Here is a 57,671-nt window from a genome sequence, read left to right as displayed (position 1 = left end):
CGCCGTTCGCGAGGCCGAGCCGGTACCGGCCCGGGGTCGCTTTCTCGTCCGCGTGACTGAAGTCGCTGGCATACATCGCGTCTTTGGTGTCCGCGGTCGGCGATGACGTGACGTTCCCGGTGAACGGCATGATTGGCACGTCACCCGCCGCGCCTGGATTGCAGCCCGCGCCGTTGACGTGCGTGAGACTGAACCCGCGCAGCCGTGTGGTGTCGTACTGGTAGCCGTTGGCCGCGCCGGTGCTGGTCTGGTCGCCGCGGGTGCTCGTCGGACTCCAGGCCAGCATGCCGAACGGGGCCGTCGCGCCCGGATAGGTGTTGCCGTCGCCCTTGGAGCCGATCAACGGGTCGACGGAGGCGGCGGGATCGAGCGGACTGGCCGATGACAACGTTGTCGGCACCAAGGCGGAGGTCAGCAGAACGGTGGCGAGAACCACCGTGGCACTACGGCGCATGACGCGACTTTAACCGCGATCGGTGACTTCCGGGAGAATTCGGGCCGAACGCCCGCCCTGACTGCGCCATCCGCCGGATCACGGCGCGCGACGGCACGGATTCAGCCGTTCGCGAGTCTCGCGATCGTCCCCAGCAGCCTCCGCATTCCGAAGACGTGGCCCCCGCTCCCGACGACGAGCAAGCGGTAGCCCGCCCCAGCCACGCCGGGAAACCGGGCCCGGCTCTCGGCGCGGACCACGGTCTGTTCTTCGGAAACGGATTCGAGCCGGAACGTGAGGCGGTATTCGGAGAACAGATGCCGCCCGGCGAGCACGAGCCGGTGCGGCCGTTCGGCGACCGCGACCCGGAAGCCGGGGACGGTGGAGCCCTCCGCGAGGGGGCGGGGGCCGGTTGCTTTCCAGTCAGCGCAGCGGACCGCCCAGGCGTAGGCGGTGGCGAGCCGGCCGGAGAAATGTTCGGCGACCTGGTTGACCGCACGCCAGGTTGTCTCGGCGTCCGCGTGCACGACGATCCGATGTTCGTCCAAGACCGGCAGCTGCTGTTCCGTCATCGTCACCTCCGCGAAACGGGGCCGCCCCGGGGGAATCCCCCGAAGCGGCCCCGTCACCGCAAGACCGAGCTCTACTCGTAGATCTCGCCCTTGGCGGCCTTCTCCACCAGCGACTGCGGCGGCTCGAAGTGGCTGCCGTACCGCGCCGCCAGCTCGCGGGACCGGTCCACGAAGCCCTGCAGGCCGCCCTCGTACTGGTTGATGTACTGGATCACGCCACCGGTCCAGGGCGGGAAGCCGATGCCGAAGATGGACCCGATGTTGGCGTCCGCGATCGAGGTCAGGACGCCCTCGTCGAAGCACTTCACCGTTTCCAGCGCCTCGGCGAAGAGCATGCGCTCCTTGAGGTCCTCGAACGGCACGTCCGCCGAACCCGAGTTGAACGCCTCGCGCAGGCCCGGCCACAGACCGGTGCGCTTGCCGTTCTCGTCGTACTCGTAGAAGCCAGCCCCGCTGCTGCGGCCCTTGCGGTCGTACTTGTCGAGCATCGTGTCGATGACGGCCTCGGACGCGTGCGCGTTCCAGGTGCCGCCCGCGGCCTCGATCGCGGCGCGGGTTTCCGCGCGGATCTTGCGCGGCAGCGTCAGGGTCAGCTCGTCCATCAGCTGCAGCGGCGGCGCCGGGTAACCGGCCTGCGAACCCGCCTGCTCGATCGACGCCGGTTCGACGCCCTCGCCCAGCGCGGCCACGGCCTCGTTGATGAAGGTGCCGATGACCCGCGAGGTGAAGAAGCCGCGGCTGTCGTTGACGACGATCGGAGTCTTGCGGATCTGCAACGTGTAGTCGAAGACCTTCGCCAGCGTGGCGGGCGACGTCTTCTCGCCGCAGATGATCTCGACCAGCGGCATCTTGTCCACCGGCGAGAAGAAGTGGATCCCGATGAAGTCCTCGGTGCGCTGCACGCCCTCGGCAAGGGTGGTGATCGGCAGCGTCGAGGTGTTGGAACCCAGCACCGCGTCCGCGTTGACGATGCTCTCGATCTCGCCGAACACCTTGTGCTTCAGCTCGACGCTCTCGAACACGGCCTCGATGACGAAGTCGACGCCCGCGAAGTCGGCCGGGTCGGCGGTGGGCTTGATCCGCGCCAGCAGCGCGTCCGACTTCTCCTGCGTGGTCTTGCCGCGCGAGAGCGCCTTCTCCTCAAGCTTGACCGCGTAGCCCTTGCCCTTGTCAGCTGCCTCCTGCGAGACGTCCTTGAGGACCACGTCGATGCCCGCCTTCGCCGAGACGTAGGCGATCGCGGCGCCCATCATCCCGGCGCCGAGCACGCCGACCTTCTTGGCGGTGAACTTCTCGAACCCGTCCGGCCGCGAACCGCCGGAGTTGATCGTCTGCAGGTCGAAGAAGAACGCCTTGGTCATGTTCTTCGAGACCTGCCCGGTGGCCAGGCTCACGAAGTAGCGCGTCTCGACGGTGATCGCGGTGTCGAAGTCGACCTGCGAACCCTCGATCGCGGCGGCGAGGATCGCGCGCGGCGCGGGCATCGGCGCGCCCTTGAGCTGCTTGCGCAGGTTCGCCGGGAACGCGGGCAGGTTCGCCGCGAAACTCGGGTTCGACGGGGTGCCGCCCGGGATCTTGTAGCCCTTGACGTCCCACGGCTGCACGCCGCCCTCGGGGTTGGCCTTGATCCACGCCTTCGCGGCGGGCACCAGCTCGTCGACGGTGTCCACGACCTCGTGCACCAGGCCCAGCTCCAGCGCCTTGCGCGGCTTGAGCCGCTGGCCCTGCAGCAGGACGTTCAGCAGCGCGCTCTGGATGCCGAGCAGCCGCACGGTGCGGACCACGCCGCCACCGCCGGGCAGCAGGCCCAGGGTGACCTCGGGCAGGCCGATCTGGCTGCCCTTGACGTCGGCCGCGATGCGGTGGTGCGTCGCCAGCGCGATTTCGAGGCCGCCGCCGAGCGCCGCGCCGTTGATGGCCGCGACGACCGGCTTGCCGAGTTGTTCGAGCCGGCGCATCTGGCCTTTCATCGCGGTGCTGGACGCGGTGATCTCGGCCGCGTGCTCCGGCTGCGCCTGGATCAGGTCGCGCAGGTCGCCGCCGGCGAAGAAGGTCTTCTTCGCCGAGGTGAGCACGACACCGGCGATGTCGTCCTTCTCCGCTTCGAGCCGGTCCACGGTCGCGGCGAGCGACTCGCGGAAGGCCTGGTTCATCGTGTTGGCCGACTGGTCCGGGTCGTCCAGCGTCAGCGTGACGATGCCGTCGGAATCCTTGTCCCAGCGGATGGTCTTGCTCTCGGTCATGTCGGTCCTCACACCCGCTCGATGATGGTCGCGACGCCCATGCCGCCGCCGATGCACAGGGTCACCAGGGCCCGGCGCGCCTCGCGGCGTTCCAGCTCGTCGACCACGGTGCCGACCAGCATCGCGCCGGTCGCGCCGAGCGGGTGGCCCATGGCGATGGCGCCGCCGTTGACGTTGATCTTCTCGTCCGGCAGGTCGAAGTCCTTCTGCCACTTGAGCACGACGGACGCGAACGCCTCGTTGAGCTCCCACAGGTCGATGTCGTCCGGGGTCAGGCCCGCGGTCTTCAGCACCTTTTCGGTGGCGGGCGTCGGACCGGTCAGCATGATCGTCGGCTCGGAGCCGATCGAGGCGGTGGCGACGATGCGCGCCCGCGGCGTGAGACCGGCCCGCTTGCCCGCTTCCTCGCTGCCGACCAGGACGATGGCCGAGCCGTCGACGATGCCGGAGGAGTTGCCGCCGGTGTGCACGTGGTCGATCTTCTCGACCTGGTGGTACTTCTGGAGCGCGACGGCGTCGAAGCCGCCCATCTCGCCGATCGTGGTGAAGGCGGGCTTGAGCTTCGCCAGACCCTCCACAGTGGACCCCGGACGGCGGTGTTCGTCGTGGTCGAGGATCGTGACGCCGTTCATGTCCTTCACCGGCACCACGGACTTGGCGAAGTAGCCGCCGGACCAGGCCGCCTCGGCCTTCTCCTGTGAACGGACCGCGAAGGCGTCAACGTCCTCGCGGGAGAAGCCCTCCATCGTCGCGATCAGATCCGCGCCGATGCCCTGCGGGGCGATGTAGTGGTCGTAGGCCGTGGCCGGGTCCATGAACAGCGCGCCGCCGTCGGAACCCATCGGCACGCGCGACATCGACTCCACGCCGCCCGCGATGACCAGCTGGTCCCAGCCGGAGCGGACCTTCTGCGCCGCGACGTTCGTGGCTTCGAGCCCGGACGCGCAGAACCGGTTGAGCTGCACGCCCGCGACCGTCTGCGGCAGGCCCGCGACGAGCGCGGCGGTGCGCGCGATGTCCGCGCCCTGCTCGCCCACCGGGGACACGACGCCGAGCACGATGTCGTCGATCGCCTGCGGATCGAGGTTCGGGTGGCGGACCTTCAGCTCCTGAATGAGGCCGACCACCAAGTCGACCGGCTTGGTGCCGTGCAGGGCACCGCCCTTGTTCTTGCCCCGGGGCGTGCGCAACGCCTCGTAGATGTAGGCCTCGCTACTCACTGAACACTCCTCCGCGAAGCGGCATGGTTGGACACTGCGGTGTATCTCGCCGCCGACTATACCGGCCAGTAGGTGCTAATCGCCATTAACATAAGCCCGATGAACCCCATGGTGTCAATGGGTTGCCGTAGTTTCGATAGGCGCTATGGTCAGTTCACCATGAGTACGTCTCCCGCTCGCGGCACGCGGCCTCGCGACCGCAAGGCCCAGCTCGCCGCCGTCGCGGCCGAGCTGTTTCGCGCGCGGGGGTTCCACGGCGTCGCGGTCATCGACATCGCCGCCGCGGCGGGCGTGACCGGACCCGCGCTGTACCGGCATTTCGCCGACAAGCAGGCGATCCTCGCCTACGTCGTGCTCGCCGGGATCGACGACATGGAGTCGGCCACCGCGGCCGCGCTCGCCGATTCCGCGCCGCCGCTTTCCCAGCTGGACGCCCTGCTCACCGGCCTCGCGACGCAGGCGGTCGAACGCCGGGAGATCGCCGCGCTGTGGCGCTGGGAAGGTCCGCATCTGCCGCGCGAGCAGCGCCGGGAGATCCGCCGCCGGTCCGGCGCGGTGCTCGGCGCGTGGACGAAAGCTCTGCTCACGCTGCGTCCGGAACTGTCCGCGGACGAGGCCGAGCTGCTGTGTTGGGCCGCGCTGTCGGTGTTCGGGAGCGTCGCGGTGCACCACACGTCGGTGGCGCGCAAACGCTTCGTGCCGCTGCTGGCCGAACTGGCTCAGACTGTGCTCGACGTCTCACTGCCGGCCCCGGACGAGCCCGCGCCGCCGGTCGCGAGCAGCCTCGGCACGCCGTCCCGGCGCGAGCAGGTGCTGACCGCCGCGACCGGGCTCTTCGCCGAACGCGGCTTCCACACGGTGAGCATGGAAGACATCGGCGCGGCGGCGGGCATCGCCGGGCCCAGCGTGTACCGGCACTTCCCCAGCAAGGCCGCGCTGATGGTCGCGATCGGACACCGCGCCGCCGATCGGCTCGCGCTGGCGGCCGAACAGGCGCTGCAAGCCCCGGACGAACGGTCCGCACTGGGCAGGCTCGCCGCGTCGTACGTGCATATTCTGCTGCGCACGCCGGAATTGCTGGTGTCCTTCACCGCGGACCGCGCGACCATGCCGCAGCGGGACAAAGCCGATCTGCGCCGGGTTCAGCGCGACTACGTCGATCAGTGGGTTTCCTTGCTGTGCACGGTGTTTCCGGAGCTTCCGGCACGCGAGGCGAAGATCCGGGTGCACGCCGCGCTGACCATCGCGAACGATCTCAGCCGGACTGGGCGGATCAAGAGCAGGCCGCATCTGCAGACGGAGCTGACGACGGTGCTGCACGCGGTTCTCGGGCTCGGCTGAGGTTTGGGAATATCCAGCTTCGTCGGGTCACGCGGGCATGTGGCGTCGGCGAGGGACTGCTGGTGCCGCGGTGGTGCTGGTGCAGCTACGTGCCCGCGGCCTCGCCGCTGGTCGTCACGGCCTCGGTCCCGCTGCTCATCGCGTTCGAACGCACGTCGCTCACCCGGCCGGCCGGTCGCCGGGTGAGCCGGGCCGCACTGGCGGATTCCGGATCGCCACGCTAACCTACTCGTGAGTAGGTAACGCGAGGGAGATGCTGCATGGCTGCGCCAAGGAAACGAGACGCGATGGGCCTCGGCCTGGCCGCGCTCACCCGGTTGGCCGGGAGCAAGGCGATCGACCGGGTCGGGCTGCGCGGGCCGGTGCAGAACCTGGTCAAGACAGGAACCCGCGGCGGCTTCCGCGCGGCGGGGGCGGCGACCAGGTCGTTCACCTCGGTCCAGCGGCTGGGCAAACCGGCGCGGCTGGCGAAGCCGGACGACCGCGGGCTGTTCGACCTGACGCCGGACGAGGACCAGAAGCTCATCGTCGAGACGGTCAGCGAGTTCGCCGCCGAACAGCTGCGTCCGGCGGCCGCGGACGCCGACGAGAAGCTCGCCGCGCCGGAGGGCCTGCTCAGCCGCGCGGCCGAACTGGGCGTCAGCCTCATCGGTATTCCAGAAGAGCTGGGCGGCGCGGGAACTGAGCGTTCGGTCGTGACGAACGCGCTGGTCGCGGAGGCGCTCGCGCACGGCGACCTCGGACTGGCGGTGGCCGTGCTGGCCCCGTCCGCGGTGAGCACCGCACTGGTCGCGTGGGGCGACGAGCAGCAGCAAGCCGACTACGTGCCCGCGTTCACCGGCGAGCAGGTGCCCGCCGCGGCGCTCGCGCTGCTGGAGCGGACGCCGTTGTTCGACCCGTTCAAGCCCGCCACCAAGGCGAAGCGCACCCCGAAGGGCTATCAGCTCGACGGCGTGAAGTCGCTCGTCCCGCGTGCGGCGGAGGCCGAGCTGTTCATTGTCTCGGCCGATCTGGAAGGCCGCGGACCGGCGCTGTTCCTGGTCGAATCGTCCAGCGCGGGCGTGACGATCGAGTCCGAGCCCGCGATGGGGCTGCGCGGCGCGGCCACCGGGAAACTGCACCTGGAGAAGGTTTCGCTGCCCGCGGGCGCGCTGCTCGGCGGCGGCAAGGCGGACGTGTTCACCGAGGTGGTCCGGCTTTCCCGGCTCGGCTGGGCGGCGCTCGCCGCCGGTGTCGGCAAGGCCGTGCTGGACTACGTGGTGCCTTACGTGAACGAGCGCACCGCGTTCGGCGAACCGATCAGCCACCGGCAGGCGGTCGCGTTCTCGGTGGCGGACATCGCGATCGAGCTGGAGGGCCTGCGCCTGGTCACGCTGCGCGCGGCCGCCCGGGCCGAACAGGGCAAGGAATACGCGCGGGAAGCGGCGCTCGCCCGCAAGCTCGCGACGGACAAGGGCATGCAGATCGGCAACGCCGGCGTGCAACTGCTGGGCGGGCACGGGTTCGTGAAGGAGCACCCGGTGGAGCGCTGGTACCGCGACCTGCGGGCGATCGGCGTGCTGGAAGGCGCCGTCCTCCTCTGACTCGTGAGTGTTCATCCCGGTTCTCACCGGCATCGCCACTCACGACCCCCTCCGAAAGGCACCCCCCTCATGATCAACCTGGAAACCCCGAAGAAAGCCGGCGCCCTGATCAACCAGGCGTACCAGGCCGCGGCCGAGGTGTTCCGGCCGATCTCGCGCAAGTACGACCGCGCCGAGCACACCTATCCGTCCGAATTGGACATGTTCGCCGCGCTGCTGGACGGCCTGAACTCCTCCGGCGAAGGCGGCGCGGGCGCGGCCGGGGTGCGCCGGTCCGGAAAGGACGACGGCCCCAAGGGAAACCGCAACGGCGCCAACCTGAACGTGGTGCTCGGCACGATCGAAATGTGCTGGGGCGACGTCGGCCTGCTGCTGTCCATGCCGCGCCAGGGCCTCGGCAACGCCGCGATCGGCTCCGTGGCGACCGACGAGCAGCTTGAGCGCTTCAAGGGCCTGTGGGCCGCGATGGCGATCACCGAACCCGGCTGCGGTTCGGACTCGGCCGCCATCACCACCACGGCCACCCAGGACGGCGACGACTACATCCTGAACGGCGAAAAGATCTTCGTGACCTCCGGCCAGCGCGCCGACGCCGTCGTGGTCTGGGCGACGCTGGACCGCACGAAGGGCCGCGCCGCGATCAAGTCGTTCGTGGTGGAGAAGGGCACGCCCGGTTTCGAGGTCGTGCGCGTGGAACACAAACTGGGCATCCGCGCGTCCGACACCGCCGTGCTGCGCTTCGAGAACTGCCGCGTTCCGCGCGAAAACCTCCTGGGCACGCCGGAAATCGACACGGCCAAGGGGTTCGCCGGGGTCATGCAGACCTTCGACAACACCCGCCCGCTGGTAGCCGCGATGGCGATCGGCGTCGCCCGCGCGGCACTGGACGAAACCCGCCGCATCCTGACCGAAGCCGGCGTCGGCATCGACTACGACCGTCCGGCGTTGACCCAGCACGCCGCGGCGGCGACGTTCCTGCAGTTGGAGGCGGATTACGAGGCCGCGTATCTGCTGACGCTGGAGTCGGCTTGGATGGCGGACAACCGTCAGCCGAACTCGCTGCAGGCTTCGATGGCCAAGGCCAAGGCGGGGCGGACGGTGGTCGAGGTGACGCTGAAGTGTGTTGAACTCGCCGGGTCGTACGGGTACACGGAGGAATCGCTGCTGGAGAAGTGGTCCCGGGATGCCAAGATCCTGGACATCTTCGAGGGTACGCAGCAGATTCAGCAGTTGATCGTGGCTCGGCGGGTGCTGGGGAAGACTTCGGCGCAGTTGAAGTAGTTATGCGGCAAGGGGAAGCCGCTCGGGCGTTTCGACCGGGCGGCTTTCTCGTGTCCAGACACTCAGCGCTCAGCCGTGCGCAGCGTCCAGCGCATCCAGAACCGCGTCCCCATTCGCCCGGGCCCACTCCGTCAGGGTATGGATCGGCTCGATCAGCGTCGCTCCCAGCGGCGTCAGTTCGTACTCGACCCGCGGCGGTGCCTCCGCATACGCCTGGCGGCGAACGAGCCCGTGCGCTTCGAGCCGGCGCAGGGTCTGGGTGAGCATCTTTCGGGAGATGCCGCCGATCAGCTCGACCAGGTCGCCGTGGCGGACCGGGCCCTCGCTGAGGCCCGCGAGCACGACCACGGTCCACTTGTCGGCGATCAGCTCTACTGCCAGCCGCGCCGGGCAGTCGGCGAGGAAGATGCCGCGGGAACCGCTCATGGCGGCCAAGGTACCCGCAGGTACCTATCGCAATCCTAGCCTGGTTCTCGTATCCCTCCAGAAACCAGGAGAGTCATGCGAGTCATCACCCAGCAGAAGCTCGGCGGCCCCGAAGTGCTCACGGTCGCGGACGCGCCCGAACCCCGGGCCTTGCCGACCGAAGTCCTCGTGCGCGTCAAGGCGATCGGGCTCAATCCGTTGGAGGCGCGGCTGCGCGACGGCGAGTTCCCGTTGCTCGGCCAGCCGCCGTTCGTCCTCGGCTGGGACCTCAGCGGCGTGGTCGAAGAGGCGTTGACCTGGCGGTTCCGGCCTGGTGACGAAGTGTTCGGGATGCCGTTGTTTCCCCGTGCGGCCAACGCGTACGCCGAGGCGGTGGCTGCTCCGGCCTTGCATCTCGTCGGCAAGCCGAAGGAGCTTTCGCACGTCGAGGCCGCGGCGTTGCCGGTCGTCGGGCTGACGGCGTGGCAGGGCCTGGTCGACCTCGGCGGCGTGGCGGCGGGCGATCGCGTTCTGGTCCACGGCGGTGGCGGCGGGGTCGGGCACGTCGCGATCCAGATCGCGAAAGCCCTTGGCGCGCAGGTGCTTACGACGGCCAGCGAGAGCAAGCGCGAGTTCGTCGAGGGGCTCGGTGCCGATGAAGTCATCGACTACACGAAGGTCGACTTCGCCGAGGTGGTCCGCGACATCGACGTTGTACTCGACACCCTCGGCGGCGACACCGTCGAGCGGTCGCTCGGAGTGCTCCGCCCAGGAGGGCATCTGGTGACGGCGGTCGCCGAGGAGGACACAGAGCTGATCGGGAGGTTCGAGGCGGCGGGCATGCGCTTCAGCGGCATCGCGGTCGACCCGGATCCGGTCGGTCTGCGCAACCTCGTCGCACTCGTGGACCAGGGCAAGCTCCGCGTCCACGTGCAGGAGACGTTCCCGTTCGAGCGCGTCGCCGACGCGCATCGCCTGCTCGACGGCGGTCACCTGCAGGGCAAAGTGGTTCTCACGCTGAACTCGTAGATCTCTCCCAGCCCGCCGCACTTCGGGCAGATCTTCCGGTCTCGGTCCATGCCGGAGCCCAGGCATTCCGGGCAGGTCTTCGGTCGCATCTCGCACCTCGCGCATCGCGGCGATTGGTTTGTCACGGGCGCTTGTACCTGTTGGCAATTGCTTACGCCAGTGACACCGCGTCATTGCCTTCCGGCCGGAATGTCACGGCGGAGCGATGACGCGGCGGCACTGGCCGCTGGCCCCGGATTCCGATGAAATCGGGAGGAGGAAAGGGGATCCAATGCGGAAAGTCCTGTTGCTCGCCACCGTCGCCGCGATCGCGGCGACTACGGCACCGGCGGCGTCAGCATCCACAGCGATCGAGTGGGGAGCGTGCCCGGCCGACGCGCATCCAGCTCCGGGGCTGCAATGCACGACACTCAAGGTGCCAGTGAACTACCAGGATCCGGACGGGCGCAAGATCGATCTCGCGATCTCCCGCCTGCCCAGCAAGAATCCGGCGAAGAAGCGCGGGGTGCTGTTGCTCAACCCAGGCGGTCCGGGCGGCGAAGGGCTGAGCTATCCCGGCGTCCTGTCGCTTCAGGTGCCGGGGATTCCGTCGCCGATGCCGAAGGACGTGCTCGACAGCTACGACCTCATCGGCTTCGATCCGCGCGGGGTCGGGCACAGTGCGCCGGTTACCTGCGATCTCACGCCGGAACAGATGGCGATCGGGAACTTGCCGTACGCCAACGGACCGCAAGACGTCGTGAAGCAGGCAGCCGTGGCGAAGGCGGAGGCCAAACAGTGCGCTGACGCCAAAACCGGCTGGATGCTGCCCTACACCACCACGGCGAACACCGCGCGCGACATGGACCGGATCCGCGAGGCGTTGGGCGAGCAGAAGATCTCCTACCTGGGCGCGTCGTACGGGACCTACCTCGGCGCGGTGTACACCACGATGTACCCGCGGCGCAGCGACCGGATCGTGCTCGACAGCAACCTCGGACCGGGCGGTTACGACATCGACGCGATGCACGGCTTCGGCCGGGGAATCGAGGATCGCTTCCCCGATTTCGCGAAGTACGCCGCGGCGAATCCGCAGTACGGTCTCGGCAGCACGCCAGCGCAGGCGACGGCGAAGTTCTACGACCTGGTCGCGCGGCTGGACCGGCATCCGGTCGCCGGGATCACCGGCGGGATCCTGCGCGGGGCGGCGTTTTCGTTGACCTACAGCGACTCTCAGTTCACGACGCTGGCCGCGATGATGCACGACCTTGACCAGGGCAAGGAACCGGCCCAAGAAGGACCGGCGGCGAGCGAGAACATGTTCGCCTCCCGGTTCGCGGTGATCTGCGGCGATTCGAACTGGCCGAAATCGATCGGAGCCTACCAGGTGAACGTGGCGCTCGACCGCGTCCGGTATCCGCTGATCGGGGCGGGCGAGGCGAACATCGCGGCGTGTGCGTACTGGGCCGCGCCGGTCGAGCAGAAGGTGCGGATCAGCGACCGCGGGCCGTCGAATGTGCTGATGGTGCAGAACACGCGCGACCCGGGCACGCCGCTGGTCAACGCACGCAAGCTGCGCGCGGCGTTCGGTGACCGGGCGCGGATGGTGACCGTCGACCAAGGCGGACACGGGGCTTACGTATTCGCGGCCAACAAGTGCGGGAACAACGCGGTGAACGAGTTCCTCACCACCGGAAAGCGGCCCGCGGCGGACGTTTTCTGCGCGGCTTAAACCTCCAGCACGATCCGGCCGCGCGCCTCGCCTGACTCCAGCAATCGGTGCGCTTCGGCGGCCGACGACAGAGTCAGGCGGGTACCGATCCGGGGACGCAGGATGCCGGTGGACAGGCCCTGGTTGATGACGCGAGCCGCGGAACCCAGCGCGGTGACACCGGCGTTGCTGAGGGCGAAACCGCGGATGCTGGCATCCCGGGTGTACAACTCGCCGATCGGCAGCGTCGGCGTCTCCCGCAGTCCGGCCATCGCCACGATGCGTCCGCCTCGGGACAACAGCGGCACTGCCGAGATCAGGTCGTGGCGGCCCGCGTTGTCCCACAACAGATCCACTGCGGGGAGTTTGTCGTAGAGGTCGGGATCGGTGTAGTCGAAAACCTCTTCGGCACCGCATTCCCAGCACCACTCCGCGTCGTCGGCGCGGGCGGTGGCGATGACGCGCAGGCCGGCGGTCGAAGCAAGTTGGACGACCGCGCTGCCGACGCCGCCGCCCGCGCCGAGCACCGCGATCGTCTCGCCGTAGCCGGCGTCGGCGTGCTCGAAGAGACCGAGATACGCCGTGGCGGCGGAGTGCAGGACGGCGACCGCGTCGTCAGAAACCCCGTCCGGCAACGCATACAGCCGGTCCTCGGGGACCGCGCAGTACTCGGCGAAGGAACCCTGCCGTCCGTCGTAGCCGAGGCTGTTGCACCACACTCGGTCGCCGGGGGCGAAGCGGTTGACCGGCGAGGAGACGACGGTGCCCACCAGATCCCGGCCGATGACGAACGGAAACGAAACGTCGGTGGCGTACGCGCCGGAACGGACGAAGGTGTCGACGTGGTTCACCGCCACCGCGGAGACTTTCACCAGCACCTCGCGCGGGCCGGGCACCGGGTCCGGGAGCGGGCCGATCTTGATCTCGGAACTGCTGCCGAGGGAGGTCACATATGCACCGATCACCGGCACACGGTACCGCCGGTTTTTCCCGGCTTCGCGCGGACATCGGATTGCTCTCCGCCGCGCGGAAATCCGCGGAACCGGCCTGAGCCGCTCGACCTGACCGCTCCGGTGGCACCGGCCGACCTCGAACAGGCCCGCATCTTCAGGTGGATCCAGGTCGCGCTGAGCGCGATCGGGCCGCTGCTGCCGCTGATTTTCGCCGGGCTCGCGGTGCGCACCCGCGACGTGCGGACCTGGTTCTTCCCGCCGCAGCCGTCGGTCAGCTGATCCGTTCGTCCAGGAACTCGTCCAGGTACCGCCAGGTCGTGCCCCGGGCCCGGCGTCCGGTGAGCACGCCGAGGTGCCCGCCGGGCGCGGTGCGGAACCGGACCTCCGGCGCGTTCTCCAGCAGCGCGACCACACGTTCCACCGACGCCCGCGGCGCGATGGTGTCGTTTTCGCCCGCCACCACGAGCATCGGCGTCTTCACGTCGGACAGGCTGATCTTGCGCCCGTTCAGGTCGACAGTGCCCTCGGCTAGGTCGTTGGTGCGGAACAGACGGTGGTACAGCTGGCCGAAGGTCCGCCCGGGGTAGGCGTACATGTTGCCCATGAAGTGGTCCACGGCCTCGATCTGCGCGAGGTAGTCGCGGTCGTCGAGGTTTTTCAGGATCGCCAGCGGTTTCGTGATCTCCTTGGAGATCCCGGTGGCGCGGAACACCCGGGTGACCACATAGGACGGTGCGCCGCCGAACACCCGGTACACCGGCGTGAGCAGATGCCCGCCGGTCAGGTCCACGAGCGGACGGAACGGCGCGACGATCGGGATCGCGGTGAAATCGACCGGCGAGCCGACCGCGGTGATCGATTCGATCGGCAGGTCCGGCTGGTCCGCGCTGACCAGCATGGAGAAGATCCCGCCGAGCGACCACGACACCAGGTGCACGCCCTGTCCGCCGGCGTCCTCGCTGACCTTCCGGATCGCCCTCGGCAGCACCTCGTCGATCCAGTGCTCGATGCCGAGGCGGCGGTCGGAGAAGGCGACCATGCCGTAATCCACCAGGTAGGTCGGGCGTCCGCGCTCGACCAGGTGCTCGATGAGGCTGCAGCCGCGGCGCAGGTCGAAGCACAGCGCGGGCGCGGCCAGCGGCGGCACCAGCAGCACCGGCGGGCCCGAGGTCTCGGCCGCGCCGTGCGTCATCCGGTACACCGACCGGTTCGGCCCCTGGTCGATCAGCACCCTCGGCATCGGCCGCAGATCGGCGACCCCACCCTGAAAAACCTTGCCCACGACATTGGCCGCCGCGGCAGCCAACCGGGCCGGTGGGGAAACCATTCAGCGCCTCCTGGAACTCGTCGTCTGCCGGGCATCTTGCCGTGCGCGCGGGCGCGGCATCAACACGCCACTCCCGCAAGCACCCGGCAAGCGCACGTGCGCCTCAGCCGCTCCCACCAGGCGGGACGGCCGACGGCGCGCTCCGGGCGGCCCGGCCCTCGTATTCGGCGCGCTCGGGCGAATGCGCGGCCGACGCGAGCAGCTGGTCGCCCCCGAGAGCGCGCATCAGCCATTCCCCGAACGCGCGCGGGAACAGCCGCGTGATCCGGCCGGTCAGATCGAGCGATTTCGGGACGAAGACGTCGAACTTCGGCCGCTCCAGCGCGTCGACGATCGCCGCCGCGACGTCGTCGGGCCCCACCGACTTGATGAACCGCGCCTCGCCCAGCCCCGACGCGAGTTCCGTGCGCACCACCGCGGGCATCACGCAGGACACCTCGACACCGGTGCCGCGCAGCTCCAGCCGCACCGCCTCGGACAGCCCGACCACTGCGTGTTTCGTAGCGCAGTACGTGGCCGCTCCGGAGAATCCGGACTTTCCAGCCATCGACGCCACGTTCACGATGTGTCCACGGCCGCGCGGCTTCATCCGCTTGACGGCCTCGCGCGTGCCGTGCACGACCGCGTGCACATTGATCTCCAGCAGCCGCCGCGTGGCCGCGTCGTCCTCCTCGTCCAGCGGCGAAAGCGGCATGATCCCGGCGTTGTTGATCAGCACGTCGATCGGCCCGACGGTGCGTTCGACGTCGTCCAGGAACGCGGTGAAGGCGGCCGGGTCGGTGACGTCCAGCGGCGACGCGACCACCTCCGGGACCAGCTCACCAGCGGTTTTCCCGGCGCGGACCCGGTCGAGGTCACCCAGCACCAGCCGGGAGCCGCGCCGGTGCAGCGCGGCGGCGGTGGCCGCCCCGATGCCCTGCGCGCCGCCCGTGACGACAACGACCTTTCCGGAGAGCGACTGCCTCGCCATGGCGGACTCCTCGGTCTATTGACACTTGGCCAATATCGTCCTCCGGACCAGTCCGGGCCGCTATCCCCCAACCCGTTGCTCAAGGACCTGCCCGAGCCAGCCGTCGACGGTGAACTGCTCGGCCGGCGTGAAGCCCTGGCTCTGGTAGTAGCGCGGCAGATCGCCATCGCCGCCCGCCCAGCAGTCGACGCGCACCAGGTCGATCCCGCGGCGTTTCGCCTCGTCCATCGAATGCCGCAGCAGCCGCGAGCCGACCCGTTGCCCGGTGAACTGGCGCGAGGTGATCAACAGCCGCACGTACAACTCGGGCTCGTCGACCGGCGGGACGTAGGGCATGGCTTGGCCGAGGATCAACGCGCCCGCGGGCTTTCCGTCGATCTCCGCCATCCGGAACTCGGGGTCCGCCGCGTACTCGCGCACTCGCTCGGCCCGCGTCGGGATCTTGCTCCACGGTTCGGTGCCCCATTGACCCGCGCTGCCGCGAGCGACCAGCCAGGCGACGGCGTCGTCGAAAAACCCCAGTACAACGTCTGCGTCTCCGGCGACCCCAGGCCGGATAGTGAACTCCATATGCCCACAATAGGGATTTCTCCGCAGCAGACACCGCGACAACCGTGCACGCAGTCCTCCGGTGCGGCCAGTGTGCACGTACGCGACTCGGCCCGGACGCCCTGGCGGTGCCTGGGTCTCAGGCGCCGACCCCGAGGTGGCGCGCGATCAGCATCTTCTGGACCTCGCTGGTTCCCTCGCCGATTTCCAGGATCTTCGCGTCGCGGTAGAAACGGCTGACCGGGAATTCGTTCATGAAGCCGTATCCGCCGTAGATCTGCGTCGCGTCGCGGGCGTTGTCCATCGCTGCGTCCGACGCCACCAGTTTCGCGATCGACGCTTCCTTCTTGAACGGTTCGCCGCGCAGCATTTTCGACGCCGCCTGGTAGTACGCCAGCCGGGCGGTGTGCGCGCGGACCTCCATCTCCGCGATCTTGAACTGGATCGCCTGGTACTCGCCGATCCGGTGGCCGAACGCGACGCGGTCCTTCGCGTACTTCAGGCATTCGTCCACGCAGCCCTGCGCGAGACCGACGCTCAGCGCGGCGATCGCCACCCGTCCCTCGTCCAAAATGGACAGGAACTGCGCGTAGCCGCGGCCCCGCTTGCCGACCAGGTTCTCGGCGGGCACCCGGACGTCGGAAAAGGACAGTTCGTGGGTGTCCGAGCAGTTCCAGCCGACCTTCGAGTACTTCGGGGCCACCGCGAAGCCCGGCGTGCCGGACGGGACGATGATCGCCGAGATCTCCTTGCGGCCGTTCTCCATCACGTCGGTGACCGCGGTGACGGTGACCAGTTTCGTGATGTCGGTGCCGGAGTTGGTGATGAACGCCTTGCTGCCGTTGATGACCCACTCGTCGCCGTCGAGCCGGGCGCGCGTGCGGGTGGCCCCGGCGTCGGAGCCGCCGCCGGGTTCGGTGAGGCCGAATCCGCCGAGCGCCTCGGCCGTGGTCAGCATCGGCAGCCAGGTTTCCTTCTGCTCCTGGGTGCCGAAGCGGTAAATGGGCATCGCGCCGAGCGAAACCCCCGCCTCCAGCGTGATCGCGACCGAGGAATCGACCCGCGCCAGCTCCTCCAGCGCGAGGCACAGCGCGAAGTAATCCCCGCCCATGCCGCCGAATTCCTCCGGGAACGGCAGGCCGAACAGGCCCATCTCGCCCATTTTCGCGACCAGCTCGTACGGGAATTCTTCCTTCTCGTACAGCGGGCCGATCACCGGCGCGACCTCCGCCTGAGCGAAGTCCTCGACCGTCTTGCGAAGCGCTTCGTACTCGTCGTCCAGCCGGAAGTCGATCACTGCTTCTCCTCCGCCGCGCTCACCACGGCCAGCGTCTCGTCGAGCGCGACCTGCTGGCCGACCCGCACCGAAAGCTCAGTCACCACGCCGTCGATCGGCGCGGTCACGGTGTGCTCCATCTTCATCGCCTCGACGACCAGCAGCGGCGTCCCCGCGCTCACCACGTCGCCTTCGGCGCCCTTCACCACCAGCACCGTTCCCGGCATCGGGCTCTTCACCGGGCCGGCGCCCGCCGCCTCGCCGCGCGAGGACAACGTGAATTCCTGGTCGGCGAACGCGAACGACCGGCCTTCGCGGGCCAGCCACACCGTCCGTTGTGGACCGTCCGCGCAGCGGTACCGCTCCATGCCATTCGCCCGGCGCACTTCAAGCAGATCGCCTTCGCGGCGAGCCGAAACGCGCACTGGCTCGGCGTCGTCCACCCGCACCGAAGCGTCCGACGGAGTGCCCTCGACCCGCACCACGGCCTGGCTTTCCCCAGTCCGCAAGCGGAAAGTGATCCCGCCGGGGCCGCTGAGCCGCCATCCGCTCGGGATGTCCCACGGGTCCACGACCGCGCCGGTCGGCTGCAGCGAGAGCAGCCGGTCCATGGCCGCGGCGACGAAAAACCCAGCCGGGACTTCCGAAGAGATCAGTTCGGACAGTCGCCGGTCCACCAGTTCGGTGTCCAGCCGTCCGGCGCGAACGTCCTCGTCAGCCAGCAACCCGCGCAGGAACGCGATGTTCGTGCCGAGGCCGAGCAACGCGGTGTCGGCCAGCGCGCGGTCCAGTTTCTGCAGCGCCGAGGCGCGGTCCGGGCCGTGCGCGATGATCTTCGCCAGCATCGGGTCGTAGTTCGACCCGACCACCGCACCGGCCGACATCCACGAGTCCACCCGCACGCCGTCGCCGGACGGTTCGTGCACGGCCAGCACCGTGCCGCCGGTCGGGATGAATCCGCGTGCCGGGTCCTCGGCGTAGACGCGGGCTTCGACCGCGTGCCCGTCGAGGCGCACGTCGTCCTGCGTCAAGCCGAGTGGCTCCCCGGCCGCCACCCGAACCTGCCAGGACACCAGGTCGAGGCCGGTCACCATTTCCGTGACCGGGTGCTCGACCTGCAGCCGGGTGTTCATCTCCATGAAGAAGAACTCGTCCGGATTGTGCGCGGACATGATGAACTCGACCGTGCCCGCGCCGACGTAGCCGACCGACCGCGCGGCTTCCGCGGCCGCCGCGCCCATCTTCGCCCGGGTGGCCTCGTCCAGCAGCACCGACGGCGCTTCCTCGATGATCTTCTGGTGCCGCCGCTGCAGGCTGCACTCGCGTTCGCCGAGGTGCAGCACGGTGCTGTGGGTGTCGGCCAGCACCTGGATCTCGATGTGCCGCGGCGTGGTGACGAACCGCTCCATCAACAGTGTGTCGTCCCCGAACGAACTCTTCGCTTCCCGGCGCGCGGACTCGATCGCAGCGTCCAGTTCGGACTCTTCGTGCACCAGGCGCATTCCCTTGCCGCCACCGCCCGCGGACGGCTTCAGCAGCAGCGGATAGCCGACTTTCGCCGCGGCTTCGGCGAACCCGCCCTCCGGGATGTCCACATCGGACGCACCGGGCACCACCGGGACCCCGGCCGCGGACACCGTGGCCTTCGCCCGGATCTTGTCGCCCATCTTGTCGATCGCTTCCGGCGGCGGACCGATGAACACCAGTCCGGCCTCCGCGCAAGCCCGCGCGAACGCGGTGTTCTCGGCGAGGAAGCCATAACCCGGGTGCACCGCTTGCGCACCGGTTTCCGTTGCCGCGGCGACGATCGCCGGGATCGACAGGTAGCTCTTCGCCGCTTCGGCCGGGCCGAGGCGCACCGCGGTGTCAGCCTCGCGGACATGCCGGGCGTCGGCGTCCGCGTCGCTGTACACCGCCACCGAACGGATCCCGAGCGCACGCAGCGACCGGATTACGCGAACCGCGATCTCCCCGCGGTTGGCGACCAGAACAGTGTTGAACAGAGAACCCTCGAACACGCTCATCACATCCGGAAGACGCCGTAGTTGACCTCGGGCAAGGGAGCGTTAGCCGCGGCCGAAAGCGCGAGCCCGAGCACCGTGCGGGTGTCCGCCGGGTCGATCACGCCGTCGTCCCACAGCCGCGCCGTGGAGTAGTACGGGCTGCCCTGTTCCTCGTACTGCTCGCGGATCGGGTCCTTGAAGGTTTCTTCGTCCTCAGTGGACCATTCGCCGCCGCGGCCCTCGATCGCGTCGCGGCGCACCGTCGACAGCACCGAGGCCGCCTGCTCGCCGCCCATCACGGAAATCCGCGCGTTCGGCCACATCCACAGGAACCGCGGCGAATACGCCCGGCCGCACATGGAGTAGTTGCCCGCGCCGAAGGAGCCGCCGATGATCACGGTGAACTTCGGCACCCGCGCGCAGGCCACCGCGGTGACCATTTTCGCGCCGTGCTTGGCGATGCCGCCCGCCTCGTACGCGCGGCCGACCATGAAGCCGGTGATGTTCTGCAGGAACACCAACGGGATCGAGCGCCGGTCGCACAGTTCGATGAAGTGCGCGCCCTTCATCGCGGACTCGGCGAACAGCACGCCATTGTTCGCGATGATGCCGACCGGGTGGCCGTGGATGTGCGCGAAGCCGGTGACGAGCGTCGAGCCGTATTCCTTCTTGAACTCCGCGAACCGGCTGCCGTCGACGACGCGGGCGATGACCTCGCGCACGTCGTACGGGGTCCGCGAATCCGTCGGCACCACGCCGTACAGCTCGCGTTCGTCCGCCGCGGGCGGCTCGATCGCCTTGACGTCCCACGGCCGCGGCGTGCGCGGGCCGAGCGTGGAAACGATGTCGCGGACGATGCGCAGCGCGTGCGCGTCGTCGTCGGCGAGGTGGTCGGTGACACCGGACTGCCGCGAGTGCACGTCGCCGCCGCCCAGTTCCTCGGCCGTGACGACCTCGCCGGTCGCGGCCTTCACCAGCGGCGGGCCGCCGAGGAAAATGGTGCCCTGATTGCGCACGATGACCGCTTCGTCGCTCATCGCCGGGACGTACGCGCCGCCTGCGGTGCACGAGCCGAGCACGGCGGCGATCTGCGGGATCCCGCGCGCGGACATGGTGGCCTGGTTGTAGAAGATCCGGCCGAAGTGTTCGCGGTCCGGGAAGACCTCGTCCTGGCGCGGGAGGAACGCGCCGCCCGAGTCGACCAGGTAAATGCACGGCAGGTTGTTGTGCAGTGCGACTTCCTGCGCCCGCAGGTGCTTCTTCACCGTCATCGGGTAGTACGTGCCGCCCTTGACCGTGGCGTCGTTGGCCACGATCACGCATTCGCGGCCGGCCACCCGCCCGATCCCGGTGATGATGCCCGCCGACGGTGCCTCGTCGTCGTACAGCCCGGTGGCCGCGAGCGGGGAAAGCTCGAGGAACGGGGATCCCGGGTCCAGCAGCGCGTCCACCCGGTCGCGGGGCAGCAGCTTGCCGCGTTCCACATGGCGGGCACGCGACTTCTCCGGCCCGCCGAGACGGGCGGCGGCGAGCCGCTTGTGCAGATCCTCGACCAATTCTCCGTGCGAAGTGACGCTGCGGGTGAAGGTGTCGCTGTTCGGATCCGCGGAACTGCGCAGTACCGGCGTGTCCATGGCTCTCCGTCGAGACGTTAGCGGTCGTTAACTCCGCCGGAGATGTTAGTGCTCGTTAACCGCCCTGTCCAGTCCAGCCCGAAGCGCCCGCCCCCGCGAGGCGGGTGAAAGAGGAAACACTCAGCCCGCGACGGCGTCGGAGATCCAGCCGGCCACCGGCAGGTCCCGTTCGAGGCATTCGACCGACAGCCGGATCGTCCAGCGCAGCGCCTGCAGCAAGAGGCTGTCCACCTCGTTCGGCGCGGCGCTCGCCAACGCGATCTCGACCTGTTCGCGCGCGGCCGCGGTATTGCCGTGCACCTCGGCGAGCAGCGTGCGGACGGCGGTGCGGACCGGCGGGTCGGCCTGGTCGATCGAAACCTCTTCGCCGGCCTCGTCGAAAACCTGCACCTTGACCGGCGCGGTGCCGCCGTCACCGAGGGTGGACACCATGGCGCTGCACTCGCCGAAGAGCAGCAGCATCAGCTCTTTGGTTTCCTCGTCGCGTTCGCCCGGCTCCTGCGACGAGGGCGTGACCTCTTCCAGCGCCTCCGTGTCCTCGCCAAGGCTGATGGCGACGAGCGCGCGCTGTGCCTTCTCGACGAGTCGCTGCTCGCCCTCGCTCCGGTCCGCGGTCACGTGCCTATCAAACACCAGACCGGCGGTCGGCGGGATACCCCGGATCGCGGGCTCAGCCCGCCGCGGAAAGCGCACCCAGCGCGAGCCGGCACAGCAGATCGGCGAGCGGGCCGTCACCGAGATGGCGGTTGTAGGGCGTCGAGTTGATCAAGCCGAACACGGCGTGTGCCGCCGAGCGCGCCTGGCGTTCGCCGAGGCCGGGCACAGCTTCGCGAATCGCCCGCACCCACACCTCGACATACTGCCGCTGGAGCGCGCGCACCTGTTTCCGGTCACCGTCGGTGAGGTTCGCGAGATTGCGCTCCTGCACGGTGATGAGCGCCGGATGATCGAGCGCGAAGTCGACGTGGAACCGCACGAGCGCGGCCAGCAGCTCGTCCGGCGTGCCGCCCGCCGCGGCGCGCGCGGTGCCGCCTTCGAGCAGGAAGTGGCTGATCGAGTTCAGCATTTCCCCGAGAATCGCGTCCTTGCTGCGGAAATGCCGGTACAGCGCGGGACCGGAGATGCCGACGGCCGCGCCGATGTCGTCGATGCCGACGCCGTGGAAACCGTGGTGGGCGAACAGCTCGGCGGCGGCGGAGAGGATCTGTTCCCGCCTGTTCGGCTTCGCGCCGTTCACCAGTGGGAGGGAATTCGCCGGCATCGGCACATAGTAGGTCCCGTGGTTAGCGAGCGCTAACTTCCGGTCCTACTTCCTGCTTGAGCCAAGTGGCGGCACCCGGATTTGAGGGGTGTCACGTGGGGATTGCACCTGGTAAAGCTTTACCGCGTCAAGCTGTCACGACAGGAGTGACCCATGGCTGCAAACACCCGTCAACCATCACGACGCATCCTTCGGATGTGCGCGGCCCTGGGGGTCGCTCTCGCTGCCTCGCTCGGCTTCGCCAACACCGCGAGCGCCGCGTCGCAAAACTATGTCGCACTCGGCGACTCCTACTCCGCCGGAGTGGGCGCCGGGAGCTACGGAGATTCCGGCAGCTGCAAACGCAGTGCCAACGCGTACAGCCAACTGTGGGCCAACGCCCACTCCGGCACCAATTTCACCTTCCTCGCCTGCTCGGGCGCGAAGACCAGCGACGTGCTGAGCCAGATCAGCTCGATGCCCTCCAACGCCACCTTGATCACGCTCACCGTGGGCGGCAACGACGCCGGGTTCACCGACGTGATCAAGACGTGCACGCTGGGCAGCGACCAGACCTGCACGGACCGGGTCAACACCGCCAAGACCTACGTCCAGAACACCCTGCCCGGACTGCTGGACAAGGTGTACTCGGCGGCCAAGAGCAAGGCCCCCGGGGCGCAACTGGTCGTGCTCTCGTACCCGCGCTTCTACACCGTGCCGGGCTCGTGCAACGTCGGGCTGAGCGACACGAAGCGGTCGGCGATCAACTCCGGGGCGGACACGCTGGCCTCGGTGCTGTCGTCGCGGGTTTCCGCGGCGGGCGGGAAGTTCGTGGACGTCCGGTCGGCGTTCGTCGGGCACAACATCTGCTCGTCGGCGAGCGACTACCTGCACAGCTTGACGTGGCCGGTGGACGAGTCGTACCACCCGACTGCCGCTGGGCAGCGGGGCGGGTACTACGCGCCGCTGACCTCGGCGATCGGCTGAGGCCCGGTCCGGGAAGGGCTCCTTGCGGGAATCCAAGTCCCGCAAGGAGCCCTTCCCGGACCGCCCAGCGGGCGAGGTCAGCCCAGCAGAGTCTTGACCAGCGCGGCGATCTGCTCGGTCTCGATCAGGAACGAGTCATGGCCGTACGGCGAAGTCAGCACCGTGACCTCGCCGCCGACCCCCGCCGCGATCTCGTGCGACTGGTACGGCGGGTAAAGCCGGTCGCTGTCCACTGCCGCGACCACGGTGCGCGCGGTGACCCGGCCCAGGGCAGCAGCTACCCCGCCGCGGTCCCGGCCGACGTCGTGGGTGTTCATCGATTCGGTGAGCACCACGTAGGAACCCGCGTCGAACCGGTGGGCGAGCTTGGCCGCGTGATGGTCCAGATAGGACTCGACCGCGAACCGGCCGCCGGCCAGCGGATCCTCGTCCCGCTGCGGACGGTTCCCGAAACGCGTCTCCAATTCGGGTTCGCAGCGGTAGGTGACGTGCGCGATCCGCCGGGCCACGCCCAGTCCGCGGTGCGGGCCTTCGGCCGCGGTGTAGTAGTCGCCGCCGTGCCAGGCCCGGTCGCCGCGGATCGCGTGCAGCTGCGGGGCGGCCCAGGCGATTTGCTCGGCGGACGCGCGAGCGGTCGAAGCGAGAACGAGCGCCGAGGCGACCCGATCGGGTTGACTTACGGCCCATTCGAGAGCCCGCATCCCGCCCATCGAACCGCCCGCGACGGCGGCCCAGCGTTCGATGCCGAGTGCGTCCGAGAGCTCCGCTTCGGCATTGACCTGGTCCCGGACGGTCAAAGCCGGGAATCGGCTGCCCCACGCCGCACCGTCCGGAGCGGGCGAGGCCGGGCCGGTCGACCCCTGACAGCCGCCGAGCACGTTAGGCGCGACGACGAACAGCTCGTCGGTGTCGAAAGCCTTGCCGGGGCCGATCAGTCCCTCCCACCATCCGGGACTCGGATGCCCGGGTTCAGCGGGGCCTGCGACATGGCTGTCGCCGGTGAGAGCGTGCTCGACGAGGACCGCGTTGGACCCGTCGGAGTTGAGCGTTCCCCACGTTTCGTACGCGAGGGTGTAGCCGGGCAGGGTCGCACCGGCCTCCAGCGCGAGCGCGCCGGGGCCGGTGAACCACTGCCGCCTGCCGGGTGGGTCGCCCGCCCGCCACGCACCGGTGACGGGCGGAAGACTCGCGCCGGGATCCGTCACAGCGCCGCCTTGGCGGCTCGGAAGCCCGCCTCGAGGTCGGCCTTCAGGTCCTCGATTCCTTCCAGTCCGACAGCGAGCCGCACGAGACCCGGCGTGACGCCCGCGGCGACCTGCTCCTCCGGGCCGAGCTGGCTGTGCGTGGTCGAAGCCGGGTGCACGATCAGGCTGCGCACGTCGCCGAGGTTCACCAGCTGACTGTGCAGCTCGGTGCCGTCGACGAACTTCCGGCCCGCTTCGACCCCGCCGCGCAGCTCGAACGACAGCACCGCGCCGACGCCGCGCGGCAGGTACTTCTGCGCCGCCGCGTGGTACGGGCTCGACGGCAGCCCGGCGTAGTAGACCTTCTCGACCTCGTCGCGCCCTTCCAGCCATTCCGCGAGCGCCTGCGCGTTCGTGGAATGCCGCTCCACGCGCAGCGACAGCGTCTCGATGCCCTGCAAAATGAGGAAGCTGTTCAACGGGGCGATCGCCGCGCCGGTGTCGCGCAGGATCTGCACGCGTGCCTTGGCCGCGAACGCACCCGGGCCGAGCGCCTCCCAGTACTTGAGACCGTGGTAGCTGGGGTCGGGCTCGTTGAAGCCCGGGAACCGGGCCGGGTCCTTGCCGAAGTCGAACGTGCCGCCGTCGACCAGCACGCCGGCGACAGTCGTGCCGTGGCCGCCGAGGTACTTCGTCGCCGAGTGCACGACGATGTCGGCGCCGTGCTCGATGGGGCGAACAAGGTACGGCGTCGGCACGGTGTTGTCCACGACCAGCGGAACACCGGCCTCGTGCGCGACGTCGGCGACCTTGCGGATGTCGAGGACGGCGCTGCTCGGGTTGGCCAGCGTCTCGGCGAAGAACAGCTTGGTGTTCGGCCGGACCGCGGCCCGCCACTGCTCGGCGTCGTCCTGGTCGTCGATGAAGGTGACCTCGATGCCGAGCTTCGGCAGCGTGTAGTGGAACAGGTTGTAGGTGCCGCCGTACAGCGACGGGCTGGTGACGAAGTGGTCGCCCGCGTTCGCCAGGGTCAGGATCGCCGCGGTGACCGCCGCCGAACCGGAAGCGAACGCGAGACCGGCGACGCCGCCTTCGAGGGTGGCGACGCGCTGCTCCAGGACGTCCTGGGTCGGGTTGTTGATGCGCGTGTAGATGTGGCCGGGCTCGGCGAGGCTGAACAGATCCGCCCCGTGCTGAGTGTCGCGGAAGACGTACGACGTGGTCTGGTAGATCGGCGTCGCGCGGGCGCCGGTGGCCGGATCGGGCGCCGCCCCCGCGTGGATCTGCTTGGTCTCGAAGGACCAGCTCGTGGTGTCTTCCGGCATCTGCTCGCTCCTAGCGGTCGTGAACGGGTCGGCTGGGCGCGACGTTAACCAGGCCGGACGAAACGCCCAACCGCTCTCACGAGATGAGAGTCCTACGCACCCGGACGTATGAGCAAGTGCCGAGCGCTGACGGACGACGCGACAGCGCGGTGAAGCGCAAGCTCAGGCGCATGGACTGGAGAATGCGGCCGTCGACCCGGAAGTGGCTCCTGTTCGGCCACGTCGTCACGTCGGCCGGCTGGATCGGCGCCGAGCTCGCGGTGCTGATCTGCAGCATTCTCGCGATCGCCGTCCCCGATCCGGTGACCACGCGCAGCGCGAACGTCATCGCCGGGGTGCTCGCCGGTGCACTCTATTTCCCGGCCAGCCTCCTCGCGCTGGCGACCGGTGTCGTCCTCGGCCTCGGCACGAAGTGGAAGCTGGTCCGCTACCACTGGGTGCTGTGGAAACTGCTGGCCACGCTGGCCCTCTTCGCCGGCGGCAACCTGATGGTGGTCCCGTTATTCGTCGAGCACGGCGAGCAGGCTTCACGCGGGGAGATCGTCGGGGCGGGCGCGGTGTCGGGCACCGGCGCGATGAGCGTCGGGCTGACGTTGCTGCTGGGGGCGACGCTGGTGTCGTACTTCAAGCCGTGGCCGAAGGTGTTTCGCGCTAACTAGTGCCGCGGGTGGCGAAACCGGTGCAGTCTTCTACCGTTCCAGCAAGAACGTCAGGAGCGCTGGAGGTAGCTGTGGTTTCGGTGCGCAGCGTCGTGGACCGGGTCGGTCCGACGCTGCTCCACGCGCTTCTCGTGCCCGAAGGCTGTCCCGCGGTCGGCGACGTGGTGATCGCCGAGCCCGGTGCGGAGTCCGCCATCGCCGCGGGTGACCTGGTGCTGGGCGTCGCCACGATCGAGCAGGCCGACGCCGCGGCACTCGTCCGGGTGAGCGCCGGACGGGGTGCCGCAGCGGTGCTGCTGAAACCGCCGCTGGCGGCGAAACAGCCGGTGCGACGCGCGGCGAAGTCGGCGGGGATCGCGTTGATCCAGGTGCACGCGGCGACCTCCTGGGCCCAGCTGGTCTGGCTGTTGCGCACGGTGCTGGACGCACTCGCCGACGAATCCGAAGCGCTCGAAGAGGGCGGCGACCCGGGTTCCGGCGACCTCTTCCGGCTCGCCGACGCCGTGGCCGCGGTGGTCGACGCGTCGGTCACGATCGAGGACACCAACTCGCGCGTCCTCGCCTACTCCGCGCGCCAGGACCTCACCGACCCGGCGCGCGTCGCGACGATCATGGGCCGCCGAATCCCGGACGACGTGCTGGCCCGGTTCCGCTCGCGCGGCGTGTTCCGCGAGCTTTCCCGCGGCAGGCAGACGATCTTCGTCCCGGCCCAGCGCGACGGCACCCTGCCGCGGCTGATCGTGCCGATCCGGATGGGCGGCGAACTGCTGGGCTCGATGTGGGCGGTCGTCCCCGGTCCGGTTTCCGAGGAACGCGCGGCGGCTTTCGCCGACGCGGCCCCGGTGGTCGCGCTGCACCTGCTGCGGCGGCGCGCGCATACGGACGCACAACGCCGGGCTTCCGCCGAATTGCTGCGCGCGGTTTTGGAAGGACAGGTCCCTCCGCGTCGGGTAGTCGCCGAACTGGACCTGTCCGACGAGCCGCATCGGGTCGTCGTCGTGGACGTCAGCGGCGGCGACAGCCGGGACGCCGAGGGACTGTTGCTGGCGTTGCTGGAACGGATTTCGCAGGGTTTCGGACGCCGTCCGGTCGCGGCTGAACTGGGTGGGTTGCTCTACGTCGTGGTTCCGGATCGCCCCGGCGAGGGCGGCTGGCCGGAACTGCGGGAGGCGCTGCTCGCCCAGCCCGCGTCTCGCCGGGGCGGGCTACCGCGCGCGGCTGCGGGCGCGCCGGGCGATCCGACTGCGCTGGCCGCGTCGCGAGCCCAGGCGGACGAGGCGCTGGGACTGCTGCGAGCAGGACTGGTCGAGGGCCGTGTCGTGGCGTACGACGAGGCATGGACCGCGCTGGTTTTGCACCGCGCCGCCGCCGGAGCAGCGGCGGCGCAGGTGTCCGAACTCGGCCCGCTCGGCGTGCTGCGCGCACACGACGAGGCGAGCAACGCCGGGTACGTCGACACTCTTTACGAATGGCTCCGACATCCCGGCGACCCCCGCGCTGCTGCGGAACGGTTGCGCATTCATCCGAATACGTTGCGGTACCGGATGAAGCGGCTGTTGGAACTTGTTCCGTTGAACCTTGATGATCCTGACGTACGGCTCGCGCTGCTTACCCAGCTGATCGCACTCCGCTGGAGCTGACCTGATAGCTGAGGTCGTTGGCGCGCAACGATTCCGGCTCCATCCGGACCCACACCGTGCCGCGTTCCGCCGGATCGTCCAGCAGGTACGCACGGAACCGCGGATCCCACGCGGACTCGTCCGGGCCGAGGTAGCGCACCAGTTTCCGGCGTCCGCGCGGCACGTCGAACGGTTCGAGGGCGGCTGACCCGCTCGCGATCACCTGACGCACCAAGCCGGTCGCGAGGTCGCAGACGTCCACTGTCACCGCGATCCGCGGCTCCTCGCGCACCCGAGCGGGCAGCCGCGACCACGGGCCGCTGAGGATCCAGAACGCCCTGTCCTCCCAGAGATACCAGGTGGGCCGGACGGTCGGACCAGCGGTGGCGACCCGTGCGGTCAGCGGCTGCGCGAGGAAACTGTCGACGTCGAAACCGGTCACGCGACCAGCAGCGTCTTCCCGATCGTGCCGCGCGATTCGATCGCCGCGTGCGCGTCGGCCGCGCGTTCCAGCGGGAACCGCTGCCCGATCACCGGGGTCAGCTGTCCGGACGCGGCGGCCGCCAGTGCCGATTCGGTGTAGCCGCGCATCTCCGCCGCGTCGCCGATCGATCGGATCAGCTTCACGCCGCGCGCGGCAGCGTCCTCTTCGGACACTTCGGTCCAGGAACCGCTTGCCAGACCGTAGATCGCCATCCGCCCGCCGGGCCGCACCAGCGCGAACGCCGCGGTGCCGACCGCGCCTCCCACGCCGTCGAACACCACGTCCACCTCCCCGGCCTCGGCGGTCCACTCCGGATCGGTGTAGTCGACCGCCAGATCCGCACCCAATTCCCGGGCGCGGGCAAGCTTTTCCGCCCCGCCCGCGGCTGCCACGACCTCCGCGCCCGCGGCCTTCGCCAGTTGCACCAGGAGGCTGCCGACCCCTCCGGCGGCAGCCTCGACGAGCACCCGTTCCCCTGGCGCCACCGCGGTCGCGTGCACCAGCCCGGTCGCCGTGCGGCCGTCGGCCAGCAGCGCGACGGCCGCGTCGAGGCTCAGCGCGTGCGGCACCGGGAACACCAACGCCGCGTCCACGACCACGCGCTGCGCGTAACCGCCGCTGCCGCCGGTCGACGTCACCACGCGTTTCCCGACCAGCGCCGGGTCCACGCCCTCCCCGGCGCGGCTGATCACACCCCCGACGCCGTTGCCGGGCACCATCGGAAGCGTGCTGCCGAACGGCCCCGTCCCCGTCGCCCGGAACTGCGTTTCCACGAAGGTGACGTTGGCGAACGCCACCTCGATCAGCACCTGTCCCGGCCCGGGAGCCGGATCGGGGGCCTCCCCCGCCTCCAGCACCGCCGGCCCGCCGAACTCCCGCAGCCACACCGCTCGCATGTAAGCCCTTCCTCGAAGTCTCCGCCGGGGGCCAGCCAACTACCTCAAGTGCGGTCGAGGTCAAGTGCGTTGTCCTGGCAGCACTATTGACCCAGCGCAAGACTGTGCCGGAAGGATGATGACACCGCCGTCCGGGTAGATCACCGTGAGTGGCACCACCTTCGACAGAACCGCCGCCAGGAGGCAAGCAGTGCGCATCGCCGTTCCCCGTGAGATCAAGAAGCACGAGTACCGGGTCGCGTTGACCCCGGCAGGCGTGCACGAACTGGTCGGTCGCGGGCACGACGTCTTCGTCGAGACGGGTGCCGGGACCGGGTCGTCCATCACGGACGAGGAGTACGTCGCCGCGGGCGCGAAGGTGCTCGCCACCGCGGACGAGACGTGGGCCGAGGGCGAGCTCGTGCTGAAGGTGAAGGAGCCGATCGCCGAGGAGTACCCGCGCCTGCGCAAGGATCTGGTGCTGTTCACCTATCTGCACATCGCCGCGGACCGTCCGCTGACCGACGCGCTGCTGGCCGCGGGCACCACCGCGATCGCTTACGAGACGGTGCAGAAGCCGAACGGCGCGCTGCCGTTGCTGGCCCCGATGTCCGAGGTCGCGGGCCGGCTGGCTCCGCAGGTCGGCGCCTACGCCCTGATGAAGCCGAGCGGCGGCCGGGGCGTCCTGCCCGGCGGCATCCCCGGCGTGCACCCGGCGCGCGTGGTCGTCATCGGCGGCGGCGTGGCGGGCCTCAATGCCGCCCGGGTCGCCCTCGGCCTCGGCTCCGACGTGGAAATCCTCGACACGAACGTCGACCGCCTGCGCCAGATCGACAACGACTTCGGCGGCCGAATCCGCACCGTCACCTCGAACCGCCTGTCGGTAGAAGAGTCGGTCCTGGAAGCGGACATGGTCGTCGGCGCGGTCCTGGTCCCCGGCGCGAAGGCTCCGAAGCTGGTCTCCAACGACCTGGTCTCGCGCATGAAGCCGGGCAGCGTCCTCGTGGACATCGCCATCGACCAGGGCGGCTGCTTCGCCGACTCGCGCCCCACCACGCACGACGACCCGACCTACACGGTCCACAACTCGGTCTTCTACTGCGTGGCCAACATGCCTGGCGCAGTCCCGCGCACGAGCACCTACGGCCTCACCAACGTGACGCTCCCCTACGCCGTGCAGCTGGCCGACAAGGGCTGGAAGGCCGCCCTCTCCGCCGACCCAGCCCTGGCCCTTGGCCTCAACACCCACTCCGGCGCCCTGACCAACGCCCCGGTCGCCACCGCCCACAACCTTCCCCACACCCCCGTCGAAACCGCCCTGGCATAACCAGCACACAAAAGCGGCGAGGCCCCCAAGGCCCTCGCCGCTTTTGCCACGCCACAACGCTTTTTGTTCCACCCCACGCCATCCCAACCCCAACCCCGGCCCCCCACCCAACCGCCGCCGAAGGCACCGCGGGGGTCCGGGGGGCTCGGCCCCCCGGGTACTACGACGCCCCTTCCCGACGAAGCGCCACCAGGCGCGAGTAGGGGAAGGCCAGAAGGGGCGACCCGCTCAACCAGCCTGGGGGTCACTGGGAGCGGGTCGCCGAGTACTAGCTTAAAGAACATTGGGCGGGAGCGCTCGTCCGGGGGTGGATTTCGCCGGGGTTCTTCCCGGTGACCAGGTGAACGTTCAACCTTTCACCTTTGCTGCCCGGACCAGGGTTTCCCTGCTCCACGAGGCTTCCAGGGTCCTTCGGAACGCGCTGGCGTGCCGTTCGTCACCTCTGCCCGCCGGAGCGCCGGTTGTGCCTGTTTGGTCCGGGCCGCCGGCTCGCCCGGGAATAAATTGTCGGTGCCGCTGCCTAACCTTGTGATGTGACCACCACTGCGACGCCTGCGCGTCAAGACCGTCCGATTGCTGAGACGGTGCCCCGACCGGTCGGCTGGGTGCGCCGGTTGTCCGCTGCCTGCTGGGAGCACCGCGGCGTCGTCGTGCTCGCGATGACAGCGGCGGTGCTGAGCGTCGGGGTGCAGGCGGCGAGTCCGTTGCTGGTGCGGTCGGCGGTGGACGACGCGGTGGCCGGGCATACGTCGCAGCTGACCGGGCTCGCGGTGGGGCTGGTGGCGTTGCAGCTGGTCGCGTTCGGGTCGGCGTTTCTGCGCCGGTATGTGGGCGGGCGGCTGGCGCTGGACGTGCAGCACGATCTGCGGAACCGGGTGTTCGGCGCGGTCTCGCGGCTGGACGGCGGGAAGCAGGACGCGTTGCGCACCGGGCAGGTCGTGTCGCGCGCGATTTCGGATCTGCAGCTGGTCACCGGGTTGCTGATGCAGGTTCCGCTGTCGGCGGGGTCGGTGATTTTCGCGGTGTTGTCGCTGGGCGCGATGGTGTGGATGTCGCCGCTGCTCACGCTCATCGCGCTGGTGGTCGCGCCCGGGGTCGGGATCGTCGTGGCGTTGAGCAGGCGGCGGTTGTTCCCGGCGACCTGGTCGGCGCAGCAGCGCGCGGCGGATGTCGCGCAGCACGTCGAGGAAACCGTCACCGGCGTGCGCGTGGTGAAGGGGTTCGGGCAGGAGGCACGCGAGGTCGCGCGGCTGGAGCGCACGGCACGGAAGCTTTTCGCGGAGCGGTTGCGCGCGGCGAAGCTGTCCGCGTTGCCGACAGCGACCACGTCGGCGCTGCCTGCCGCGGGTCAGGTCGCGGTGCTGGCGATCGGCGGCATGCTGGCGTTGAACGGGCAGATCAGTCTCGGCACGTTCCTCGCGTTCGCCACCTATCTCGCCGCGTTGATCGGCCCGGCGCGGTTCCTGTCCGGGCTGGTCGTGCAGGCGCAGCTCACGCGTGCCGGTGCGGAGCGGGTGTACGAGCTGATCGACGCGCAGCCGGAGGTCACCGACAGCCCCGACGCGCGGCCGCTGCCGCCCGGCGCGCTGGGCGTCGAGCTGAACGAGGTGAAGTTCGGCTACACCCGCAGCGACCCGGTGCTCGACGGGCTCACTCTCGAAGCCCGGCCCGGCGAAACGCTCGCGCTGGTGGGCACGGCGGGGTCCGGCAAGTCCACGATTTCCATGCTGCTGCCCCGGTTTTACGACGTGCACTCGGGTTCGGCGCGGGTCGGCGGGCTGGATGTGCGGGACGTGCCGTTGAAGGACCTGCGGCAGGCGATCGGCGTGGTCTTCGAGGAAGCGTTCCTGTTCTCCACCTCAGTGCGGGACAACATCGCTTACGGCCGCCCGGACGCGAGCGACGAGGAGGTCTTCGCGGCCGCCCGCGCGGCGGAGGCGGACGAGTTCATCCGCGCGCTGCCGGACGGATACGCCACCGAGGTCGGCGAGCGCGGCCTCATGCTGTCCGGCGGGCAGCGGCAACGGCTCGGGCTGGCCCGGGCCCTGCTTACCGACCCGCGCGTGCTGATCCTGGACGACGCGACCTCGGCGATCGACACCGTCACCGAAGCCGCGATCCACGACACGCTGCGCGCGGTCACCGCCGAACGCACCACGTTGCTCATCGCGCACCGCCGGTCGACACTGCAACTCGCTGACCGGATCGCGGTGATGGATCAGGGCCGAGTGGTCGACGTCGGCACCGAGGAGGAACTGCTGGCGCGGTGCGCACTGTTCCGCGAACTGGTCGCCGGTCCGGACGACGACGTCGAAAAGCCGCACCGTTGCGACAATCTTGAGCCGGGCGCGGACGGCACCACGGCAGTCCTGTGGCCAAACGACGACCGCGACGAGGTCGACGCGCTCGCGGAAGCCGCGCAGTCCCGCGGCGGCATGCCAGGCGGCGGCAGCGGGTTCGCGGGCAGCGGCGGCGCTGACGTGCCACCTACTCCGGAACTGCTGGAAGGCGTCCGCCGGCTGCCTCCGGCTACCGACCGGCCCCGGCTGTCCGATGTGGACGTCACGGCCTCGGACCCCGGCTTCAAGCTGTCCCGGATCCTTCGTCCGGTGCGGTGGCCGCTCATCGGCGTGATCGGTCTGGTCGCGGCGGACGCACTGGCCTCGCTCGCACTGCCCGCGCTGTACCAGCGCGGGGTCGACCACGGCGTCCTGCCCGGCGTGGCGAGCGTCGTGTGGCTGCTGGCCGGGATCGGCGCGGTGGTGGTGGCGGCCGACTGGTTCGTGGTGCGCTGGCAAACCCGGCTCACTGCCCGCGTCGGCGAGACGGTGCTGTACTCGCTGCGCGTGCGCAGTTACGCACACCTGCAACGACTTGGGCTGGACTACTACGAGCGCGAACTGTCCGGCAAGATCATGACCCGGATGACCACGGACGTCGACGCGTTGTCGACGTTCCTGCAAACCGGCCTCGCCACCGCAGTCGTCAGCGCGCTCACGTTGGTGGGCATCACGGTCGCGCTGCTGGTCACCGATGCCGCGCTGGCCGGGTACGCGCTGGCCATGCTGCCGATCCTGCTCGTAGCCACCCTGATCTTCCGGCGGGTCGCGTCGCGTGCGTACAGCGAGGCGCGCGAGAAGGTAAGCGTCGTCAACGCGGACATGCAGGAGAACGTCAGCGGTCTGCGGGTCGCCCAGGCGTACACGCGCGAAGAGCGTTCGGCGGAGGTGTTCGCGTCGCGCAGTGACGACTACCGCCGGTCGCGACTGCGGGCGCAGCGGTACATCGCGACATACTTCCCGCTCGTCTCGTTGCTGTCGGATCTGGCGACCACCACGGTGCTGGTCGTCGGCGCCCACCGCGTCGCAGGCGGCACCCTCGAAGCCGGTGTGCTGCTCGGATTCTTGCTGTACCTGCAGCAGTTCTTCTCGCCGATCCAGCAACTGTCCTCGGTGTTCGACGGCTACCAGCAGGCCCGCGTCGGCCTGAGCCGCATCGGCGACCTGCTGCGCACGCCGACGTCGGTGCCTCCGGCCGAGAAACCGGTCGAACTGCCCGCACACCTGTCCGGCGAAGTGCGGTTCAAGGACGTCGATTTCTCCTACACCGGCGCGGAAAAGCCCGCGCTGGAGAACCTGACGCTCGACGTCGCGGCAGGCGAAACCGTCGCGCTGGTCGGCGCGACCGGCGCGGGCAAGTCCACCGCGGTGAAGCTCGTCGCGCGCTACTACGACGCCACCGGCGGCGCGGTCTTGATCGACGGTGTCGACGTCCGCGAGTACGACCTGCCCGCACTGCGCGCCCGGATGGGCGTGGTACCGCAGGAAGCGCACCTGTTCTCCGGCACCGTCGCGGACAACGTGCGGTACGGCCGCCCCGGCGCCACCGATGCGGAAGTCGAGGCAGCCGTGCGCGCCGTCGGCGCCCTGGACGGAGTCGCCGCGCTGCCCGCCGGTTTCCGGCAGCCAGTAGGCGAACGCGGCCGCTCCCTGTCCGCCGGACAGCGGCAACTCGTCGCACTCGCCCGAGCCGAGCTGGTCGACCCGGACGTGCTCCTGCTGGACGAAGCCACCGCCGCACTGGACCCAGCCACCGAAGCCACAGTCCTGCGCGCCACCGAACACCTCGCCCGGCGCCGCACCACCTTCGTAGTCGCCCACCGCCTGGCAACCGCCGCGAAGGCCGACCGGATCGTGGTACTCGACCACGGCCGCATCGTCGAGCAGGGCACCCACCCCGAGTTGGTCGCCGCGGACGGCCACTACGCACGGCTGTGGGCTTTGGGGTGAGCCAGCAGATCTTGTGAGCTGTCCCCTCGCGGACCGTCGCAGGGGCGGGCATCGGAGACAACGGCTTCCCGGTCGCGGCGTTGCTGGCTCAGGACCGTTGCCGCGGTCGATGACGGACAAGGGCGTCGTGGCCGGTCCCGGATCCGAGACCGGCCACGACCCGCTACGTCGGTTCCCCCGAGGCGGTCAAGGCCGTAGCGACTCGGCCCCGTTGATCCGTTCGACGAGCTCGTCGCGGTACTCCCGCACCGCCTGAAACTCCGGTTCGTCGCCGGTCGCCCGCTTCAGCGCGCCTTCCAGGATCTTCAGCCCCTGGTGCTCGTCGCCGTGCGCGTCCGCCTGCCGCGCGGCGTTCTCCAGTGCTTTCGCGAGCTTGGTCCGCGCCTCGGGTTGCTTGCCTTTCTGGTTGATCCGGATCCCATTGCCGCCCGGATCGACGACGGTGAACCCGGTGTAGCGGTCGTTGCGCAGCCGCGGCCGGGTCATCCGCGGGATACCGGAGATGAGCAGTTTTCCGTGCACAGAACGCATCCCGGCCGCGAAGGCCTCGAACAGCCCGCCGATGTCCGGCACGATGACCAGGCACGTGCTGTACGACTGTGCCGGGTCGTAGCCGTCCATGCCGAAGAAGTGCAGATTGATGTCTTCCCGGCGCACCGCGACGTACGGGTTCGGCCGCGTCTGCCGATAGGTGATCTCGAAGCCGAGCATCTGGTAGAACGACGCGATCTCGTCGATGGAGGGGCAGGGCAGGAGCGGAATGGTCAGTTCGTTCGCCACCGCCCGAACCTAGGCCCGAACTCGCCGAAACGACACGGAGCTATTTGCTCATGCGAATAACTTGCCCGGCAAAGTCGCGCTGCACGTCGGTGGGGACCTGCTGTTCGCGCTGTCCGGGACGAGCGATCTCACGGCGTGCGTGGCATCTCGGACTTGCGCGCACCGGAAATCCGCGCCATTCCCGAGGATCCGTGCTGCCGCGGTTCAGGGCAGCTCGCGCCAGCGGAGGTCGCCCCAACCTGCTGAGGCGACGTCGGCCAGCTCGGCCCAGCGGGTAGTCCCGGGGCGGACGTGCGTGTCCGAGCCGATGGACCACTCGGGCGCTTCCGGCTCGACGTGCTCGAACTCGTCGATGCCGGACGGGGTTCGCCACACCGCGGTGCAGGAATCGCACATCAGCACGACCTTGCCGTGTTCGGTGACAAGCGGGCGGATCAAACCCTGGTCCCAGAACGACGGGCATTCGACCAGCCACATCGCGTCACCACCGCCTCGCACCTCGGAAATCGCTGCGGCCCGGTGAGGCCGCAGCCTTTCGACAGCACAACACCGGTCAGTGAACGAGTCGCTACGCAGATCCCAACTCAGCCGTAACAGGCGTGGACGTCCTTGCCCCGCACCGCTCACGTGAGTGACACGGCCCGCGATATCGACTGCCAAGCCGCCACCGCGCGCAACACACCGGCGGACGACACGCGGTTCGTGTCCAACCGACCCGGCTCGCCACGGTGGAAGGCACCTGCGCACCCAACGCCTTCCGGCGAGCTCGCACCACACGAATCGCCTCCGCCCAACAGACGACACCCGTTGCGGCACACCACTCATCCCGCGCGCCCAAGCCCTCCCCGCAAACTCCCACCGCACACGAAACGCACTGGCAAACCACTCACCCGGAAAACCGGCACCGCCACGCGATTCGCGGCCGTCCGCCTAACCAGACCGCCACCATCACCCCGCCATCTCCAACGCTCCCCGGCAAGCCGCCACTGCGGTGAGATCCGCGTCCGGGCCTCCAGCTCGCGCGGGCAGCATCGCCAGTACCGAAGCCTCCTTCGCTCGCACCGTCGGATGGATGCGTGCGGCCTTGGCCAGCAACTGCGACGGCCCTGTCTCCACCAGCACCCGTCGGCCCGCAACCGAGAGCGGCGAATCCGGATCCAGCAGCGTGCCCAATGCGGGCCAGAACCGCACCGGTTCTACCGGGTGCGAAGCCCAGTAGGAAGGATCTGTCGCCTCCGTATCGGTGAGCAGGCGGCCGGTGTAGCCCGACACTATCGGGATCTTCGGCGGCGATGGCTGTGCGGCAGCGACCGACGGGAGACACCGGGCGGCAGCTTCGGCCAAGGCAGGGCTGTGGAAGGCCGACGTCGCGGGGACCCGGAGGCAAGTCCGCCCCTCGGCGCGCAACTTCGCCGAGGCCTCCGCCAACGGCGCTTCCGGGCCGGAGAGGATCAGCTGGCGGGGAGCGTTGATCGCGCCGATCACAACCTCATCGGTCAGGACCGAGGCGACCTCCTCGACGGTCGCGGCTACGGCGAGCATTCCGCCTGCGGAGGCGGACGCCAGTTCCTGCACCCGGTGCCACATCAGCTCGGCAGCGGCGGGGACTTCGAAGACACCGGCCAGAGTCGCGGCGGCTACTTCGCCGACGCTGTGGCCCAGCAAAGCGGCTGGTTGCACGCCCCAGGAAAGGATCATCCGGCCCAGGGCGTGGCCTACGGTGAACAGCAGGATCTGCGAGCGGGTGACGTGGTCAAGAGGAACAGCGGGCGAATCGCTCAGCCAGTCGGCGCGGACGGCGGGGCCCTCGGGGCCCAACGCGGCGAAGACTTCGTCTACCGCATCAGTGAAGACGTCGTCGTGACCGTACAGGCCGGCGGCCATTCGGACGTGCTGCGAGCCTTGGCCCGGGAACAGCAGTGCGACCTCGGTCATCAAACGAAACTCCTTCCGCCCCGAGACACCGGAAGCACCGGAAACAAACCGGATCGTCGGGCACGGCGGTCGACGGCTGCTCGACCCCCGCTGGACCGCCAGGTCGAGTCCGTTCCCACAGGCTGTCGAGGGCTCGCCGGAAGGGTGGCGGCATGAGATTCGACGGGCTGTACCTCGCCGGGCTCGGGAGCTGGCTGCCACCGGCGACGACGAGCGCCGAAGCGGTGCGGAGCGGGCAATGCTCAGCCGAGACGGCGCGCAAAAGCGAGATGGAATCGGTCCTCGTCGCACCTGACGGGATCGCGCCGCCGGAGATGGCGGCTCGGGCCGCGCGAGTCGCCTTGGAGCGGTCCGGGGTGGCGCGTGGCGACATCGCGGTGTTGCTGCACGCGACGTTGTTCCATCAAGGGTACGACCTGTGGTCGCCTGCCGCGTACGTCCAGCGGGCAGCGGTCGGCGGGACCTGTCCGGCGATCGAGGTTCGGCAGGTTTCCAACGGCGGAATGGCAGCGCTCGACCTCGCGGCCAGTTACCTTCTCGCGGACCCGGCTCGGCAGGCGGCGTTGATCACCGCGGCGGATCGCTTTGACGGGCCCGATTTCGACCGCTGGCACAGCGATCCGGGGACGGCGTACGCCGATGGCGGGACGGCGATGGTGCTGTCCCGCGTCGGCGGGTTCGCGCGGTTGCGCAGCCTGGCGGTGGTCAGNGTGGTCAGCGGACCTGAGCTGGAAGGCATGCACCGTGCGGGGGCGGCGTTCGGTGAGGTCGAGATGCGGACTCGGCAGCTGGTCGATCTGGACGCGCACAAACGATCATACCTGTCCGAAGCCGGAATGTCACAGACCCTCGCGGCCATTCTCGACGGGCAGCGCGAGGCGTTGAAGCGCGCGCTGAGCGACGCCGAGCTGGAACTGTCCGATGTGGACCGGCTGGTGCTGCCGCACTTCGGGAGGCGGCGGCTGGTGTCGAACTACCTGCGGCACATGGACGTTCCGCTCGAACGAACCACGTGGGACTTCGACAGCAAGATCGGCCATCTCGGCGCGGGCGACCACATCGTCAGCCTGGAAAACTTGGTGCGTACCGGCGGGTTGCAGCCGGGGCAGACGTGCCTGCTGATGGGCGTCGGCGCGGGATTTTCGTGGAGCAGTGCGGTGATCGAGCTTCTTGAGAAGCCCGAGTGGGCTGACTAGCGAGCACCAGGAAAGGCCCCGCGAGAGGAGGAATCGCGGGGCCTTTTCTCGCGCGGAAAGCTACTCGACGATAGCGACCGCGCGAGCCCATCCGGCACCGGCACCGGCCAGTTTCACCGGGAAGCACGACAGCGTGAAACCGTGCGCCCGCGGCAGTTCGGCCAGGTTCGCCAGCCGTTCGATCTGGCAGTACTCCCGGTCGCGTCCGCGCATGTGCGCCGGCCACAGCACCGACTTGTCGCCGGTCCGCTGGTAGGTCTCGATGATGTGCGTGAACGGCGCGTCGAGGCTGAACGCGTCCGTGCCGATCACGCGGACCCCGAAGTCCAGCAGCAGGTCCAGCCCGGACTGGTCGAGGCCGACGAACTCGGTGAAGTACTTCGGCGTACCGGCGTGCTGATCGGCTCCGGTGTGGAGCAGGACGATGTCCAGCTCCTTCGGCTGATAGTCCACACGGGACAGTTCGGCGCGCACGTCGTCCGCGGTGAGGACGCCCGGCGCGCGACCGGTGAAGTCCAGGACCACGGCGGGACGGTGGAACCAGTCGACCGGCATCTGGTCGATCGTGCGCGGGGCCGAACCGTACGACGTGGCGTCGCCGTAGTGCGCCGGCGCGTCGATGTGCGTGCCGGTGTGCGTGGTCAGCGACACCGTGTCGTTCGTCAGGAACTCGGCGTCCCGCAGTACTTCCGGGTCGAGGTCCATGCCGAAGTGCTCGCGCATTTCCGACACCAGGTGCTTGGCCCCGTCCTGGGCGGACATGGTGACCAGCGACAGCGGCTCGGGCTCCCAGCCTGCCGGGTCGATCGGGGAGGACAGGTCAATCAGCTGCAACGGAGTTCTCCTTATCGTCAAGACCGCAGGCCGAGGCCGCCGTCCGCGGTGATCACCTGGCCGTGGATCCAGCTCGCTTCCGGCGCGCTCAGCAGCGCGACGACATCGGCGACGTCGGCGGGCGTGCTCAACCGTCCGGCGGGGGTGCGAGCCGCCAGGACCTGCACCATCTCGGGCTGGGTGGTCTCGTCGCCCTTGTCCAGCTTCGCGGTCGTGACGGCGTTGACCGTGATGCCGCGCGGGGCCAGCTCGACCGCCAGGTAGCGCACGAGCGATTCGAGCGCGGCCTTCGCGACGCCCAGCGCGACGTAGCGCGGGATGACCCGCTGCGCGCCGGAGCTGGAAACGGCAAGCACGCGACTACCTGGCTTGAAGTGTTCGAGAAGCGCGGGAACCAAGCGCAGCAACGGATTCAGCGCGGCGGCCACGTCGGTGTGCAGGTCGGCGACCGACGCTCCGGCAGCGGGCATCGGATGCCACGACGCGGCGTTGTGCACCAGGACGTCCAAGCCGCGACCGGCCGCCGAAACAGCGGCGGCCAGCTGCGCGGAACCGTCCTCAGTGGATGGATCGGCGCGGATCAGCGACGCCGAACCGGGAAGCCCCTCAAGGCTCGCGAGAGCGGCTTTGGCGGCTTCGTCGTCGTGTGCGTAGTCGAGCAGGACGTGCGCGCCGCTCGCGCAGAATTTGCGGGCGATGGCCAGCCCCAGCCCCTTGGTGGCGCCGACCACCAGGACGCTGCGGCCGGCCAGACCGAGCTCGCTCACGCCGACGCCTCGGAGACCGTCGAGTAGAGGTCCGCCTCGACGTCGACCAGCTCGACGAACTTCTTCACGTGCGCCTGGAACTCCGGGCTGGTCACGACGGCCTTGTGCGCGTTCGCGTCGACCCACTGGCCGATGTTCAGATACACCTTGGGATCGCGCAGCGACCGCACCATCTGGTAGGCGACGAACCCGGGCTGCTCGGCCATGTACTGCGCGTGCTCGGTGAAGACCTTCTCGAACTCTTCCGGCTCACCCTTGACGGTGAACTTGCTGATGAACGTGACCACGGTATCGGCTCCTAGCAGTGCGGTTCCGGGATTCTGGCTGCCGCGCACGGAGGACAGCGCCTCGCGCAGCTCGCGGCGGACGAGCTTGCCGTTGGGCGAACGCGGGATCGCCCTGGTCAGCTCGACGTGCTCGATGTGCTTGTAATACGGCTGCGCGGCGTTGATCTCCGCGGCGATCTCTTCCGCGCGCGGCACCCACTCGTCGCCGGCCGGGACGATCAGCGCGGCCGCCACCGCGCCGGCGAACTCGTCCGGCTGGTCGACCACCGCGCAGTCGGCCACGCCGGGGTGGCGCAGCAGCTCGGCCTCGATTTCGGTGGGCGAGATCAGCCAGTTGTCGCGTTTGAAGACGTCCTTGATGCGGTCGACCAGGAACAGGTACCCGTCCTCGTCCAGGCAGCCGACGTCGCCGGTGGGCAGCCAGCCGTCCGCGCCGATGCCGTCGCCGTCCGGGCGGCCGAGGTAGCCGCGCATCACCTGCGGGCCGCGCACCTCGACTTCGCCGCGTTCACCAGCCGGGAGCGGCTCCCGAGTCGTCAAATCGACGACGCGCACCTCGGTGTCGCGCACCACCTGGCCGACCGAACCCGGGCGCGGTGCCGCCGGGCCGTCGGACAGCACCAGCGGAGCGGTTTCGGCGAGGCCGTAACCCTGCACGACCGGGATGCCGAACTGCGCGCGGAGGGTTTCCGCGTGCACCGGGGACAACGCCGAACCGCCGGACAGGATGACCTCGCAGCCGGGCAGTTTCAGGTCCGCCAGCCGCGAGTCGGTAGCGAGCCGCGCCAGGCGGAACGGCATTGAATAGTAGTGCGTCACCCCCGCCGCGAGAGCGATCGTGGCCACCGGATCCGGCACCAGGCAGAGCACCTGGGTGGCGCCGGCGATCAGCGCGGAGTTCAGGTGCATCGGGTGGTAGCTGGGCAGGTGGTTGAACGTCACCGACGTTCCGGTCACCCCGTGCGCGTCGGCGACCTGCACCGCGTTGACCGCGATATTGCGGTGGGTGAGCCGCACGCCCTTCGACTGACCGGTGGTGCCGCTGGTGAAGTGGATGCACGCGACCGCGTCCGGCTCCAGTTCCACCGGCGCACCGACCGGGCCTGCCGCCAAAGCAGCGACCGACGCAGCGCGGTCCGGATTCCCGAAGCACAGCAGGTGTTCCGGCGTCGCGGAGGCACGAGCGACCGCTGCGGTCATCGAGTCGTTCAGCACCGCGGCAGCGGCAGCGGACTCGGTCAGCACCCGGCCGAGATCGCCTTCCCGCAGCAGCGGGCTCAACGGCAGCACGACGTTTCCGCTGCGCAGCGTGCCGTAGTAGGCGATCGCGAACTCCGGGTGCAGCACCGACGACATCGCGACGACCGAACCAGCCGACCCGATCCGATCCGCCAGTGCGGCCGCGAACCCGGACGCGGCCCGGTCGAGTTCAGCGAACGTCAGGGCTGTCTCGCCGAGCCGTACCGCGATCTGGTTCGGGCTGTTCTCCGCGAGGATGCGCAGCGCGTCCGGCAGCAACGGCGTGTCGAGCAGCGACGCGACCGGGAGGACACCGTCAGCCATCGGCGCGTTCCTCCGCCCAGCCCTTGGCGAGGTTCAGCGTCGCGGTGCTGTTGGTACCCAACGCATTGCGCACGAAAGCCTTCGCGTCCTCGACAGTCTTGCCTTCGCCGAGGATCTTCTCCACCGCGTCGCGCTTGATCACCACGGTGTGCTCGGACGTCGCACGCACCCCGCCACCCGGCTGCGGCACGATCGTCCACAGTCCGTTGTGGACGGTCATCAGCGCGGGCAGCACCTGCTGCTTGTATGCGATGGCGTGCTCGTCGTCGAAGCACACACGCACCGACTTCGTGGTGTGCACGGCACCGGTCGCGGTCTTGGTGTCCATCTCCATGACCTGCAGACCCGGGGTTTCCTCGGTCAGGTCGAGCCGCTGGACGTGCGGCAGCCGTTCCGGCCACAGGTCCGACCGGTAGAGGAACTCATACACCGCCGCCGCGTCCGCGTCGATGTCGACGCTGTCGGCGAACACCGTGGTGAGTTCTTCGGTTTCGGCGATGCCTTCCGCGATGCCGCGGAGATTCTCCAGCTCGTGCTCGCTGTTGCGGTCGACCGCCTTGCTCACCCATTCGACGTTCTCCGGCAGGTCCCGCACCGCGCTGAACGCGTGCTCCAGGACGACCGTGCACGAGTTCGGGCCGCCGGGCTGGATGTTCCACGCCCCGGTCATCGACGCGACCGGATGCTGCGAAACCTCCTGGCGGAAGTCGATGCGCAGGCCGTCCTCGTCCAGGTCGCGGCGCGAGGTCCAGGTCTTGGGCTCGTCGTTCGCGGTAGCCCACAACCGGATTCGCTCAGTGGTGCCGTCGCGTTCGAGCTGGCGTGCGTGGACCGTCGGGCCGAAGTAGACCGGCCAGCGGGTCACGTCGGCGAGCAGCGCGTACACGGCCGAGGCGGGCGCGGCGACGTCGATCTTGTGTTCGGTCTCGTAGATCCGGAGTGGTGCAGCCACGTGCTCGGTCCTCTCAGTAGTTGCCAAGCCCGCCGCAGACGTTGATCGCCTGCCCGGTCATGGACGCCGCGGTGTCGGTGACGAGGTAGCCGACGAGGCCCGCCACCTCCTCCGGAGTGGAGTACCGGCCGAGCGGGATCTTCGCGGTGAACTTCTCCAGCACGGCTTCCTCGGTGGTGTCCCACGCCTTCGCGTAGCGGCCGCGGATCGCCTGTGCCATCGGGGTCTCGACGTAACCGGGGCACACCGCGTTGACCGTGACCCCGGTCTTGCCCAGTTCGAACCCGAGCGCCTTGGTGAAGCCGACGACACCGTGCTTGGACGCCGAATACGGCGCGCCGAGCACCACGCCCTGTTTGCCCGCGGTGGACGCGATGTTGATGACCCGGCCCTTGTCCTTGGCCAGCATCCCGCCCTTGGTGAGCACCTCGCGGGTCATCAGGAACACGCTGTTGAGGTTCGTGTTGATCACGTCGAACCACAGCTCGTCCGGGATTTCCGCGGTCTGCCCGCCGCCGCTGCGGCCCGCGTTGTTGACCAGGACGTCGATCGGGCCGTACCGGTCCACCGCGGCTGAAACCAGCGACTGGATGTCGTCCTTCTCGCGGACGTCGCAGGTGCTGCCGTCCACGTCCAGTCCCTCGGCGCGCAGGTCCCGCACCGTGTCGTCGACGGATCCCTGGGTACGGGCGCAGAAGTACACCTGGTAGCCCTGCTGCGCCAGCGATCGGGTCACCGCGAGCCCGATCCCGCTGGTGCCGCCGGTGACCAGCGCTACGCCCCGGCTCTGTTCGGTCATCGTGTCCCTCCTGGGTTGCTCGGCGCGCGGAACAGGTCCGCGCGCACGTCGCGCGGGCGAGCTCCGAACGCGACGAGATTGAGGATCTTGCGGAAGATCGGGGTGTGCGGCAGCAGCTTCGCGATCACCGGTCGCACCGCGTCCACGATCCGGCCGGAGGACAGCATTCCCTTGTTCTGCCTCGACTGGAGCGTGAACACGGTGTCCACCGCGGCGCGTCGCTCGGCTTCGAAGCCGGCGAGCGCGGCCGGTCGGTTGTCTTTCGCAGCGACGGCGGCGACGAGTTCGGGGTGCAGCGCGACGGCGTCCGCGATGGCCAGGTTGATGCCCTGTGCGCCGATCGGGCTGTGCGTGTGCGCCGCGTCGCCGATGAGCACGAGGCCCGGCCGGACCCATTCCTGCGCACGGCCGGAAAACACGTCCAGCGGCGACAGTTCGGACAGCGCGGTCACTTGCTCTCGAATCAGGTCCGCGTGCTGCGGGACCGCGGCGATCAGCTGCTCCCGGACGTGCTCGATGCCCTTGGCGGCCACCGTCTTGTAGCTGCCCTTCGCCAGCGTCCAGCCAATCTGGACGCGGTCCGGGTAGGAATCGTGCACCAGCACCGGATCGGCGGCGGTGCGGTGAATGCGGACCGCGCTGGTGCGCCGCTCCGGGGCGATCAGCTTGAACCACACGACGTCGTGCTCGAACTTCTCGAACTTGTCGTAGCCGATCCCGGCGAGCGAGCGAGTCTTCGAGTACCGGCCGTCCGCGGCAACCACCCAGCGAGCGCGCACCTGCGTCTCGCCGTCGCCGGAGCCGCAGCGGATCCCGGTCACCGCGCCGTTCTCCTCCAGCAGCGCCCGGGTCGAGCAGCCGCTGAGCAGACGGAAGCCCGGCGTCGCCTTGCATTCGCCGAGCAAGCGCTCCAGCAGGAGCCGCTGCGGCAGGCTGAGCAAATGGTCATCCGGCGCGGGAAGCGTCTGGTAGTCGATGTCGAGCAGCGTGCGTTCCCCTTGCACCAGCTGGAAATGGCGCATCGGGTAACCGCCGAGGCCGTCGAGGACGCCGAGTTGGTCAAGCGTGCGCAGCGCACCGGGCTGGATGATCTCGCCGCGGTATTCGCGGTCCAGCGACGCGCTGCGCTCCGCGACCACGACGTCCACTCCGGACCGGGCGAGCAGCAGCGCCAGCACCAGACCCGCCGGTCCGCCACCGGACACGCACACGTCCGCTTCGATCTCGCGCACTCGATCCCTCCCGCTGTCGCACCGCCTCGGCCCACCCTCCAGCGAGCCGGTCCAAAACGGCTCGACGCACAGTCGGCCGTCCCGCGCGAGTGGTCCACGAGGGGACTTTGAGCCGGCCGCGCGACTGTCGGACGACACGCGGCCGACGAGGAGGAAACGGTGGCGACAACCGCGCACCCGCGGGTGAAAATGGAGCTGTACCACCAGGTTCAGGCCTTTTACGCCAAGCAGATGCAGCTGATGGACGACGGCGACGTGGAACCGTGGGCGGAAACGTTCACCGCGGACGCCACTATCGCGAACAACGCCAACCCGGCCCCGGCCACGGGGCGGGAGTTGATTTTGAAGGTGGCTCGGAAGCTAGCCGCCGACGTTGTTTCGCGAGGGGTTCAGCATCGGCATTGGACTGGGATGCTGGTGGTCACAGAGGACAGTGCGGATCAAGTGCGCACGCAGTTGTACGCGATGGTCGCCGAGATTCCCGCTGGGGGTGAGGCTCGGTTGTGGCGTAGCACGTTTTGCCGGGACACGTTGGTTCGCGGGGCGGGCGGGTGGCAGGTCGCCCGCCGGGTGGTGACTCATGACGATATTCAGGGTTCTCGATCGGAGGAGCAGGCGTGACTGTGTCGGGCGAGTTGTATCAGGAGATTCAGCAGTATTACGCGTGGCAGATGCAGTTGCTTGACCAGGCTCGTACTGATGAGTGGGCCGATACTTTCACCGAGGACGGGGTTTTCGCGGCTAATGCCGCGCCGGAGCCGGTTAAGGGTCGTGCCGCTATTGCCGCGGCTTCGGCGGCTACGCATCGGCAGCTGGCCGAGGTGCATGAACTGCGGCGGCATTGGCTGGGGATGCTGACTGTCTCCCCGGGCGCTTCAGCGGACGAGCTGCATACTCGGTGTTATGCGTTGATTATTGCTACGCGTAAGGGCGGGGAGCCTCGGATTCACTGCAGTACGTTGTGTGAGGATCAGCTGGTTCGGGTTGACGGGGCTTGGCTCGTTAAATACCGGACTGTTTCTCGGGATGATATTCGTTGAGCTGAGCCGGCCTTCGGCCGGAAAAGATGGTTGCGCCGGGGCACCTTGGCTGTTGCGTAGGCGGGTTGCGGTTTAGCAGCGTACGTGGTTCTCGCCCTGCCGACTGACTCGCAGCGCGATGGTGAGGTCCGCCCGAGCAAGCCACGCAGCCGACGCTGGGGACGGCAGGCGGGTCGTGAGGGGAGCCCTGAGGGAATCTGATTCCCTCAGGGTTCCCCTTACCGACATCTCGCGCAGTTAGCGGGTCATGTCCGAGCCGCCGTTGACTGAGACCACTGTGCCTGCGATGTAGCCTGCTTCTTCGCTGGTGAAGAAGGCGACCATGGCCGCTACGTCTTCCGGTTCTGCCGCGCGGCCCGCTGGGATGCGCTTTTCGAAGGCGGCGAACCAGTCCGGCGGGGCCTCGCCCAGGGCGTCGGTGCGGGTCAGGCCGGGAGAAACCACGTTTGCCACTACGCCGTTGGGGGCGCCTTCGCGGGCGGCGAACTTGGCGTAGGAGATCAGGGCCGACTTTGCCGCGGCGTGCGCGACTACCTCTGCGCCTACTGGACCCTTGCTTGCTTCTGCCGCCAGGTAGACGATGCGGCCGTAGCCCTGGTCCTTCATCAACTGCCACACCGCGCGGGTGGGGTGGAAGGCCGCTGCCAGTTCGTCGTTCACCTTCGCGGAGAACGTTTCCCACGGGATTTCCGCGACCGAGCCTTGAGCCAGTCCGACGTTGGCGTTGCAGACCAGTGCGTCCACGCGGCCGTATGCTTCGACGGTCGCGGCCACCAGTGCTTGCGCGCCCTCCTCGTTGCGGACGTCGGCTCCTACTGCGATCGCTTCGCCGCCGGCGGCGGTGATGGCCGCTACCGCTTCTTCCGCGGCCTCTTTGGACGTCAGGTAGTTGATCACCACCCGGTCGCCTCGTGCGGCCAGCCGTTCCGCGATGCCGCGGCCGATTCCGCGTGCCGCACCGGTCACCACCGCGACGCGGCGTACCTGGTCTTCCACCCGCTGCTCCTCGGTTTCGGGCTCCCGGCTTCTCCGGGTGCCGTTTCTGCCAATGTATCGGCTGAAACCGTTGCCGCGACACCGCCTTCAGAGATCTTCGAGAACCTTTTGAACGGCGGCGGCGAGCATCGGAGGACTACCCGAAACGGCTGAGGAGACAACCCGGATGCCCGACGATCCCGCGCGCGCGAAAACGCCGCAGCTCGAGCTGATGAATCTCATCATCGGCGACTGGAAAGCCCGCGCCGTCTACACGGCGGCCGAACTCGGCTGGCCCGACCGGCTCGCCGACGGGCCCCTTACGGCCGCTCAGGTGGCCGCTGCCTCGGGCACAGATCCCGTTGCCACCCACCGGTTCCTGCAGTACCTCACCGCACTGGGCGTGTTCCGCGAGGAGAACGGCTCATTCTCCCTCGCCGAACTCGGCGAGCTGTTGCGCAGCGACCGGGACGACTCCCTGCGGCCGTATACGCTCATCGCGGGCTCCGAATTCCATCGCGCCTGGACTGACATCGCCTCCGCCGTGCGAACCGGACAAAATGCTTTCGAAGGCGCATTTCAGTCTAGCTTCTTCGAGTACCTCTCCGCAAACCCCGAACGCGGAAAACTTTTCGACCGCGCGATGGCGGGCAACACGGCGTTGTTCGACGCGCTGCCCGGAGCCTACGACTTCGGTGCGCACCAGCGATTTGTCGATGTCGGCGGCGGCAGTGGCGAGCTGGCGGTCCGGCTGCTCGCCGCGCACCAGCACCTCCACGGCACGGTCTACGACGCCGAACAGTCCGCTGAGGCCGCGAAAAAGGCCATCGCGGACGCTGGTCTCACCGAGCGATGCGAGGTGGCGTCCGGGGACTTCCTGGAGTCCGTTCCCGAAGGCGGCGACGTCTATCTGCTCGCTCGAGTGCTGGTGAACTGGCCGGACGAGGACTGTGCGCGGATCCTGGCGAACTGCGCGGCGGCGGCCGCTCCGGGGACGCGGTTGCTGCTGGTGGAGCGGGTTTCCGGGCCGGGTGTCGACAACGCACTGCTGCTTTCGCACGACACCCTGATGTACGTGCTCTTCGGCGGGGGCGGGATCCGCTCCAGCGCGGAAGTGACCCGGCTGCTTGAGGAAGCCGGGTTCGCGCTGGACGCGATCACTCCGCTGCCGCAGGAGTTCTCGCTGATCACCGCCACCCGCCGAAACTACTCCTAATCAGACCACAGCCACGGCCGAATGACTTCGCTGCGACGGTCACGTGCCGCTTCAGGGTCAGCCTGCTTCTGGCCGGATCAGGAAAAGCTCAGGCCCGGGAACGCGTCAGGAAACCTCAGCCGCCTGCCGTTCCCGGGCCGGCACCACCACGAGCACCACGATCGCTGCCAGCACCGCGGCACCGGCGGCAGCGAGGGCCGTCGTGCGCATCGCGACCGAGAACGCGTCCGCGCCCGCGGCGAACAGGTCAGCGCCCTGGTTGCCGCCCAGGCCCGCCGCGGCGGCCTTCGTCGCTTCGATCGAATCGCCCGCGGCGGCGCGAGACTGCGCCGGCAGCACCGACAACGCCGGCTCAACCCCGTTGCGGTACACGACAGTCAGCAGCGAACCCAGCACCGCGATGCCGATCGCGCCACCGATGCTGCGGCCCATGTTCGTCAGCGCCGAACCGACCCCCGCGCGCTCGCGCGGCACCGCCGACATGATCGTGGTGGTCGCGGGCGGCATCACGTTGGCCATCGCCAAACCGACCAGGAAGTCGGCGACGAACACCGGCCACAACGGACTGTTCTGGTCCAGCAGCGCGAAGATCGCCACGCCGGCAGCCAGCAGCAGCAAGCCGCCGACCAGCACGGTTTTGGCGCCGAACTTCGCCGACAGCGTCGCCGAGCGCGGCGAGAACACCGCCAGGGCCAGTGCCAGCGGGAGAATCGCCAAACCGGTCATCAGCGGGCTCACGCCGAGCACGCTCTGCAGGTAGAAAATCAGGAAGAACGGCACGCCGAAGTTCACGAAGAACGCGAGCGTCACCGCACTGGTCGCGCCCGCGACCCGGCGATCCGACACCAGCCGCAGGTCCAGTGCGGGAGCCGCGGACCGCAGTTCCACCAGGATGAACACGACCAGCAGCACCACGCCGAGCACCAGCGGGAGGTACACCCGCGGATCGGCGATCGTGGCCAGGTTGCCCGCCTGGATGATTCCGTAGACGAGCGCGGTGCTCCACGCGACCGACAGCACCACCCCGGGCACGTCGAGCTTGCGCGCGGTCGAAGTGGACTCCGGGACCATCAGCACGGTCAGCACGATCGCGGCGAGCACGATCGGGCCGTTCACCAGGAAAATCGAGCCCCACCAAGCGAACTGGATGAGGAAGCCGCCAAGCACCGGGGCCACCACGGCCGCGATGCCGGCGGCGGACACCCAGTACCCGATGGCGCGCGGGCGCTCCTTGTCGCCGAACACGTGCGAGATGGTCGCGAGCGTGGTCGGCGGGATCGCCGCTCCGCCCGCGCCCATCACGACGCGCCACAGCACCAGTTCGCCGGGTGAGTGCGCGAACGCCGCCAGCACGCTGGAGACGCCGAACACCACGAGTCCGATCAGGAGCACCTTCCGGTGCCCGAGCCGGTCCCCCAGCACGCCCCACGCCAGCAGCAGACCGGCGTACACGAGGGTGAACCCGTTGACCACCCACTGCAGCTGGTCCGCGGACGCGCCGAGCCCGCCGACCGGATCGGCGAGCGCGCGGAAGGCGATGGTCACGATCGTCGCGTCCAGCACGGTGAGCAAAAAGGACGTCAGCAGCACCGCGAGGATCGCCCAGCGGCGCGGGTTCAGGGCAGGCTCGGACACCTGTCCTCCTTCGGAAGGCTTTGGCGGAATTCCCCTTACACCGCGGAACCGAGCCTGCTGTTCACCAGTTCGACCAGAGCGCGCGGCGTGTCGATGTCGACCACCGTTTCGTCCGGCAGCTCGACTCCGTAGTCGCGCTGGAGCATACTCGCGGTCTCCATCAGTGCGAGCGAGTCATAGCCCAATTCGGCGAACGGAATGTCGCGCGCGTCGGCGGTTTGTGCCATTTCGTCGCTCTCTCCGGCGCAGCGGCGGATGATCTCCATCAGATCTTCGTAGGTCAGCTCGCGCATGATCGCTCCTCCTGCCGCGCGAAAGCGGCTGTCAGTGGGTTCTTCTTGCTGGACAAAGCTTTGCGGTTCGGCCGTTCGGGTGATCTTGAAAAGTCTTCCCTCACACTCCGCGCAACACCAGCGCGGCGTTGTGCCCGCCGATGCCGCGGGCGAGGACGACCGCGGTGCGCACCGGCGTTTCCCGCGCGGCGCCGGTGACCAGGTCGATCCCGTGCTCCGGCACCGGATCCGAGACGTTCGGCGTCGGCGGCACCACGCCGTGCCGGATCGCCAGCGCCGCACACGCGACGTCCAGCGCCGCCCCGCCCGCGGCCAACCGGCCCACCCCGGCCTTCGGCGCGGTGACCGGGACACCGCGTTCGCCGAACACCGCGCTGATCGCTTCGGCCTCCTCGCGGTCGAGCTTCCGATCCCCGGCCGCGTCGGCGAAAACGACGTCGGCCTCGGCGGCGGAAATGCCCGCGTCCGTCAGGGCGAGTTCGATCGCCCTGCGCAGTCCAGGCGGACGGCCGCTGCCCGGTTTCGGGTCGAAAGTGGACGCATATCCGGCGATCTCGGCGTACGGCGGCTGCCGGTCCCGCGACGAGTCGGCCGGTTCCAGCACGAGCACCGCGCCGCCCTCGCCGGGCACGTACCCGGCGGCGGACCGGTCGAACGGCAGATAGGCCGACGCCGGATCGCCGCTCCCGCTGAGCCGTCCGGAAGTAAGCATCGCCGCCCAGCCCCACGGGCACAGTGCGCTGTCGATGCCGCCGGTCAGCGCGACCGCGGTCCCGGAACGCACCGCGCGCCGGGCCTTTCCGATCGCGTCCAGCCCGCCGGCTTGTTCGGACACCACCACCGCGCCGGGCCCGCGCATGCCGTGCCGGATGGAGATCTGCCCGGTGTTGACCGCGTAGAACCACGCGAACGACTGGTACGCGCTGACGTACTTGCCGCCCTTGCTCCACATGTTCTGCAGTTCGCGCTGCCCGAACTCGTAGCCGCCCGCCGAACTGGCGGTGATCACCGCGAGGTCGAACCCGTCGTGCGCCGCCGGGTCGACCCCGGCGTCGGCCAGCGCCCATTCCGCGCCCACGAGCGACATTCGAGTGGAATGGTCGGTCTGCGGCAGCAGCCTGCTGGGCAGGATGCCCTTCGCGCTGAACCCGGCGACCTCGCCGGCGAGCGTGCTGGGGTAATTCGAAGCGTCGAACCGGGTCACCGGGCCGATTCCGCTGGCCCCTTCGAGAGTGGCTTCCCAGAACTGCTTGACCCCGCTTCCGGTCGGCGCGAGCACGCCGAGACCGGTGATCACCGCGTTCATGCCGTGCCGCCGACGTTGCCGGTGAGCACCATGGCGCTCTGGAAACCGCCGAACCCGCTGCCGACCGTCAGCACCGTGTCCACCGCGGCTTCTCTTGCCACCAAAGGAATGTAGTCCAAGTCGAGCTCCGGGTCGGGTTCGTTGAGGTTGGCCGTCGGCGGCAGCAGCCCGTCGCGCATCGCGAGCAGGCTGGGGGGGATCTCGATCGAGCCGATCGCGCNAGCAGGCTGGCGGCGATCTCGATCGAGCCGATCGCGCCGAGCGAATGCCCGACCATCGACTTGATCGAGCTCACCGGGACACGATAAGCGTGTTCTCCCAGCGAATTCTTGAACGCCTGCGTCTCGTGCCGGTCGTTCTGCTTCGTGCCCGAGCCGTGCGCGTTGACGTAGCCGATCGCTTCCGGCGGCACCCGCGCCTGGCCCATCGCCTGCCGGATCGCCTCGGTCATTTCCACGCCGTCCGCGCGCAGGCCGGTCATGTGGTAGGCGTTGCACCGCGTGGCGAACCCGGCGATCTCACCGTAGATCCGGGCCCCTCGGGCGAGCGCCCGGCCCAGTTCCTCCACCACGAACACCGCGGCGCCCTCGCCGAGCACGAACCCGTTGCGGGTGTTGTCGAACGGCCGCGACGCCGTCGCCGCTTCGTCATTGCGCGGCGAAGTCGCCTTGATCGCGTCGAAGCACGCCACAGTGATCGGCGAGATCGGCGCGTCCGAGCCGCCCGCGAGGACGATGTCCGCGCTGCCTTCGGCGATCAGGTCCCGCGCGTGGCCCACCGAGTCCAATCCGGACGTGCACCCGGTCGAGATGACCTGCACCGAACCTTCCGCGCCCGCTTCCCAGGCCACTTCCTTGGCCATCGAACTCGGCACGAACTGGTCGAACAGATGCGGCACCGCGTAGTCCGCGTCGACCTCCCACTTCCTGCCGCCGTCGCTCACCACGACGTACTCGCGTTCGAGGCTCATCGTGGCCCCGACCGCGCTGCCGATCGACACGCCGGTCCGGTACGGGTCCACATCGGACGGTGCGAGCCCCGCGTCGGCCAGCGCCTCCCGCGTGCACGCCACCGCGAACTGGGCCACCCGGTCCATCCGCCGCACCTGCTGCGGACCGAGCCCCGCCGCCTCCGGATCGAAATCGCATTCGGCGGCGATCCGCGAGCGGAACTGGGAGGCGTCGAAGAACGACACCGGCCGGGTGGCGGTCCGTCCGCCCGACACCATGTCCCAGAACGGTTCGCGCCCCGGTTTCCCTGGCGCGACAACACCTATTCCGGTGATCACCGCCCGCCGCGGACCTCCGCTGCCGTGCCGCGCCGGCACTCCCGCTGCCCCGGGGTGCCCCGCACTCGTACTCACTCCGTCTGCACCTGCCCTTCGCGCTCCGAGCGCCCGACGTCGCTGATGTCGAGTCTGGGCCCGGGGTGTCCAAGACGGATCGAAGAGGGGTCGAACGCGCTCCAGCCGGATTCGACCCCGCCTCGTTTTCAGCCGGTGGCGACCGCCGCTTCGCGCGCCGCGGGCTCGGCTTCCCTTGCCAGCAGGCGGCCCGCGAACGACGGCAGCCGGGGAACGCAATAGACCGCGTCCGATGCGGACGGGCGCAGAAAGTCTACATTGGACTCGGCGTCGCGGTACCGGTGCGGTCCCGAACCGCCGCGTTCGCCGATTTCCTCGGCCAGCCCGGCGGATTCGAGATCTTCGAGCACTTCGCGCACCAGTTCTCCAGGCCTGCCAAGGAGCTTGACCGCGTCCGGCACGGTGAACTCGTCGATGCCCGCCAGCTGCCGGAACGCCTCCTGCGCCGGTCCGCACAGGGTCCGGTAGCTCGCCCGGACGCTCGCGTCGACCGTGCCTTCCCCGCACGGCAACCGAAGCACCGCACCGGGATCGCGGGACAGCCGGTCGTGCATCCGGCGCAACGACCAGGCCGGCCGGTAAGCCAGATACCCGCCGACCGCCGCGACGGCCAGCGGCAGCCTGCCGCACATCCGCACCAGCGCGCTGGCGCAGTCGAGGTCCTCCAGCATCCGCCGCCGCCCGATGAACTGACCGAGCAGCTCCAGCGATTCGTTGACCGTCAGCGGCGGCAGATTGACCGGCGCGACCACGCCGCGCAGGTACAGCCGCCGCCTGCTCGCGACCAGCAGCAGACTACCGGAACCGCTGGGGCGCAACAGATCCACCTCGGCGGACCGGGACGCGTCGTCCACGACGACCAGCAGCCGCCGGGTGGCGGTGTAGTCGCGGTAGACGTTCACCAGCTCGGACATCGACGGCGCGGGCGACAGCGGAACCCCGCACGCGCGCAGGCAGCCGGCGAGCACCTCGGCCATCGTCTCCTCGCCGCGGTGCACCGGCGTCAGCGACGCGAAGATCTGCCCGTCCGGGAATGTCGCGCGGACCCGGTGCGCGACGTGCACGAGCAGCGAGGTCTTGCCCGCGCCCGGCCCGCCGGTGATCTCCACGACGGCGCTGCCGCCGGTGAGCTTGGTGCGCGCGGCGGAACACCGCCGCACCAGCTCGCGGATCTCCTCGTCCCGGCCGACGAAGTCGGTCACGTCGGACGGGAGGTGATTCGGCCCCAGCGCCTCCGGTGCCGCGGGCCGCAGCGGGACCAGATCACCCTCCGCATCCGCGCGCACGGCGGAAACCACTTCGACGACACTGCTCTCAGTCACGGTGTCGTTGTCGTCGATACTCCGGACGACTGCTTTCGCAGCGCGATCGTTTTGCGCACCCTGCCCGGTTTGCCCGTTGTCTAGACCAGTTGTGGCTTCACTCACACCGGAGCCGCGCGGGGCCGGAAGGGTGAGCGCGGGATCGTCCACCAGGATCTGCTGATGCACCGAGCGCAGCGTCGCCGACGGCTCGATGCCCAGCTGCGCGATGAAATCGCTGCGCACCCGGTGGTAGACGTCGAGCGCCTCGACCCGGCGGCCGCACCGGTAGAGCGCGACCATCAGCTTCGCCGAGTACGCCTCGTGCGTCGGATTCGCCTTGACCACCCCGGCCAGCTCGTCCACGACGCGGCGATGCCTGCCCAGCGCCAGTTCGGCCTCGAACCGCAGGTCAAGGGCCGCCTTGCGGCTCTCCTCCAGCTGGGTCGCCCGCGCGGCGAGGGTCGGGCCGAGCGGAAGATCGGAAAGCGCGGCCCCGCGCCACAGTGCGAGCGCCTGTCTGGCCAGTTCGGCGCACGCTTCGAGATCACCCGCGTCGTGCCGGTCGCGGGCTTGGTCGAGCAGCGCCGAAAAGCGCACCGCGTCGACCACGTCCGCCCGCGGCACCTGCAGTTCGTAGCCGTGCGGGCGGGTCAGCAGAACTGTCGCGCCCTCCTCGGCCGAACCGGCCAGCCGCAGCGATTTGCGCAGCTGGTAGACGTAGGTCTGCAACGTCGTGGCCGCGCTCGCCGGAGGGTTGTTCTCCCACAGCTCCTCGACGAACTGCTCGAAGTGCACTGCCCGGTTGGCGTTCAGTGCGAGCATGGCCAGCACGGTGCGGAGCTTCGGCGCGGACGGCGTCTTGCCCACTCCGTCCGCACGTACCGCCAGCGGTCCCAATATTGCGATCTGCATCCGACCCCCAGATACCTGCCGAAAGAGCACGCCAGGCAGCGGCCTCGCGTGCTTCGCTTTCCCCCAGTGAGACGCCAGCGACGCTAGCAGAGAAACGGCTTCCTGATCCCGGGCGGGAAAAACTTAACGTCCACCTGATACTTCTGCGAACTGCCCGTTCGTATTGCCGTTGGCGGCCGAACACAGGAACACTGCCAGTTGCGCGACATCACCCGGACAGCTCAACCGGCCACTGGGCGTGATGGCTCGCTCGCGCTCCAGAACCGCGGCCGGAACCTGTTCCGCAACACGGGGAGTGACGGTCAGGCCAGGAAGAATGGTGTTCACCAGCACTCCGTCGCGGCCGACGTCCCAGGCGAGGCTCGTGGCGAAACCGTGCAATGCCGACTTCACCGCACCATAAGCCTCGCGGCCCGGCTTGCCCGCGGTCGCCGCGCGCGACGAAATAAATGCGATCCGTCCCCATTTCTTCTCGCGCATACCGGGCAGCACCTTCGCCACTGTGTGGAACACCGGCGCGATATTCACATTGATGAACGAAGCGCAATCCTCCGTAGGTAGTTCTTCGAACAGTTTTCCCGGCTTGCGCAGCGCGCCGGGGCTGATCGCATTCGCGACCAGCACGTCCACCGGCCCCCAGTGCCGCGTCACCTGCTCGACTGCCGCGTCCACACTGGCCAGTTCGGTCAGGTCGTAGTGCACGGCGAGGCCGCGGTCCGGGCCGCATTCGCGCGCGAGCACTTCGGCCGCCTCGCGGTTGGCCCGGTAGGTCACCGCGACCTTGGCCCCTTCCGCGGCGAACGTGCGCGCGAGTTCGGCCCCGATCCCGCCGCTGCCGCCGGTCACCAGCACGACCTTGCCGGTCAGCCCCAGATCCACCTTCGCTCCAGTCTCCTCAGGTCCGTGAAGGACTTCCCGCTCCTCAGACAGTGATGTGCGCGTGCCGCAGGACCGCGCGCACGGCGGCAGCGGACGTCCGGTCGCCGCGGTCGGCCACGTAGCCGTCCGGACGCGTCAGGATCCAGCCCGTCGCTGAAAGGCCGAGCGCCCGCCGCAACGCGCCGTCGGCGTCCGGCAGGTCTCCGCCAGTGCCCGCCACCTGCGGCACCAGCCAGCCGCCCAAGGACGGCAGATCGGCTCGATCCGCTTCCGGGCCGAGCACCAGCGTCCAGCCCGGCTCGCGCAACTGCGCCAGCAACGCTTGCCACGCCGGGGTTTCCGCGTCCGCACCGGCGACGACCGACAGCCGCTCGCCCGGTCGCGGTCCAGGCCCGGCCGCCGCGGGACCGTCGCCATAGGACAGGCCGAGCGCGGACATCCCGCCCATGATCTTGCGTTCCAGCTTGCCGCGCAGCGCCGAAACGTTGCGCATCACGCCGAAGGCCACCGGCAGCACTGCGGCGACGTACGGGTTTTTCAGCTGTACCAGGAAAGTCGCCTTCTTCGTGGTGCGCAGCAGCTCCGCGCCCACCGGCACGCGCTCGCGCGAGTAGCTGTCGAGCAGCCGCTCGTCGGCGTGTCCGTCGATGACCATCGCCAGCTTCCACGCGAGGTTGTACGCGTCCTGGACGCCGGTGTTCATGCCCTGGCCGGACGCCGGGCTGTGCACGTGCGCGGCGTCGCCAGCGACCAGACAGCGGCCAGACCGCATCGAAGGCACCATCCGCTGCTGGATGGAGAACACCGAAACCCACGTCGGCGGGGAAACCACGGTCGGCACGCCGGTCGCCGCGGACACCTTCTCCGAGAACCGCCGCGCTACCGCCGCGTCGTCGCCGGGGCCGGAGTACTCCACGTCCCGGGTGTCGAGCAGCCGCCATTTGCCCTCGTCCGGGAACGGCACCAGCATCACCGAACCGCCCGGGGTCCGGATCAGGTGGATGCTGTCGCGCGGCAACGCGGTATCCGCCTGTGCGTCGGCGATCAGCCAGGTCTCCGACGAGTCTCCTTCGAGCTTCAGCCCCAGCTTCTTGCGCACCGCGCTGTGCCCGCCGTCGCAGCCGACCAGCCAGTCCGCCGAGGTCTCCTCGCTCTCGCCGTCGCGTTCGAGCCGCACCTGGACGCCGTCTCCGGTGTCGGTGAAGCCGGCCAGCGCCACGCCCCATTCGACCTCGACGCCCTGCTTGGCCAACGCGGTCCGCAGCACCTCCTCGGTGATGACCTGGTCGACCATCAACGTGAACGGCAGCCGCGTCGGCAGCCGCGAGTAGTCCGCCCGGAGACCGACCATTCGCTTGCCGCGCATGTGAATCGTGAACGCGCGCACCTGCTGTCCACGCGGCAGCAGATCGTCGAGCACGCCCATCTGGTCGTAGATCTCCAGCGAACGCGGATGCGTCGCCAGCGCCCGGCTGGTCACCGCCGGACCGGCCGCCCGGTCCACGATCCGCACCCGCACGCCGCGCCGGGCCAGCTCGTGCGCCGCGGTCAGCCCGACCGGTCCGGCACCGACCACCAGGGCTTGCGCACTCACGGTTTCACCGCGACCACAACGGTGTCGTTGCCCTTCGGCAGAGCGGTGGCGGCCCGGAACTCCAGTCCGGCTTCGGCCAGCCACTCGCGCAGCTGCGGCACGGTGTACTCGGAACCGCCGTCGGTGATCAGGCCGACGTTGATGCTGCCGATCAGGCTGCGCAGATCCGGGTTCTCGTCGTCGAGGATCTGGTCGTACACCACGACCGCGCCCCCGCCCGGCACCGCGTCCTTGGCTCGCTTCAGCAGTTCCACCCGGCGTTTCGGGTCCCAGTCGTGCAGCACATGACCGAACACGACCACATCGGTCTC

Annotated in this window: 51 protein-coding genes and 1 pseudogene (1 of these 52 only partly in view); 16 read left to right on the top strand and 36 right to left on the bottom strand. The window is 69.3% G+C overall.

Annotation, left to right across the window (positions count from 1 at the left end; translation table 11 throughout):
* The 4 genes from A4R44_RS03100 to A4R44_RS03085 form a co-directional block, all read right to left on the bottom strand.
* Positions 1-454: the 5' portion of a GH92 family glycosyl hydrolase gene (locus A4R44_RS03100; protein WP_067576174.1), read on the bottom strand. It extends 1,898 nt beyond the left edge of the window; only the first 454 of its 2,352 coding nucleotides appear in the window; it begins with the start codon at positions 452-454; its stop codon lies beyond the left edge, outside the window.
* A gap of 101 nt (positions 455-555) precedes the next feature.
* Complete coding sequence (locus tag A4R44_RS03095; protein WP_067576172.1) at positions 556-1,005, bottom strand: hypothetical protein; 450 nt, start codon at positions 1,003-1,005, stop codon at positions 556-558.
* Between the two features lie 71 nt (positions 1,006-1,076).
* Positions 1,077-3,248 carry a 3-hydroxyacyl-CoA dehydrogenase NAD-binding domain-containing protein gene (locus A4R44_RS03090; protein WP_067576170.1) on the bottom strand — a complete coding sequence of 724 codons (2,172 nt, stop codon included), beginning with the start codon at positions 3,246-3,248 and terminating at the stop codon, positions 1,077-1,079.
* A gap of 8 nt (positions 3,249-3,256) precedes the next feature.
* Positions 3,257-4,468 carry an acetyl-CoA C-acetyltransferase gene (locus tag A4R44_RS03085; RefSeq protein ID WP_067576168.1) on the bottom strand — a complete coding sequence of 404 codons (1,212 nt, stop codon included), beginning with the start codon at positions 4,466-4,468 and terminating at the stop codon, positions 3,257-3,259.
* A 159-nt stretch (positions 4,469-4,627) separates the two neighbouring features.
* Between A4R44_RS03085 and A4R44_RS03080 the strand changes: the two genes are divergently transcribed.
* The 4 genes from A4R44_RS03080 to A4R44_RS03070 all read left to right on the top strand — a co-directional run bounded on the left by A4R44_RS03080 (position 4,628) and on the right by A4R44_RS03070 (position 8,673).
* Entirely contained in the window at positions 4,628-5,809 is a 1,182-nt protein-coding gene (locus tag A4R44_RS03080) for a TetR/AcrR family transcriptional regulator (protein ID WP_067576166.1), read from the top strand.
* 62 nt (positions 5,810-5,871) lie between these two features.
* Positions 5,872-6,033 (top strand): hypothetical protein, encoded by a 162-nt coding sequence (locus A4R44_RS47730; protein ID WP_157904810.1) that lies wholly within the window; start codon positions 5,872-5,874, stop codon positions 6,031-6,033.
* A gap of 63 nt (positions 6,034-6,096) precedes the next feature.
* Positions 6,097-7,392 (top strand): acyl-CoA dehydrogenase family protein, encoded by a 1,296-nt coding sequence (locus A4R44_RS03075; protein ID WP_067576164.1) that lies wholly within the window; start codon positions 6,097-6,099, stop codon positions 7,390-7,392.
* 69 nt (positions 7,393-7,461) lie between these two features.
* Positions 7,462-8,673 (top strand): acyl-CoA dehydrogenase family protein, encoded by a 1,212-nt coding sequence (locus tag A4R44_RS03070; protein ID WP_067576163.1) that lies wholly within the window; start codon positions 7,462-7,464, stop codon positions 8,671-8,673.
* Positions 8,674-8,742: 69 nt separating this feature from the next.
* Here the strand turns inward: A4R44_RS03070 and A4R44_RS03065 are convergent, their stop codons facing one another.
* A complete protein-coding gene (locus A4R44_RS03065; protein ID WP_067576161.1) occupies positions 8,743-9,099 on the bottom strand; it encodes a helix-turn-helix domain-containing protein in 357 nt (118 codons plus the stop codon).
* A gap of 75 nt (positions 9,100-9,174) precedes the next feature.
* On the opposite strand from A4R44_RS03065, the gene A4R44_RS03060 reads away from it, so the two are divergent.
* A complete protein-coding gene (locus A4R44_RS03060; RefSeq protein WP_067576159.1) occupies positions 9,175-10,107 on the top strand; it encodes an NADP-dependent oxidoreductase in 933 nt (310 codons plus the stop codon).
* 271 nt (positions 10,108-10,378) lie between these two features.
* Complete coding sequence (locus tag A4R44_RS03055; RefSeq protein ID WP_067576157.1) at positions 10,379-11,818, top strand: alpha/beta hydrolase; 1,440 nt, start codon at positions 10,379-10,381, stop codon at positions 11,816-11,818.
* On the opposite strand, the gene A4R44_RS03050 is transcribed toward A4R44_RS03055, so the two are convergent.
* Positions 11,815-12,762, bottom strand: coding sequence for an NADPH:quinone reductase (locus tag A4R44_RS03050; RefSeq protein WP_067576586.1), 948 nt, complete (start codon positions 12,760-12,762; stop codon positions 11,815-11,817). The genes A4R44_RS03055 and A4R44_RS03050 overlap by 4 nt on opposite strands.
* Positions 12,763-12,870: 108 nt before the next feature.
* Between A4R44_RS03050 and A4R44_RS47725 the strand changes: the two genes are divergently transcribed.
* Entirely contained in the window at positions 12,871-13,029 is a 159-nt protein-coding gene (locus A4R44_RS47725) for a hypothetical protein (protein WP_157904809.1), read from the top strand.
* Here the strand turns inward: A4R44_RS47725 and A4R44_RS03045 are convergent.
* The 8 genes from A4R44_RS03045 to A4R44_RS03010 all read right to left on the bottom strand — a co-directional run bounded on the left by A4R44_RS03045 (position 13,022) and on the right by A4R44_RS03010 (position 21,770).
* Complete coding sequence (locus tag A4R44_RS03045) at positions 13,022-14,077, bottom strand: alpha/beta fold hydrolase (protein ID WP_067576155.1); 1,056 nt, start codon at positions 14,075-14,077, stop codon at positions 13,022-13,024. The two genes, A4R44_RS47725 and A4R44_RS03045, sit on opposite strands and share 8 nt — an antisense overlap.
* A gap of 103 nt (positions 14,078-14,180) precedes the next feature.
* Positions 14,181-15,047: an SDR family oxidoreductase gene (locus tag A4R44_RS03040; protein ID WP_067576153.1), complete on the bottom strand. Its 867-nt coding sequence runs from the start codon at positions 15,045-15,047 to the stop codon at positions 14,181-14,183.
* A 60-nt stretch (positions 15,048-15,107) separates the two neighbouring features.
* A complete protein-coding gene (locus A4R44_RS03035; protein WP_067576151.1) occupies positions 15,108-15,617 on the bottom strand; it encodes a GNAT family N-acetyltransferase in 510 nt (169 codons plus the stop codon).
* A 118-nt stretch (positions 15,618-15,735) separates the two neighbouring features.
* Positions 15,736-16,893 carry an acyl-CoA dehydrogenase family protein gene (locus A4R44_RS03030; RefSeq protein ID WP_067576149.1) on the bottom strand — a complete coding sequence of 386 codons (1,158 nt, stop codon included), beginning with the start codon at positions 16,891-16,893 and terminating at the stop codon, positions 15,736-15,738.
* Entirely contained in the window at positions 16,890-18,875 is a 1,986-nt protein-coding gene (locus tag A4R44_RS03025; protein WP_067576584.1) for an acetyl-CoA carboxylase biotin carboxylase subunit, read from the bottom strand. The genes A4R44_RS03030 and A4R44_RS03025 overlap by 4 nt, the downstream gene beginning before the upstream one ends.
* A gap of 20 nt (positions 18,876-18,895) precedes the next feature.
* Positions 18,896-20,509, bottom strand: a complete 1,614-nt coding sequence (locus tag A4R44_RS03020) for a carboxyl transferase domain-containing protein (protein WP_067576147.1) — start codon at positions 20,507-20,509, stop codon at positions 18,896-18,898.
* Between the two features lie 120 nt (positions 20,510-20,629).
* On the bottom strand, positions 20,630-21,127 hold the full coding sequence (locus A4R44_RS03015) for a hypothetical protein (RefSeq protein WP_086024916.1): 498 nt from the start codon (positions 21,125-21,127) through the stop codon (positions 20,630-20,632).
* A 52-nt stretch (positions 21,128-21,179) separates the two neighbouring features.
* Positions 21,180-21,770 (bottom strand): TetR/AcrR family transcriptional regulator, encoded by a 591-nt coding sequence (locus A4R44_RS03010; protein WP_067576582.1) that lies wholly within the window; start codon positions 21,768-21,770, stop codon positions 21,180-21,182.
* A 195-nt stretch (positions 21,771-21,965) separates the two neighbouring features.
* On the opposite strand from A4R44_RS03010, the gene A4R44_RS03005 reads away from it, so the two are divergent.
* Positions 21,966-22,736: an SGNH/GDSL hydrolase family protein gene (locus A4R44_RS03005; protein WP_067576145.1), complete on the top strand. Its 771-nt coding sequence runs from the start codon at positions 21,966-21,968 to the stop codon at positions 22,734-22,736.
* Positions 22,737-22,813: 77 nt separating this feature from the next.
* Here the strand turns inward: A4R44_RS03005 and A4R44_RS03000 are convergent, their stop codons facing one another.
* The gene (locus tag A4R44_RS03000; RefSeq protein ID WP_067576143.1) at positions 22,814-23,941 is read right to left on the bottom strand and encodes a homoserine O-acetyltransferase; all 1,128 of its coding nucleotides are present in this window, start codon (positions 23,939-23,941) and stop codon (positions 22,814-22,816) included.
* Positions 23,938-25,245, bottom strand: coding sequence for a bifunctional o-acetylhomoserine/o-acetylserine sulfhydrylase (locus tag A4R44_RS02995; RefSeq protein ID WP_067576141.1), 1,308 nt, complete (start codon positions 25,243-25,245; stop codon positions 23,938-23,940). The genes A4R44_RS03000 and A4R44_RS02995 overlap by 4 nt, the downstream gene beginning before the upstream one ends.
* A gap of 170 nt (positions 25,246-25,415) precedes the next feature.
* On the opposite strand from A4R44_RS02995, the gene A4R44_RS02990 reads away from it, so the two are divergent.
* The gene (locus A4R44_RS02990) at positions 25,416-25,904 is read left to right on the top strand and encodes a hypothetical protein (RefSeq protein ID WP_067576580.1); all 489 of its coding nucleotides are present in this window, start codon (positions 25,416-25,418) and stop codon (positions 25,902-25,904) included.
* Between the two features lie 71 nt (positions 25,905-25,975).
* Entirely contained in the window at positions 25,976-27,544 is a 1,569-nt protein-coding gene (locus tag A4R44_RS02985; protein WP_067576139.1) for a CdaR family transcriptional regulator, read from the top strand.
* Here the strand turns inward: A4R44_RS02985 and A4R44_RS02980 are convergent.
* Positions 27,513-27,965, bottom strand: coding sequence for a pyridoxamine 5'-phosphate oxidase family protein (locus tag A4R44_RS02980; RefSeq protein WP_067576137.1), 453 nt, complete (start codon positions 27,963-27,965; stop codon positions 27,513-27,515). The two genes, A4R44_RS02985 and A4R44_RS02980, sit on opposite strands and share 32 nt — an antisense overlap.
* Positions 27,962-28,903 (bottom strand): zinc-binding dehydrogenase, encoded by a 942-nt coding sequence (locus A4R44_RS02975; RefSeq protein ID WP_067576135.1) that lies wholly within the window; start codon positions 28,901-28,903, stop codon positions 27,962-27,964. The genes A4R44_RS02980 and A4R44_RS02975 overlap by 4 nt, the downstream gene beginning before the upstream one ends.
* A 190-nt stretch (positions 28,904-29,093) precedes the next feature.
* Between A4R44_RS02975 and ald the strand changes: the two genes are divergently transcribed.
* Together ald and A4R44_RS02965 are read left to right on the top strand one after the other, a co-directional pair.
* Positions 29,094-30,209: an alanine dehydrogenase gene (ald, locus tag A4R44_RS02970; protein WP_067576134.1), complete on the top strand. Its 1,116-nt coding sequence runs from the start codon at positions 29,094-29,096 to the stop codon at positions 30,207-30,209.
* Positions 30,210-30,742: 533 nt separating this feature from the next.
* Complete coding sequence (locus tag A4R44_RS02965) at positions 30,743-34,498, top strand: ABC transporter ATP-binding protein (protein ID WP_095213161.1); 3,756 nt, start codon at positions 30,743-30,745, stop codon at positions 34,496-34,498.
* 186 nt (positions 34,499-34,684) lie between these two features.
* On the opposite strand, the gene A4R44_RS02960 is transcribed toward A4R44_RS02965, so the two are convergent.
* The 3 genes from A4R44_RS02960 to A4R44_RS02950 form a co-directional block, all read right to left on the bottom strand.
* Entirely contained in the window at positions 34,685-35,278 is a 594-nt protein-coding gene (locus tag A4R44_RS02960) for a hypothetical protein (RefSeq protein WP_067576132.1), read from the bottom strand.
* A 204-nt stretch (positions 35,279-35,482) separates the two neighbouring features.
* Positions 35,483-35,755, bottom strand: a complete 273-nt coding sequence (locus tag A4R44_RS02955) for a hypothetical protein (RefSeq protein ID WP_067576130.1) — start codon at positions 35,753-35,755, stop codon at positions 35,483-35,485.
* A gap of 471 nt (positions 35,756-36,226) precedes the next feature.
* A complete protein-coding gene (locus A4R44_RS02950; RefSeq protein WP_067576128.1) occupies positions 36,227-37,213 on the bottom strand; it encodes an acyltransferase domain-containing protein in 987 nt (328 codons plus the stop codon).
* Between the two features lie 152 nt (positions 37,214-37,365).
* On the opposite strand from A4R44_RS02950, the gene A4R44_RS02945 reads away from it, so the two are divergent.
* A complete protein-coding gene (locus A4R44_RS02945; protein ID WP_067576126.1) occupies positions 37,366-38,409 on the top strand; it encodes a ketoacyl-ACP synthase III family protein in 1,044 nt (347 codons plus the stop codon).
* Positions 38,410-38,469: 60 nt separating this feature from the next.
* Here A4R44_RS02945 and A4R44_RS02940 read toward each other — a convergent pair whose 3' ends face one another.
* The 6 genes from A4R44_RS02940 to A4R44_RS02915 are packed head-to-tail and all read right to left on the bottom strand — an operon-like array spanning position 38,470 to position 44,843.
* The gene (locus A4R44_RS02940; RefSeq protein WP_067576124.1) at positions 38,470-39,243 is read right to left on the bottom strand and encodes a cyclase family protein; all 774 of its coding nucleotides are present in this window, start codon (positions 39,241-39,243) and stop codon (positions 38,470-38,472) included.
* 17 nt (positions 39,244-39,260) lie between these two features.
* A complete protein-coding gene (locus A4R44_RS02935) occupies positions 39,261-40,010 on the bottom strand; it encodes an SDR family oxidoreductase (protein WP_067576122.1) in 750 nt (249 codons plus the stop codon).
* Positions 40,007-41,860 (bottom strand): AMP-binding protein, encoded by a 1,854-nt coding sequence (locus A4R44_RS02930; RefSeq protein ID WP_067576120.1) that lies wholly within the window; start codon positions 41,858-41,860, stop codon positions 40,007-40,009. Before A4R44_RS02930 ends, A4R44_RS02935 begins: the two co-directional genes overlap by 4 nt.
* On the bottom strand, positions 41,853-42,812 hold the full coding sequence (locus tag A4R44_RS02925; RefSeq protein WP_067576118.1) for an aromatase/cyclase: 960 nt from the start codon (positions 42,810-42,812) through the stop codon (positions 41,853-41,855). Before A4R44_RS02925 ends, A4R44_RS02930 begins: the two co-directional genes overlap by 8 nt.
* A 13-nt stretch (positions 42,813-42,825) precedes the next feature.
* On the bottom strand, positions 42,826-43,611 hold the full coding sequence (gene fabG / locus A4R44_RS02920; protein WP_067576117.1) for a 3-oxoacyl-ACP reductase FabG: 786 nt from the start codon (positions 43,609-43,611) through the stop codon (positions 42,826-42,828).
* On the bottom strand, positions 43,608-44,843 hold the full coding sequence (locus A4R44_RS02915; RefSeq protein WP_067576114.1) for an FAD-dependent monooxygenase: 1,236 nt from the start codon (positions 44,841-44,843) through the stop codon (positions 43,608-43,610). The genes fabG and A4R44_RS02915 overlap by 4 nt, the downstream gene beginning before the upstream one ends.
* 159 nt (positions 44,844-45,002) lie before the next feature.
* Between A4R44_RS02915 and A4R44_RS02910 the strand changes: the two genes are divergently transcribed.
* Positions 45,003-45,464, top strand: coding sequence for a nuclear transport factor 2 family protein (locus tag A4R44_RS02910; protein WP_143132416.1), 462 nt, complete (start codon positions 45,003-45,005; stop codon positions 45,462-45,464).
* Complete coding sequence (locus A4R44_RS02905) at positions 45,461-45,883, top strand: nuclear transport factor 2 family protein (protein ID WP_198545142.1); 423 nt, start codon at positions 45,461-45,463, stop codon at positions 45,881-45,883. The genes A4R44_RS02910 and A4R44_RS02905 overlap by 4 nt, the downstream gene beginning before the upstream one ends.
* A gap of 237 nt (positions 45,884-46,120) precedes the next feature.
* Here A4R44_RS02905 and A4R44_RS02900 read toward each other — a convergent pair whose 3' ends face one another.
* Positions 46,121-46,879, bottom strand: a complete 759-nt coding sequence (locus A4R44_RS02900) for an SDR family NAD(P)-dependent oxidoreductase (protein WP_067576108.1) — start codon at positions 46,877-46,879, stop codon at positions 46,121-46,123.
* A 166-nt stretch (positions 46,880-47,045) separates the two neighbouring features.
* Between A4R44_RS02900 and A4R44_RS02895 the strand changes: the two genes are divergently transcribed.
* A complete protein-coding gene (locus A4R44_RS02895; RefSeq protein ID WP_067576106.1) occupies positions 47,046-48,074 on the top strand; it encodes a methyltransferase in 1,029 nt (342 codons plus the stop codon).
* A 105-nt stretch (positions 48,075-48,179) separates the two neighbouring features.
* Here A4R44_RS02895 and A4R44_RS02890 read toward each other — a convergent pair whose 3' ends face one another.
* From A4R44_RS02890 to A4R44_RS49900, 8 genes and pseudogenes are all read right to left on the bottom strand, one after another.
* Entirely contained in the window at positions 48,180-49,709 is a 1,530-nt protein-coding gene (locus tag A4R44_RS02890) for an MFS transporter (RefSeq protein WP_067576104.1), read from the bottom strand.
* A 35-nt stretch (positions 49,710-49,744) separates the two neighbouring features.
* Positions 49,745-50,002 carry an acyl carrier protein gene (locus A4R44_RS02885; protein WP_067576102.1) on the bottom strand — a complete coding sequence of 86 codons (258 nt, stop codon included), beginning with the start codon at positions 50,000-50,002 and terminating at the stop codon, positions 49,745-49,747.
* Positions 50,003-50,102: 100 nt separating this feature from the next.
* A complete protein-coding gene (locus A4R44_RS02880) occupies positions 50,103-51,308 on the bottom strand; it encodes a ketosynthase chain-length factor (RefSeq protein ID WP_067576101.1) in 1,206 nt (401 codons plus the stop codon).
* Positions 51,305-52,596, bottom strand: a pseudogene (locus A4R44_RS02875) (beta-ketoacyl synthase). Before A4R44_RS02875 ends, A4R44_RS02880 begins: the two are co-directional and overlap by 4 nt.
* A gap of 203 nt (positions 52,597-52,799) precedes the next feature.
* Positions 52,800-54,887 (bottom strand): AfsR/SARP family transcriptional regulator, encoded by a 2,088-nt coding sequence (locus tag A4R44_RS02870; protein ID WP_095213160.1) that lies wholly within the window; start codon positions 54,885-54,887, stop codon positions 52,800-52,802.
* Between the two features lie 123 nt (positions 54,888-55,010).
* Positions 55,011-55,766 carry an SDR family NAD(P)-dependent oxidoreductase gene (locus A4R44_RS02865; protein ID WP_067576096.1) on the bottom strand — a complete coding sequence of 252 codons (756 nt, stop codon included), beginning with the start codon at positions 55,764-55,766 and terminating at the stop codon, positions 55,011-55,013.
* Between the two features lie 43 nt (positions 55,767-55,809).
* On the bottom strand, positions 55,810-57,360 hold the full coding sequence (locus A4R44_RS02860) for an FAD-dependent oxidoreductase (protein WP_067576094.1): 1,551 nt from the start codon (positions 57,358-57,360) through the stop codon (positions 55,810-55,812).
* Positions 57,357-57,671 (bottom strand): methyltransferase (locus A4R44_RS49900; protein ID WP_304456041.1); only part of this gene is annotated, 315 nt, incomplete at its 5' end. The genes A4R44_RS02860 and A4R44_RS49900, both read right to left, overlap by 4 nt.

It is taken from the genome of Amycolatopsis sp. M39, from assembly GCF_001651785.1.
Taxonomy (GTDB): domain Bacteria; phylum Actinomycetota; class Actinomycetes; order Mycobacteriales; family Pseudonocardiaceae; genus Amycolatopsis; species Amycolatopsis rubida.
The sequence above is the reverse complement of the archived record's forward strand: the minus strand, read 5'-3'. Positions and strand labels throughout refer to the sequence as shown.

Coding starts and splice junctions, on each gene's coding strand:
- A4R44_RS03010 (WP_067576582.1), bottom strand. CDS start 21,770: ATGCCGGCGAATTCCCTCCCACTGGTGAACGGCGCGAAGCCGAACAGG.
- A4R44_RS02870 (WP_095213160.1), bottom strand. CDS start 54,887: ATGCAGATCGCAATATTGGGACCGCTGGCGGTACGTGCGGACGGAGTG.
- A4R44_RS02895 (WP_067576106.1), top strand. CDS start 47,046: ATGCCCGACGATCCCGCGCGCGCGAAAACGCCGCAGCTCGAGCTGATG.
- A4R44_RS03060 (WP_067576159.1), top strand. CDS start 9,175: ATGCGAGTCATCACCCAGCAGAAGCTCGGCGGCCCCGAAGTGCTCACG.
- A4R44_RS02955 (WP_067576130.1), bottom strand. CDS start 35,755: ATGTGGCTGGTCGAATGCCCGTCGTTCTGGGACCAGGGTTTGATCCGC.
- A4R44_RS03095 (WP_067576172.1), bottom strand. CDS start 1,005: ATGACGGAACAGCAGCTGCCGGTCTTGGACGAACATCGGATCGTCGTG.
- A4R44_RS03020 (WP_067576147.1), bottom strand. CDS start 20,509: ATGGACACGCCGGTACTGCGCAGTTCCGCGGATCCGAACAGCGACACC.
- A4R44_RS02880 (WP_067576101.1), bottom strand. CDS start 51,308: ATGAACGCGGTGATCACCGGTCTCGGCGTGCTCGCGCCGACCGGAAGC.
- A4R44_RS03055 (WP_067576157.1), top strand. CDS start 10,379: ATGCGGAAAGTCCTGTTGCTCGCCACCGTCGCCGCGATCGCGGCGACT.
- A4R44_RS03075 (WP_067576164.1), top strand. CDS start 6,097: ATGGGCCTCGGCCTGGCCGCGCTCACCCGGTTGGCCGGGAGCAAGGCG.
- A4R44_RS02990 (WP_067576580.1), top strand. CDS start 25,416: ATGGACTGGAGAATGCGGCCGTCGACCCGGAAGTGGCTCCTGTTCGGC.
- A4R44_RS03090 (WP_067576170.1), bottom strand. CDS start 3,248: ATGACCGAGAGCAAGACCATCCGCTGGGACAAGGATTCCGACGGCATC.
- A4R44_RS03045 (WP_067576155.1), bottom strand. CDS start 14,077: ATGGTTTCCCCACCGGCCCGGTTGGCTGCCGCGGCGGCCAATGTCGTG.
- A4R44_RS02885 (WP_067576102.1), bottom strand. CDS start 50,002: ATGCGCGAGCTGACCTACGAAGATCTGATGGAGATCATCCGCCGCTGC.
- A4R44_RS02930 (WP_067576120.1), bottom strand. CDS start 41,860: ATGGCTGACGGTGTCCTCCCGGTCGCGTCGCTGCTCGACACGCCGTTG.
- A4R44_RS02950 (WP_067576128.1), bottom strand. CDS start 37,213: ATGACCGAGGTCGCACTGCTGTTCCCGGGCCAAGGCTCGCAGCACGTC.
- fabG (WP_067576117.1), bottom strand. CDS start 43,611: ATGACCGAACAGAGCCGGGGCGTAGCGCTGGTCACCGGCGGCACCAGC.
- A4R44_RS02975 (WP_067576135.1), bottom strand. CDS start 28,903: ATGCGAGCGGTGTGGCTGCGGGAGTTCGGCGGGCCGGCGGTGCTGGAG.
- A4R44_RS03080 (WP_067576166.1), top strand. CDS start 4,628: ATGAGTACGTCTCCCGCTCGCGGCACGCGGCCTCGCGACCGCAAGGCC.
- A4R44_RS02995 (WP_067576141.1), bottom strand. CDS start 25,245: ATGCCGGAAGACACCACGAGCTGGTCCTTCGAGACCAAGCAGATCCAC.
- A4R44_RS03065 (WP_067576161.1), bottom strand. CDS start 9,099: ATGAGCGGTTCCCGCGGCATCTTCCTCGCCGACTGCCCGGCGCGGCTG.
- A4R44_RS03070 (WP_067576163.1), top strand. CDS start 7,462: ATGATCAACCTGGAAACCCCGAAGAAAGCCGGCGCCCTGATCAACCAG.
- A4R44_RS03005 (WP_067576145.1), top strand. CDS start 21,966: ATGTGCGCGGCCCTGGGGGTCGCTCTCGCTGCCTCGCTCGGCTTCGCC.
- A4R44_RS03040 (WP_067576153.1), bottom strand. CDS start 15,047: ATGGCGAGGCAGTCGCTCTCCGGAAAGGTCGTTGTCGTCACGGGCGGC.
- A4R44_RS03035 (WP_067576151.1), bottom strand. CDS start 15,617: ATGGAGTTCACTATCCGGCCTGGGGTCGCCGGAGACGCAGACGTTGTA.